Below are 56245 nucleotides of genomic sequence, written 5' to 3'. Positions count from 1 at the left end.
GGCGCGCACGTGCTCCTCAATATTTTCGGCCATACGGTTGACCGCGTCGGCCAGGGGCGCGAACTCGCTGCCCGGTATGCGCCGCAGGCGGCGCTGAAAATTGCCCAGGGAAATGGCCTCCACCACGCCGATCATCTGGCTGAGGGAGCGGCGCAACGCGCCGGACAGCAACACGGCCAGCAGCAGGGAAAGGGCCACGGTAATCAGGCCGATCTGGCTGAACACCGCGAGGCGGCTTTCAATGAGCCGCTTGAGGTTGTCCAGGGGCACGGCCAGACGCAGCAGGCGGCCGTCGTCCAGGCGGGTCACGGCATAGGCCAGGGGCAGCTCCAGCGTGCCGCTGGGGCGGATGGAGAAGCCCGTGCCGCCGTGCATGGCCTCCCGCACTTCCGGCCTGTCCGCGTGATTGTCCAGGCGGCTCACGGGCTGGGCGCCGGCCGCCGTATCGCCCAGCACATTGCCCGCGCTGTCCAGCAGGGAAAGACGGTCGCCCGGCAGGTCCAGGATGCGAGCCAGTTCGGTCAGATGGGCGGGATCGGGACCCAACTTGTCCAGAATCACACCGGCCAGGCGCGTTTCGTGCAGCAGGCGTTCACGGGCCGCCTGCAACTGGCTGTTTTCCAGCCAGCTTTTGCCGTAAAACACGGCAATGCCGATGGAGAGCAGCGCCACCGCCAGCACGCTGCAAAAAATCCGGGTACGAAAGGAAAACATGGACTTACCCCGCCAATGATTCATCTCTTTCAAACTCCTTACGCCAACACGCCAACGGCACGCGGACGGCGCTACTCCCTGATCCGGTAGCCCACGCCGCGCACTGTTTCCAGGGTGGCCGCCGCCTCGCCCAGCTTGGAGCGCAGACGGCGCACGTGAGTGTCCACCGTGCGGGCATAGCCTTCAAAGGAATAGCCCCAGACATTGTTCAGCAACTGTTCACGCGTGCGCACCGTGCCCGCGTGGCGCAGCAGATCCTCCAGCAAACGGAACTCCGTGGCCGTGAGGGTCAGTTCCCGACCTCCGGCGCTGACCGTGTGCGCGTCGGGCCGCAGCCGGATGCCGTGACGCTCCAGCACGGAGTTCTCCGCCGCGCGGCCGCCCCGGCGCAAGATGGCCTTGATGCGCAGCATAAGTTCGCGCACGCTGAAAGGCTTGACCACGTAATCATCCGCCCCCAGACTCAGGCCCACCACGCGGTCCATTTCCTCGCCGCGCGCCGTGAGCATCAGCACAGGGATGCCCGAGGTCTCGGCCTGCCCGCCCAACTGGCGGCAGATTTCAAAACCATCCATGCCGGGCAGCATCACATCCAGGATGATCAGGCACGGCATATGCCGCCGGGCCAGCTCCAGCCCCTTGCGGCCGTCGTCGGCCTCCAGCACGCTGAAACCCTCGCGCTCCAGATTGAAACGCAACAGTTCGCGGATGTCGCCTTCATCTTCCACCACCAGAATGTCTTGTGCGTTCATAGATGATTTCCTCTGTGCTGCGGGCCAGTAAACAACGTCATTGCGCCAAACAGGTGGTGACATTGTTACAATCGCGTGACAAGCGCGGAACGCCGGATTTGCGCGCCATTCAAGGCTTTGGGGGCGCCCGGCGCGGCTTCACGCAGTCTTCGCTTTCCTGACATCATTCTGTAACAGAGCCGGGCCAAAAGGGAAACGCACGGGGAAGAACCCCGCGCGACACACTCGCAACCCAATTTCAAGGAGAGTACGGAATGTCTATCGGCAAAATGCTGGTCACGGCTCTGACGGTTCTGAGCCTCAGCGCCCCGGCCCTGGCGGCCCAGGAAATTGTCATCAACGGTTCCACCACGGTGCTGCCCGTGATGCAGAAGGCCGGCGAGGCCTTCATGGCCTCCCATCCCGGCATGCCGCTGAGCATCTCCGGCGGCGGTTCGGGCAACGGCATCAAGGCGCTCATTGAAAAACAGTGCGCCGTGGCCATGAGCTCGCGTGACATCAAGGACAAGGAAAAGGCCGCCGCCGAAAAGAACGGCGTCACCCCCGTGCGCACGGCCATCGCCGTGGACGCCATCGTGCCCGTGGTCAACACGGCCAACAAGGTCAGCGCCCTGACCACGCAGCAACTCAGAGACATCTATACCGGCAAGATCACCAACTGGAAGGATCTGGGCGGCGTGGACGCCAAGATTGTGGTCATTTCCCGCGACACCTCCTCCGGCACCTTTGAATGCTGGGAAGAACTGGTCATGAACAAGGAACGCGTCTCTCCGGCGGCCCTGATGCAGGCCTCCAACGGCGCGGTGGTGCAGGCCGTGTCCAACAACAAGAACGCCATCGGTTACGTGGGCCTCGGCTATCTGGACAAATCCACCAAGGGTCTGAAGGTCAACGACGTACAGGCCAGCGCCCAGACCGCGCTTTCCAAGCAGTGGCCCATCGCGCGGGAACTGTACATCTTCACTGACGGCCAACCCGCCGGCGTGGTCAAGGAACTGGTGGACTATCTGCTGGATCCGGCCAAGGGCCAGAAAAGTGTGCGGGAAGTTGGGTACGTGCCCCTGGCCCATTAGGGCGTGTTCCTAGCTTGGTTCTTTTGACTTCCGGCTGCGTCAAACTCGTTTTTTGCTCCAGTCGAGTACCATAAGAGTACACTCCTTTCGCAAAAAACTCGTTTTCCTTGCCGGAAAGCCAAAACTCCTCAATTTAGAAACAGCCCTTGGGGACTGTCTCTGAAAAACAGCTTTTGCCCTCAAGACTGCGTCAGAAAAGCGACTGTGATCAGAGGATAAAAGCCCTCCTTTCAGAGACAGTCCCGGCCAGGTTTGCCGGTTGTTCTCCATCCTGAACCCGCGAAAAATTGACCTCCGCAGACGAGAAAAACCATGCGCAGAGCCGATCTCAAGGAAAAAATCGTCCAGTACGGCCTCACCGGCGTGGCCGGAAGCTCCCTGCTGGCGCTGGCGGGCATTGTCTTTTTTCTGTTCATGGAAGGGCTGCCGCTTTTCTCCCATTATTCAGTTTTTGATTTTCTTTTCGGCACGCTCTGGTATCCCACGGAAGAACCGGGCCTGTTCGGCATTTTTCCCCTTCTGGCGGCCTCGCTGGCCGTGACCGCCGTTTCCTCCCTGCTGGCCGTGCCGCTGGGCGTGCTGACCGCCGTGTACCTGACGGAAATCGCCCATCCGGGCGTGCGCCGGATCATCAAGCCCTTTGTGGAACTGCTGGCCGCCCTGCCCTCGGTGGTGCTGGGCTTTCTGGGCATGGTGGTGCTGGCCCCCTTCATCCAGGAGGCCTTCGGCGTGGCCACGGGTCTGAACCTGCTCAACGCCTCCCTGGTGCTGGCGCTGATGAGCGTGCCCACCATCTGCTCCGTGTCTGAGGACGCCCTGTACAGCGTGCCCCGCGATCTGCGCGAGGCCTCCCTGGCTTTGGGGGCCACGCGCTGGCAGACCACCGTGCGGGTGGTCATTCCGGCGGCGCTCTCCGGCATCGGCACGGCCGTGATGCTGGGCATGTCGCGGGCCATCGGCGAAACCATGGTGGTGCTGATGGTGGCCGGCGGTGCGGGCCTGATTCCCACCTCCCTGCTGGATCCGGTGCGGCCCATGCCCGCTTCCATCGCCGCTGAAATGGCCGAAGCCCCCTTCCGCAGCGATCACTATCACGCCCTGTTCGCCATCGGCATCGTACTCTTTTTCCTGACCCTGGCCTTCAATCTGGCGGCCGGGCACATTGCCGAAAAACACCGCCAGGCCGGTTCGTCCAGCCTGTAGCGGCACGGGAGCATTCAACCCATGTCAGCCCGGTCCTCCGCTCTCACCATGTCTTCCAGCCGCGCCCGCGTCCGTTGTCAGATCCTCATGTTCTGCCTGCTGCGCGTCATCGCCGCCGTCAACGTGCTGGCCCTGGTGGGCGTGTGCGTCTTTCTGCTCTGGCACGGCCTGCCTGCCCTGTCCTGGGAATTTCTCACCGAGCCGCCGCGCAAGATGATGACCGAAGGCGGCATCTGGCCCTGCATTCTGGGCACGGCCATCCTGTCCCTGGGCGCTCTTCTGCTGGCTTTTCCCATGGGCGTGGCCTCGGCCGTCTATCTGCACGAATACGCCAGGCGCAACGCTTTCGCCCGCTATGTGCGCCTGGGCGTGAACAATCTGGCCGGAGTGCCCTCGGTGGTCTTCGGCCTGTTCGGTCTGTCCTTTTTCGTGACCTTCTGCGGCTTCGGAGTGAGCATCCTTTCCGGCGTGCTGACCCTGGCCGTACTGACTCTGCCGGTGATTATCGGCACGGCCGAGGAGGCGTTGCGCTCCGTGCCGGACACCTACCGTGAGGCCTCCCTGGCCCTGGGAGCCACCAAATCCCAGACCATCGCCCGCGTGGTGCTGCCCTGCGCCCTGCCAGGCATGCTCACCGGGGCCATTCTGGGCGTGGCCCGCGCGGCGGGCGAAACCGCGGCCATCATGTTCACCGCCGCCGTGTTTTATACGCCCAAGACGCCGGACTCCATTTTCAGCGCGGTCATGGCCCTGCCCTATCACATGTACGTGCTGGCCACGGCGGGTACGGAAATCGAAAAAACCCGTCCCCTGCAATACGGCACGGGCCTGGTGCTGATCCTGCTGGTGCTGGGCATGAACCTGCTGGCCGTCATCCTGCGGGACCGCCTGCAACGGCAGCGCTGAGCGTTTCTCCCTTCCCGCCCCCCCCACTCTCTTCCTTCCGCACAACGTGAAAAGCCCCCGCATCTTCATTCGAGAAGGTGCGGGGGCGTCGCGCCAAACAAGCGCCAGCCGGGCGCAGAGAAGTTATAAGGGTGCGCTTTCGCCATGCTCCTCATAGTCGTCCAGGGCCTTGGACACCAGCTTGGCCAGACCGATGAGGGCCACCAGGTTGGGCAGAACCATCAGGCCGTTGAACATGTCGGCCAGTTCCCAGACCAGATTGACCTGGAGGGAGGAACCCAGCACCAGAAACGCCATGACCAGCACCCGGAAGCAGGGCACGGCCCTGACGCCGAACAGGAACTTGATATTCTGTTCCGCGAAGAAGTACCAGCCGATGATGGTGGAAAAGGCGAAAAAGAACAGGCAGACCGCCACAAAGCCGAAGCCGTACCCCATGGAACCCAGACCGGTTTCAAAGGCCTTCTGGGTCAGGGCGATGCCGGTGGTGCTGCCGTCAATGGCCCCGGTGACGAAAATGACAAAAGCGGTCATGTTCAGGACCACAAAGGTATCCACAAACACGCCCATGATGGCCACAAAGCCCTGCTGAGCCGGATACTTGACCTTGGCCACCGCGTGGGCGTGCGGGGTGGAGCCCATACCGGCCTCATTGGAAAAGAGGCCGCGCGCCACGCCGTAACGCATGGCTTCCTTGACGCCCGCGCCGATCAGACCGCCGGTGGCCGCCGAGGGATCGAACGCGCCCACAAAAATCATCTTGAAAGCCGGAATCAGCATGTCCAGATGAGTCAACAGCACCCAGAGGCCGCCTGCCAGATAAAGCAGAGCCATGAGCGGCACGACTTTTTCCGTGGTGGCCGCGATGCGGCGCATGCCGCCGAAAAAGACGAAACCCGCCAGCAGGGCCAGAATCATGCCAATGATCCAGGTGGGAATACTGAAGGCCGAGTGAAAAGCGTCGGCAATGGAGTTGGCCTGAACCATGTTGCCGATGAAGCCCAGAGCCATGATGATGGCCACGGAAAAGAAGCCAGCCAGCCATTTGCTGCCCAAGCCTTTGGAAATATAGTAGGCCGGACCGCCGGTGACATGGCCTTCGGAATCGCGGCTCTTGTAGAGCTGGGCCAGCACGGCCTCGGCAAAAATGGTGGCCATGCCGAAAAAGGCGGCTATCCACATCCAGAAAATGGCGCCGGGCCCGCCCATGGCGATGGCCGTGGCCGCGCCCGCCAGATTGCCCGTGCCCACCTGGGCGGCAATGGCCGTGGCCAGGGACTGGAAGGAACTCATGCCGTCCTTGCCCGCCTTTTTGCCGAAGATGGTCAGATCGCCGAAGGTATAGCGAAGCACTTTGCCGAACTTGCGCACCTGCACAAACTTGAGCCGGAAGGTGAAATAAATGCCCGTGCCCACCAACAGGGGGATCAGGCAGTACACGCCCCACAGCACGCTGTTGATCTCCTGGACCAGTTTTGTCAGCTCTTCCATACGTCACCTCCTGCGCGGCACTTTTGTGCCGGCATGGCCGCCGCGCCGTTGAACGGCGGGCGTTTTACATACGGGCCGGTGAAGTCCGGCTCGAAACGGATCAGAAGCCAAACGGTCTGTGGGACCGTCCGGAAGCGCGATCCCGGACGGTCCCACAAGCGAATGTCCGCTTTCGCGGCCACCAGGACATTTAACCTGTTACAATATAAGAAATTATAACAAAAGCTATCCGGCAACGCAATGGAAAGGGGAGGCCAAAGCCTCCCCCTCTGAGATCATCACAACGGGACACGTCCCGTACGTGCGCTTAGAAGCTGTACGCGAAGATCAACTGAGCCTTCCACATATCCTGCTTCTGGAAGGAAGAATCGCCAGCTTTCTTCCAGGTGTCGTTGTCCATGAAGTTGGCAACGTAGCTCAGTTCCAGATTCACGTCGAAGTTTTCATACATCTGGTAGGAATTGACCAGGTTGAACTCCAGCAGACCGTCTTCGGTGGTCAGATAGGGGGAGGTGCCATTACCGTAGCCTTCGCTCCAGGCGGAAGCGCTGCCCATGTACTTCACCATGGTGGTAGAGTTGGTGCCGCCCCAGTAAGCCACGCGGAAGGTGTGCTTCAGGTCTTCCACAAAGCTCATGTCGCGGACCTGCAGGCCGATACCCCAAGTGCCGGCGTAATCCAGAGCAAAGTCCTGCCAAGCCCAGCCGTAGTTGCCGTCGCCCAGGAAGGAGGTGAAGTTGCCCATGGGCACGATGGAAGGCATGCGCTCGGAACCGTTCTTGACGTTGCCGTCATCACCGGAACCGTACCAGCCGAAGATGCCGGGAACGCCCCAATCCATCTTGTATTCCACCAGGGCCTTGGCCAGCCAGCCCTCACGCTCGGTGCTGCCGCGTTTGAGCCCACCGCCGTTCTTCATGACGTCATAGCGGCCCATGGCTTCCACATAACCGTAGTTGATGTCCACTTCGATGTTCAGCGGATCCCAGGCAGTGATGGCGAAGGGCAGGCCGGCCCAGAACATGGAGCCGTAAGTTTTGCTGGTGCCGCCGATGCCGCCGTTCAAAGCAGCGGGATAAGGACGCAGGCTGTAATTCAGGTTGCCGTCCTTGGAACCCCAGGCGCGGTCTTCATCCACATGGTTGTAATCGGTCAGGGTGTTCTTGCCCTGCATGCCGTACATGACCCAAGGGGTGATTTCAAAGCCATCCAGCTTCACGGGCACCATCAGGGCGAACAGATCCATGTTGTCCAGATAGTTCGCATGATTGTTGGTATAACGATCATCAAAGCCGGAGAAGTTGTCGTTGGCCGGACGCGCCCACAGAGCGGTGAGGCCCACGTTTTCGTTGAACTGATAGGAAGCGGTGACAGCCGCGGCGTCGGTGTCCATGATGGCGGAGCCGCCGGCCACGCTGGGCAGGGCCACGCCCTGAATGCCCATGCGGAACTTCAGGTCGGTATCCGGCACAGCCCAGTCAATATAGGCACGCTTGACCTTGATGACGTTGGTACCGTCGGCGCCCAGAGCGCCGCCCTGATCGGCCTTGCCCCAGTTCTGGGTGCCGATTTCAAAGAAGACCGTGCCGGACAGGGCTTCGGAAGCCACGGCGTCCAACTGCAGGCACACGCGCTGCATGGCCCCGAATTTGTCTTCGGTGTTCTTCTTGACGGTATTGCCGTCACGAGACTTGTAAATAGGGTTGGTTTCGCCGCCGGCAAAACCCATCAGCCACTGGCCTTTGGCCTTGAAATCAATGGCGCTGGCGCCCGTGGCCGCGCCCAGCAGCATGCCCGCCGCCAACAGAAGCGTACAAATACGTTTCATGTTTTTTCCTTCCTCTCGTTTGAACCCTGCAAAAGGTTAAAAAAGTTGTCCTGTCCCACACAGGTTTTAACGTGTTTATCGGCTTTCGATGCCGAAAGCAAGATTTTTGTCAAAAAATTTTTACCGCCGCAATGTGAAATGAATCCGAATTTACCACAAGGCGTGGATTTTTCGAAACATCCTGACAGATCGGTGTAGTATTTTAACGGCAAACGATTTTCAGCACCGCCCGGCAAAAACCGCAAAGGGGAAGCCGAAGCTCCCCCCTTTGAATGCGCCGCCGTGCGCATGGCAACAGCATTTCCGCCGCATGAATCTTTAAAACGCAGGTTGTTCAAAGATACTCTGCTCCACGGGCGGTCGGCACTATAGGATTTTTGGCCGCCCCCAAGGGAGACAAGCCTGCTTTACGGTCAGCAGGAATCTGACGCGGGACAAAACGCGGCGGCTATAGAAAATCCGGATCAGCCGCCGCCTTGCCCCCGGCCAGCATGATCCGCACATAGTGCAGGCCGTGCTCATCCACCGGAATAATGGGAAAGGAGAAACCGCAACTGTCGCAGGAAACCATCCTGGGCTCCGTGGGGCTGACCAATGGCACATGCCTGCCGCACTGCGGGCATTGATAGAAAAAAAGGATTTCCATGCCGTCCGGCGGCACGGGCGTCAACGGCCGCTTTTTCTTCTCAGCCATGCCGCGCCTCCCCGGCGGCCAGATTCCGGCCGGTCATGGGCGCGGAGGGCTCCAGCCCCCAGAGCCCGAGCAGGGTCGGGGCCACGTCGGCCAGCCGTCCGTCGGACAGGGCCGGGACCGCTCCGCCGGGCTCCAGCAGAATGCAGGGCACGGGATTGGTGGTGTGAGCCGTATGCGGCCTCCCTTCAGGGGTCAGCATGACCTCGCAGTTGCCGTGGTCCGCGATGATCAGCATGCGGCCGTCGCGTTCTTCCACGGCCCGGGCCATGCGGCCCACGCACTCGTCCACCACCGCGCAGGCCTCCACCGCCGCCTCAAGCACGCCGGTGTGGCCCACCATGTCGCCGTTGGCCAGATTGCAAACCACCAGATCGTAGATGCCCTTGTTCCAGGCTTCCACAAACTTGTCCGTGACCTGGCGGGCGCTCATGGCCGGTTTGAGGTCATAGGTGGGCACGTCGCGCGGCGAGGGAACCAGAATACGATCTTCGCCGGGGAAGGGCTCTTCCACCCCGCCGTTGAAAAAGTAGGTCACATGGGCGTATTTTTCCGTTTCCGCCAGGCGGAGCTGGCGCAGACCGGCCCGCGAAACCACTTCGCCCAGGCCCATGCTCACGGCTTCCTTGGGAAAGGCCACAGGAATGCCGAAGCTCGCCTCATAGGAGGTCATGGAGGCGACGCCTGCCAGTTCGGGCAATGCGCCCCGGTCAAAAGCCTTGAAGTCCGGCTCGATAAAGGCCTGGGTCAACTCGCGCATGCGGTCGGCCCGGAAGTTGAAAAGAAAGAGCGCATCGCCGTCGGCCATGCCTGCGGGTTCGTCCTCTTCGGCCGGGCCCCGTCCCTTTTCGCAGAGCACGGGTTTGACGAATTCGTCGGTGATGCCCTCGGCGTAGGAAACTTCCAGGGCCGTCACAGCGTCCGGGGCCACGCGGCCCTCGTCGCTCTGCCCGTGCGCCAGCAGATCCCAGGCGGCTTTGACCCTGTCCCAGCGTTTGTCGCGGTCCATGGCGTAAAAACGACCCACCAGACCGGCGATGCGCGTCCGGGGCTGATCCTTGATGTGCTCTTCCAGCGCGCGCACAAAGCCCACGCCGCTTTTGGGGTCCGTGTCGCGGCCGTCCATGATGCAGTGGATGCGCACGGGCACGTCCGCGCGCGCGGCCATGTCGCAGATAGCTTCCAGATGGCGGATATGGCTGTGCACGCCGCCGTCCGAGAGCAGACCCGCCAGATGCAGCCTGCCGCCGCTCTTTTTGACCGCCGCCAGCAGGTCGCCCAGCACCGGATTGGCGGCAAAGGTGCCGTCCTCCAGGGCCACGTCGATGCGGGTCATGTCCTGATAGACCACGCGCCCGGCCCCGATGTTCAGATGGCCCACCTCGGAATTGCCCATATAGCCCTCGGGCAGGCCCACGGCCCGGCCCGAGGCCGTCAACCGGGCATGCGGGCAGCGGGCGTTGAGGCCGTCCAGATTGGGCGTGGGCGCGAGAGAAGGCGCGTTACCCGGACCGGGAGCCGCCAGGCCCCAGCCGTCGAGAATCAGCAACAAGGTGGGGGTCATACCGGGCTCTCCCCGCCGGAGCCCGTGGCGGGAGCCGCCGGAACCGCTTCCCCGGCGGCGCGGGCCGGAGGCTGGCCCCAGAGGGCCTCCAGCCGAAACAGTTCCCGCACCGGCTCCAGAAAAATATTGATGACAATGTCGTTCAGGTCCACAAGAATCCACTGCCCGGCCTCATAGCCTTCAACACGCAGGTATTCATAGTTGCGCTCGTGGCAGAGGGCGGCCACGCCGTCGGCCAGACTCTGGGCGTGACGCATGGAGCCGGCGGTGAGCACCAGCAGAACGTCGGTAAAGCCGCCCTGCTCCGTAAGATTGAGGCTGACAATGCGCTCCGCCTTGTGTTCCTCAAGCCAGGCGGTGATGACCGCCAGCTTTTCAGCCAGGGGGACGTCCGCATAACGCTTGCGGCCCGGACGCGCGGCCTGGGCCTCGGTAGTTTCGGTAGAAGGAATGTGTTCCATACCGAGCACATATCCCAAAGCCGGGCCGAGGGCAATGGCGAGGCGGGCCGTATTGACCCGGCCCCCACATTGCGGCATACCGGAGGAACGTCGCGCGCCGCGCGCGTTTCCACCCTTTTTCTGTTCCGCCATAAAGTAAGGAGTGGCCCGTGCTCTTCAATATCAAACAGGAAACCCTGCCCCGCGAGGAACTGGAAGCGCTGCAATTGCGCCGCCTGCGCGATCTCTGCAACCGCGTGTACGCCAATGTGCCCTTTTACCGCAAACGCTTCGACGAGATCGGGATCACCCCCGCGGATATCAAAACGCCGGCGGACCTGCGGCTTCTGCCCTTCACCGAAAAACAGGACCTGCGCAACCATTACCCCTACGGCCTCTTTGCCGTGCCCAGGGAGAACATCGTGCGCCTGCACGCCTCCAGCGGCACCACGGGCAAGGCCGTGGTGGTGGGCTACACGGCCCGCGATCTGGAAAACTGGGCCGAACTGACCGCGCGCAGCCTCTCGGCAGCCGGGGTGAACCGCACGGACATTGTGCATGTGGCCTACGGCTACGGCCTGTTCACCGGCGGCCTGGGCGCGCACGGCGGCGCGGAATATCTAGGGGCCACGGTGGTGCCCGCCTCGGGCGGCGCCACGCGGCGGCAGGCGTATCTGCTGCGCGACTTCGCGGCCACGGTGCTCTGCTGCACGCCCTCCTACGCCCTGCACCTCTGGGAAGCCGGGCAGGAGGCGGGCATCGACTTCCGCGATCTGCCGCTGCGCATCGGCGTGTTCGGGGCCGAACCCTGGACCGAGGCCATGCGCCGGGACATGGAGCAGAAAATGGGCATCGACGCCCTGAACATCTACGGCCTTTCCGAAATCATGGGACCGGGCGTGGCCATGGAATGCGTGGAGTCCAAGTGCGGCATGCACCTCTGGGAGGACCACATCCTGCCGGAGATCATCGACCCGGTCAGCGGCGAACAGCTGCCGCCCGGCGAGGTGGGCGAACTGGTGCTGACCACCCTGACCAAGGAAGGCATCCCCCTGCTGCGCTACCGCACCCGCGATCTCACCAGCCTGGACTACACGCCCTGCCGTTGCGGGCGCACGCACGTGCGCATTTCGCGCCTGCGCGGCCGTAGCGACGACATGCTGATCATTCGCGGGGTCAACGTCTTCCCGCAGCAGATCGAAGGCATCCTCATGGAGAGCGAGGGCCTCACGCCCAACTATCAAATCATCGTGGACCGCGCCAACAATCTGGATACCCTGGAAGTGCGCGTGGAAGTGAGCGACTCGCTTTTTGCCGATGAAATCCGCAAACTTCAGATGCTGGAAGGCCGTCTGCAGAAAAATATCAAGGAATTCCTCGGCGTCACGGCCAGAGTGCGCCTGATGGAGCCGCACTCCATCCAGCGTTCCGAAGGCAAGGCCCAGCGCATCGTGGACAACCGCCTCAAGGATTGACGGATTGCGACATGCGGGCAGCCGGGCGTTCTTGCGGAAAGTCGACATGCCGACCGCGCCCGGACGACAGGGGATGATGCGCGAAAAAATTCAATCCGGCGCTTGACAGTCCGGAAAGGAGCGCGTAAAAGATTTTTTCGCTGAGCGGGAGTAACTCAGTGGTAGAGTGCAACCTTGCCAAGGTTGAAGTCGCGGGTTCAAATCCCGTCTCCCGCTCCAATTTTTTTATCGGCGGCATAGCCAAGTGGTAAGGCAGAGGTCTGCAAAACCTCCATCTCCAGTTCAAATCTGGATGCCGCCTCCAGAGTATTTTCACGCCTCGCCGTTTCGTATATGCGGGAGTAACTCAGTGGTAGAGTGCAACCTTGCCAAGGTTGAAGTCGCGGGTTCAAATCCCGTCTCCCGCTCCACCGCCCTTTCTGCGGGAATAACTCAACGGTAGAGTGTCAGCTTCCCAAGCTGAAGGTTGCGGGTTCAAATCCCGTTTCCCGCTCCAGATTTCAATTTAGCCGAGTCCGGTACGGTCTGATAATCCTTCTCTGGCAAGGGAAAAACGGAAACAGATTGTCCGGGCTCGGCTCAAAAAATCCATAGACAGCCCACTTCTTTGGGGGTACTTCTGGGGGGTATGTAACCCCTTGCCAGGAGTCTATACCCCCATGCCCCTCACAGATACCGCAGTACGTGGCGCAAAGCCCACAAGTAAGCCGCAAAAGCCTTTGACGGCAACGGCCTCTTTTTGTATGTCGCGCCAAGCGGCACCAAAAGCTGGCGCTTGAAATACCGATTTCAAGGCCGCGAAAAACTTCTTACCTTCGGCACATACCCCCAACTCTCCCTGAAAGAAGCGCGAGAAGCCTGTGCTGCCGCCAAGAAACAGCTTGGCAGGGGTATCGACCCGTCCGTGCAGAAAAAGGTCATTGCCCGCGCTTGGGAAAACACGTTTGAGGCCATAGCGCGAGAATGGCACGAGAACAAAAAATCTTCCTGGACGGAACGCTACGCGGAGGACGTGCTTGAGCGTATCGCCAGCAACATCTTTCCCTATCTCGGCAACCGCCCCATCAATGAAATCACCCCGCCGGAACTTTTGAGCGTGTTGCGGAAAATTGAGGCGCGCGGAGCCTTTTACCAAGCCAACCGCTTGCGTGAATCCTGCTCTCTGGTCTTTCGCTACGCCATAGCCACAGGCAGAGCCGAGCGCGACACAGCCGCCGATCTGCGCGGAGCGCTGAAAAGCCATGTCACAACCTCACGGGCCGCTATTACCGAACCGGAGGAAGTAGGAGGCCTGTTGCGGGCCATAGACGGCTACACAGGTCACTTCGTCACCAAGTGCGGCTTGCAGCTTTTGGCGCTGACCTTTCTGCGCCCCAGCGAAGTTCGCTTGGGTGAATGGTCGGAAATCGACTTTGATGAAAGGCTCTGGCGCATCCCGGCAAAGCGTATGAAGATGCGCCTTGACCATCTTGTGCCGTTGAGCGCCCAGGCTTGCGCCATTCTGGAAGAGCTACGCGAACTCACCGGATGCGGACGCTTGATGTTTTCGGGTTTCCGAACCAAGGAATAGCCCATCAGTGACGCGACCTTTATCGCCGCCCTGCGGCGCATGGGCTTTGAAAAAGATGAAATGTGCGCCCACGGCTTCCGCTCTATGGCAAGCACCGTCCTCAATGAGCAGGGGTATCCCGCCGATGCCATTGAAAAGCAGCTTGCCCACAATCCCCGTAACAAGATACGGGGTATATACAATCGTGCCGAGTATCTGCCGGAACGCCGGAAGATGATGCAGGATTGGGCCGACTTTTTGAGCGCTCTGCGAGCTAATAAATCTTGACATTGTAACGCACCTGGTTACACTAAGGATAGCCATGATAAAGAGCTTTGACCATAAGGGTCTGGAAGACTTCTTTTATGACGGCACGACAAAAGGCATACAGCCTAAGCACGCGACCAAGCTACGCTTACGATTGGATCGCCTGGAAAACGCCGTCACGGTGCAGGACATGGACGCTCCCGGCTACGATCTACACCCGCTCAAGGGTGACTTAAAAGGGCATTGGGCGGTCAAAGTTTCCGGCAACTGGCGTTTGACTTTCCGTTTTGAGAACGGCAACGCGTGTGTTGTAAACTATCAGGATTACCACTAGGAGGCCGTTATGAGCCGCAAGATGACCCGCAAGCCGACCCACCCCGGCGAAATTATAAAAGAAGAATACATGAAGACGTTACGTCTTACCGTGACATCTTTAGCTGACCGTCTGGGCGTGTCGCGTAAGACGCTCTCCACTATCGTCAACGAACGCGCTGCCGTCACGCCCGATATGGCTTTACGCCTGTCTCGCGCTTTCAGCACCAGCCCTGAGCTTTGGCTGAACATGCAAAAGAGTTACGACCTTTGGACGGCGGAACATGAGGATACAGGATGGACGGATGTTGTGCCGATACAGGTTACGAATGTGTCCGCCGAAGAACACGCGCATAGGTAGACGGTAGTCTTTGGAGTAATCATAAATCTGTCTGGTCTTGGTCTTATACTCTTTCCCGGTCAAGCTGGAAGCTTGCCCACGTTTTACCAAGTAAAGCATAGTGAGCTATGCTTCTGCTTTCCGCAAAGACCAGAGGCAGACCCATGCGCCACACTCCAAGTCTCGCAGGGCGCACCCAGTTTCCATAGGAAACTGGTAAGTGCGCTATACGTTTCTTTTCCGTAAAGATTCCAGAGCGGGCTACCAGCGGTGCAATTGGGTACGCGATATACCCATCCCCACCCACTGGTGACGTATCTGTTGCACGTTTATGCCAATACCGCCCAATCCTGACGCGCCTTTCAAAATAGCAACGCCAATGGGTGGTCAGCGTTATTCGGTTAATAGTTTGCAATGAAGAGAGAGGGCAGGACAGGTGAGGTACCCGCTACCTCCCGTCCTACCCTGCGGGGCTGCTTATTCGCCTTTCGGCTCAACGCTAATTAACAGACTCAACCTTGTTGTAAACATTCTTCATCCGAAGCACCAGGGCGGACACTTGTTCAAGCAAGCATCCGAGGTTGGCAATGACATAGCCTTTCACTCTCACGTCATGGTGCGTGTTTTTCATCACCTTGACCAAGCCGACCAGAAGCATGTGCGTTTCCCTCAGAAGTCCGCGAAAATCTTCTGCACGGTATCGCCTCAATAGTTCGCGCTCATGCTGCACTGTTCCCGGAGAGAGATAGTAGCAACGAGTTTCGCCGTTTTGAGTGGGATGTGGAATATTCTCCCGGCCTTGCTCTGGCGGCTCATACATTGCGAGCAAGTCTTGAGCGGCTTCATGGAACCTTTCGATTCGCTGTGCCAATTCTGGATTTTTAGAAGAATGAAACGGTGAAGATTGGGGCTGCGAAGCAGCGCTCGGGGAACGGTGGGACATAAGGCACCTCGCGGGGTTATAGTTGGCGCTGCCTTACGAAATAGCAAACGCCGGGTGTTCATAACCGCCCGCGAGAGCGGCTTGTGGCTTTTGGCCTTTCGGCTTGGACATAACCACAACACCCGACAATAGAGAGCCAGTTGCGCCGAATAAGGGGCGCAAAAAAGCCATACTGTCGGGATGGTAACCGCTCGCGGAAAGGTGTTTACGAAGCACCTGAATTGACAAAATCATACAAAAAAAGAAGATTCAAGAGACGCTACCGGGATACTCATTGTCATTTCTGTATTGTCGGAGTCAGCATGACTAAAAAATTACCATCAAGTATTCAGGCAGAGGAATCACTGTCTCAGTTGCATGCTATGAAGCAACTCCTGTCTATTTCTGGCAGCAAAAAAGACACAGACGACATGAAGAAACGAATTGAAAACCAAGCAAGGGCAGTATTTGCAACTCCAGATCTATTTTTAGATTTTAATAAATATTTCAATAAATTAGGTTGGCATGGACATGGCTCTTTACCAATCCCCCTGCTTGAACAGGCTAACCAGTTGGCGAAAAGCAATCTATTTGAAGAAGCTGAAGAATTGCTTGTAAATCACTACACGGATAAATTTGACTATCATTTCATTTTACTGAGAGGATTACCCAGATATTTCGAGAGAGAACACATCTTTGAGAAGGCAAAAGAAAGATTTTTTCAAGAAGACTATATATCTTGTGTTCCATTAATACTTATGATGATAGACGGCATAGGATACGATACATTCAATAGTGTCACATTTAAAATTGGTGTTGATTTCAATACATGGGACAGTATATCCGCTATAAATGGAGATATTGATAATTTGATAAAAGAAATAACCAGAGTGAGAAGAATTTTTAATACTGACAAACTGACTATTCCTTATAGAAATGGTATCTTACATGGAATTGACGTTGGATACGACAACAAATTGGTGGCAATCAAAGCATGGGCTCTTTTATTCACTATAAGGGATATATTAGTAGATAAGAGGAACGAAGAATCGAAAAAATCGAAATATAACGAGCAACAAGAAAAAAAACAGGAAGAATTTTTATCCTTTGTGCAAAATCCTATTAAACATATTGGCGAAATTTTTGATTATGCGGATTCTTTTTACAATTGGAAACCAAGCAGAAATCAATCTCAATGGGATATGGTCAAAAAAACTGGTGCGCCAGAAGACTTCCCTAATGACTCCCCAGAGCATAGCATAATGTCTTTTCTCTACGCGTGGAAATCATCGAACTATGGATTAATGGCTGAATTAGTGTTTAAGAAGGACAACATAACAAAAGGCAAGCTCGCCGGTCAATTTAGGCAGGCATTAAATCTGAAAAGCCTTCAAGATTATCGAATTGAATTTATTCAAGAGGAGCGCGGCGGTATCGTTTTTGGTACTGTGCTTACTATTGCTGAGAGATTGGTTGAGTACAAGAAAGATATTTGCCTGATAACTGATTATTATATTGATGGAAAAAAACAGTATGTTTCCAATGGATCTGGTAGATGGCTTATAAATGACGTGATTGTCCCAATGCTGTGCTATTTACCAACTCAGAACGGGGAAACTCTGTAGCTTTTCCATTTCCAACCGGGGAAGTTCTACCACATCCAATTGCGCAAGGGGTATCCAAGGGGGTATTTTGATTTATTTTTTAATTAAAATATAATTATATTATTATGTTATATAGATTGTATTCATCCCGTTGCCCTCGTGATACTGTATCGCGAGGGCTTCTTGTATGAGCCCCACTGTCAAGTAGACAGGGGGCAAAACCACATTCGCAACACCCGTGTGAGCCGTCACGCAAAATGAGAATTGAAGACTTGCCATAGTGACTACAGCCGTTTTTTCAGGCAATCTGGCATTCCGGCTTGTTGCTGAATCTTACTCCCCGGGCTTGCCCGGCATACTCCTGACGGACAGGCTGATACATGCCCTTTCTGACCTTCCCGAAAGCAAATTCCGCCCCATCCCCGGAGTTCAACGGGCTTTGCGCTTTCTGGAAGCGGCTTGCCGTCAGCTCGGAACAAGCTGATCCTTTCTGCTGTTCGCCCTCTTGGCATCTGGCCTATCATCAGGCTTTCAACCCCGCGCGCCGCATTTTTTTCAAGACATCGCCCGGCGCATGTCTCATTTTTGCGGAAGAGCTTTTTTCTCCTGAAAAAATTTTCCTGACGCCCATGGAGGCGAGCTGGTTTTTCGGCTGTCCCCTGTTGGGGGAAGACGCCCCTGATCTGCTCGCTGAAGCGCTGGCCTGCATTGCCCGAGAATACGCCCCGGCCTTTCCGGGCATTGTCCTCAGCGGCATCCGCCCGGAAGGCGGCCTTGCGCCTGAGCTGCTGCGTCGTTTCGGCCGTGACTTTACATTTTACCGTCATTCATACTCGGTCCAGTGCGCGGCCTCTCTCCGGGGAGGCTTGGACGGTTTTCTTTCACGCCGCTCAGCGAATCACCGCGCAAAGCTCAGAAAAGCCGCCCGGCAGGCGAGAGAACGGGATATCAGTTTTGAACGGCGCTCCCCCGCATCGGCCGAGGAGGCCGCACAAATTTACCGGCGTATGCTGCTGGTTGAAAAAACGAGCTGGAAAGGCATCGGGCAGTGCGGCATGGCCGAATCTCCGGCAAAAGAATTTTATGAGGCCCTGATCGGCCATCTCACGGCGACCAGGGAGGCGCGGGTCATTTTTGCCCGGCATGAAGACAGGGATATCGGCTTCATCTTCGGAGGTATGGCCGGAACCATCTATCGCGGCCAACAGTTCAGCTATGACGCGGCGTGGAAAGACCGGTCCATCGGCAATCTTCTGCAACTGGAAAAAGTGACCTGGCTCTGCGAGGAGGCCGCCGAGCGCTATGACATGGGGCCGATAGTGGGGCCGCGCATGTCATACAAACAGCACTGGACGGAAAAAAACATGGAAATCCAGACCTGGCTGCTCCGCCTGAACAGGCGGCCATAATTCCGCCACAGGGTTCCATCACGCACAGCCCGCTTCGATCCTTCCGCCCGCATAATGCGCGGCACGACGCAAACAGACCGACGGCATCGACGTGCCCGCAAGTCCCGTTGTCTGCGGCGTCTTCGTCGTCGCACGGATACGGGAAAGCCCGATTCGCGAAACTGAAACGAAATCCCGGCGAGAGGCAATCAGGGATTAAGGCTGTCCCGCCTTCGCAAGCCAGGTTGCCACCCCTGATTGACCCGGCCGCAAAATACCATTATTCCCCTGAACCGGCCCTGACGCGGCCGCACCGCGCCGGACGCGCGGACGTCATTTACCGATGGGGGGTACCGTATGGCAAAGATCAAAATGGGATTGCCCATGCAGATGGGCATCGGCATGGTTGCGGGCGTGCTTGTGGGCGTCATCGCGCAGGACTGGGCGCTGGGCAGCCAGGTATTCAAATTTCTCGGCGACATTTTCATCCGCCTGATCCGCATGGTGGTCGTGCCGCTGGTCTTCGCCACCCTGGTGGCGGGCGCGGCGGGCATCAGCGACACCACCAAGCTGGGACGCGTGGCCACCAAAACCCTGCTCTACTATCTCATCACCACGGCGATGTCCGTGGCCGTCGGTCTGCTGCTGGCCAACATCGTGCAGCCGGGCGCGGGCGTGAACCTGTCCACCGAGAATCTGCACGTCAAGCCGGTGACGCCGCCGTCCCTCAATGACACGCTGATGAACCTGATCCCCATCAATCCGGTCGAAGCCATGTCCCGGGGCAATATGCTCCAGATCATCATCTTCGCCATTATTTTCGGTTTCGGCATCAGCTCCTTGGGCGAAAGCGGACGGCATCTGCACCGTTTCTTCGACTCCTGCGGCGAGGTCATGATCAAGGTGACGGGCTTTGTGATGTACTACGCGCCCATCGGCGTCTTCGGCCTCATGGCCTTTACCGTGACCAAGCACGGTCTGGCCGTGCTGCTGCCGCTGGGCAAGGTCATCCTGCTGATGTACGCCGGTTGCGCCATCCTGTACTGCTTCATGTTCCTGCCGCTGGTCAAGTTTGTGGTCAGGATTCCGGTGCTGCGCTTCGTCAAGGGCATGCTTGAGCCCTTCATGATCGGCTTCACCACCTGTTCCAGCGCGGCCGCCCTGCCCTCCAACATGCGCTGCACGGAAGCCTTGGGCGCATCCCGCACGGTGGTCAGCTTCGGCATCCCGCTGGGCAATACCATCAACATGAACGGCACCGCTCTCTACATGGGCATCAACACGATCTTCGTGGCGGAATTCTATGGCATCCCCATGCCGGTGGACGCGCAACTGACCGTCATTCTCATGTCCATTCTCGCCGCCGTGGGCACCATGGGCGTTCCCGGCGCGGGCCTGATAATGATGAGCATCGTCTTCGTCCAGATGGGCATGCCCCTGGAGGGCGTGGCCCTGATCGCGGGCATTGACCGCATTCTCGACATGGCCCGCACGCCCATGAACGTGCTGGGCGACAGCCTCGGCGCGCTGGTGGTCTCGCGCCTTGAAGGCGATTTCAATGACGCGCCGCCGGAATCGCGAACGCAGGCGTAACCGCTCCCGACATGCCATATTCAAGCCCCCGCGACGCAACATCGCGGGGGCTTGTCGTCAATACCTCGGCATATATGCGGTATTTTCAGGCGGCGCTGAAGAAAGGTTCAGCGGCAACAGGTCCTACAGGGTAATCAGTTCATACTGATCGTTGCCCATGCCCATTTCCTTCATGTAGGAAAGCTGGCGCAGGCCGCTGCGGCTTTCAATGCGTTCCACCAGATCGCGCCGTTGGTCTTCGGGCAGGGCGTAAACCATGTCCACGGACGCCTTGTCCACGGCCAGAATGTCCGTGGAGGCCAGGATGCCGATGTCCGGCGTCGTGGGCGGGGCGGCGCTGGTTCCGGCGCAGTCGCAGTCCACTGACATATTGCGCAGCACGTTGATATAGGTGATGCGCGGCCCGAAGTGCGTGGTCACGGCCTTGCCGCCTTCCACCATGCGTTCCATAAAATTGGGACCGCCGGACCAGAGCTTGTCGCCTTCACGGTGCAGTTGCGCCTTGCCCACCTTGCCCGAGGCGCAGCCGATGGCGATATTTTTCAGCGAACCGCCGAAACCGCCCATGCTGTGCCCCTTGAAATGGGTAAGCACCAGCATGGAATCATAATTCAGCAGATGCTTGCCCACGGCCACTTCCTTGAACCATTTGCCGCCGGGCACGGGCAGGGCGGCGTCGCCCTCGGCATCCATGATGTCCACGGGGCAGAAGGTCCAGCCGTTTTTTTTCAGGGTTTCCCGGTGTCCGGCCGTGGTCTGGCGCGGGCTGTTGTAAAGCACGTTGCACTCCACAATCGTGCTGCCGGGAATGGCGGCCTGAATCCGCCGCACCCAGGGGCGGGGCAGAATGTTGGGCCCGTCGGGCTCGCCGGTATGCAGTTTGATGGCGACGTTGCCGCTCAACCCGGCGTTGACGTTGGCAAAGGTCTTGAGCAGGCCTTCCGCGCTGAGATCCCTGGTGAAAAAAACCCGCGCCTTTTCCGGGGCAGCGGCCAGAGCCGGACCGCCCTTCAAAAATACGCCCGTTGCCAGGGCTCCGGCGGCCAGAGCGCCGCCTTTTAGAAAGTCGCGTCGAGAATATCCGTTCATGGCGTCCTCCTTGGAGGTCTTTTGCCGTTTGATCGCTGCCGGGACTAGTACCATGTCACACATAAAACTTCGTTTTCTGTGTGAGGATCGCTTCGCCGAAAAACGTGGTTTTCGGCTCGCTCACGCCGCCTTCGGCGGCACGCCGGACTTTCGTCCGGCGGCTAGTATCCCGTAACTTTATGCGTTACAGGATACTAGGCGGAACGCGCGGCCGCCGCCGCATCCGGGACCTTGCCCGCATCTTCAGCTTCTTTCACGCCGGCCTTTTCGTCAAGCACGGCGATAACGCTTGGCTAAACCAGCCTAACTGCGCGTCAGAATAGTATAAAGATACGATTCTCGCGAAAAGCTGCCTGATTCTCTCGTCGGCTTGGAGGGAAAGGAAGGCGTGCGCGAAAAGGAGAGGACGTCCCGGCCGGGGAACGGCCGGGACGCGGAAATGAAAAACGCGGTTCTACGGAGTGTACGCCAAGTCGCTCTAACAGCGGCCGTACGTGTCTTCAAAGCGGACGATGTCGTCCTCGCCCAGATAGGAACCGCTCTGGATTTCGATGATTTCCAGAGGCTGCGGCCCGGCATTGGCCAGACGGTGCCTGACGCCCAGCGGAATATAGGTGGACTGGTCCGCATGCAGTTCCAGCAGATTCTCGCCCACGGTGATCCGGCCCACGCCGCTGACCACCACCCAGTGCTCGGCCCGCTGATGGTGCAGTTGCAGGGACAGGGACGCGCCGCTTTTGACCATGATGCGCTTGACCTGAAAACGCTCGCCCAAGGCCAGGGTTTCATACCAGCCCCAGGGCCGGAACACGCGCAAATGGGTGTCCTTTTCCGGGCGGCCGTGGCGGGTGAGCCGGGCCACAAGGTTCTTGACCTCCTGCGAGCGGTCTTTGCTCGTCACCAGCACAGCGTCGCCGGTTTCCACCACCACCAGATCCCTGACGCCCAGAGCGGCCACCAGACGGCCGCTGGAATGCAGATAACTGCCCGAGACATCTTCGGCCAGAACGTCGCCCACCAGGACGTTAGCGGCGGCATCCTTGGACGCCGCGTCGTACACGGAATTCCAGGAACCGAGGTCGTTCCAGCCCGCGTCCAGCGGCACCACAGCCGCCAGAGGGGTTTTTTCCATGACCGCGTAGTCGATGGAATCCGCCGGGCAGGCGGCGAACGCCTCGCCCAGCCAGGTGAAATCCCGTTCCTCGGCCCGCCCCTCCCACGCGGCGGCAGCGCCGTGGAACATGTCCGACGCATAATGCCGCAATTCGTCCAGAAACAACGACGCCCGGAACAGAAACATGCCGCTGTTCCAGTAATAGCCGCCCTCGGCCAGCATGGCCTCGGCCGCGTCACGACGGGGTTTTTCCACAAATCGCCGGACCGCGAAGCCCGTCGCCAGGGCTTCCCCGCGCTGGATATAGCCGTAGCCGGTTTCCGGCCCGCCGGGTTCAATGCCGAAGGTCACCAGCCGCCCCTGACCGGCGCAGGCGGCGGCCTGGGCCACGGCGCGGGCAAACGCCCCGTCCTCCCGGATCACATGGTCGGAGGGCAGCACCAGCAACAGCACGTCCCCGCCCCGGTTCTGCTCCAGAGCCGCCAGAGCCGCCACAGCGATGGCGGGCGCCGTGTTGCGGCCTTCCGGCTCCAGAATCACGCGGCCCGTGGGGTCCAGTCCCTGTTCCTGCATCTGGGCCGCGGCCAGAAAGCGCTGCTCCTTGTTGCAGATCACCAGGGGCGGCGTCAGGTCCGGCCGGACGCCGATCCGCTTCAGTGTGTCGCCGAACAGCGTATGACCGCCCAGGTCCATGAACTGTTTAGGATACAGACGGCGCGACAGCGGCCAGAGCCGGGTGCCGGTACCGCCGCACAAAATTACGGGACAGAGTTTCATTTAATGCTCTCCCACGGGGCAAAATTCAGGAAACATTCCCGAAGACCAAGGCGTTCAGTATATCCTGATATACCGGCGTCGACAATGCTCCCCGTGGAGAGCAGCCGCGCTTTGCTCCCGGATCAACCCCTTAGCCCCTTGCCCCGCAGACCGTTGCGTCGCAACCAGGCGGTTGTGGTCCCGCGCCTCCTCCCCGCTCTCGCCGTGGACCGCCAGGCCCGGCCGACACTTGAATACCCCCTTCGGGGTTTATCGGGAGATGATCAGACGGCGTTTCGTTGATATGAAGATTACGTGACGGCCCTGTATCCGCGCTGCACCGGATACAGCAAAGCGGAGACAGCCAACGGACTTTATAGCCCCCCGGCCCGCCCGGCGAACACGGGCGTCATGAGATAATCCACAGCGGAGCGGATATCCTCCACCCGTGAGGCCGGATCTTCCAGATAGCGGGGCAAACCTTCGCTTTCGTCCTGATGGGAGGCGTCAAAGGCAAGCGTCACATAACCCGCTTGCGCCAGGCTCCAGGCGTAGGGTGAGGAGCATTGCTCTTTTACCCCTCCACCGGGATGGGTCACCACGACGGAGGGATATTTTTTGTCCGCGTCAAAGCCGTCCGGAAGAAAGAGCAGCCCGGCAATATTCAGGTTGAATTTTTTGAAAGCGACCTTTTTTCCTTCTCTATAACGGGTATCATGCAACATACGCGTTCTTCCCTTGTTTGGCGCCCAGCCTTGCCGGGCTAGCCTGCACGCCTGATAAATCTTGCGGGAACGCCGCCCACAATGCTCCCCGCCTCCACGCTTTTGCTCACGACGGCTCCGGCGGCCACGACAGCTCCGTCGCCGACAGTCACGCCGGGAAGCAGCGTCGCGCCGGAACCGATCCAGACGTTTTCGCCAATAACTATGGGGGCGACATGGTGGATATGCCGTTCATCGGGAGACAAGCCGTGATTGATTGTCGCCAGCGTGACGCGATGCCCGATAAGCGCGCCGTCCCCCACATCAATACCGCCCTGATCCTGAAAACAGCAGCAGGCATTGATAAAGACGTTTTTCCCCAAGCGGATATTTTTGCCGAAGTCAGTATAAAATGGGGGGAACAGTCTGAAGGAAGCGTCTATTTCCCGCCCGGTAATGCGACGCATGAAATCGCGCACTTCATCAGGCGTGTGATATGCGCTGTTCAGCTCCGCAGTCAGCCGCATGGCTTCATACGTGCAATGTTCCATAAGCGCATATGCTTCCGTTCCGCATGTCAGAGGGTTCCCGCTGTTCAGATATTGCAAAAGCTGTTCAAGGTTCATGGAATCACCTTTGTTATGCTATACGAATGCATTCTTAAGGTTTGTTTGAAAGACTCGCCGCAGCTTTACCGGCAGCCTCAGACCCGTTTTCCCAAGTGACAGGCGGCTTCAAGAGCTGAAGCGTCATGCCGGACGCCGCCCGGCCCGGTTGCGCCCACGCCCTTGTCGTGCCGTTGGGGCCGTTCACCGCCCCTTCCACAGTGTTTTTATCATTTCCACGGCCGAGGCCCACAGATAACGAGACGGAAGCAGAAGGTTTGCACGGTCGGCATGATTTCATCCGGCCCCACATTTCATTGCGGACAGGACGCTTCCATATCTGCCGGAAACAATCTGTTGCTCATGTCACTTGAGATTTTGGGCGAAGAAGCCAGCCAGCCTGTCAAAGGGGATAAGGCCCGTGCGGTCATACAAATCCACATGTCCCGCTCCGGGAACAACAAGCAGCTCCTTGGGTTCCGCAGCACGCTTGTAGGCGTCTTCGCTGAATTCTCTGGAGTGGGCGTTTTCACCCGTAACAAACAGCATGGGGCGTGGAGAAATGGTTTCAATATCGTTGAACGGATAGAAATTCATGAACTTCACGTTGCTGCTCAGGGTCGGGTGCGTCGTGGTCAGCGGGGAAGCGCCCCTGGGGGTGAATTCCCCACGAGGAGTGCGGTAAAATTCAAAGAATTCCCGCTCAATGGGCGTGGACTTTTCCGTAAGCTCATGAACGGTGCCGCCGGTGTATCTGGTCGCGCCGCCGCTGAACTCCACGTAGCGCTGGGCCGCCGCCTCTTCGAGAAGCTTCTTTCTTTGCTCCGCACTCTGCCCGTGCCGGAGGCCGGTGCGGCCGGCGGCGCCCATATCGTACATGCTTATCGTGGCAATGGCCTTCAGACGCGGGTCGATCTTGGCGGCGCTGACGGCGAAACCGCCGCTGCCGCAGATGCCGATGACGCCGATCCGCTCACGGTCCACAAAGGGCCGGGTGCCTAGATAGTCCACAGCGGCGCTGAAGGTCTCGGCATAGATGTCCGGCGACACGGCATTGCGCGGTTCCCCGGCGCTGCCGCCCCAGAAAGCCAGGTCCACGGACAGGGCGACAAAACCCTGTTCCGCCATTTTCGTGGCGTAGAGATCCGCGCTCTGCTCCTTCACCGCGCCCATGGGGTGCCCCACGATGATCGCGGCGCGCTTCGCCGTCTGATCCATGCCCGTAGGCAGGAAAAGATTTCCGGCGACAGTCATTTTGTACTGATTTTTGAATATGACCGCCCGTACGATAACGTTTTTGCTTTTGTAGAAATTATCGGCATCGGCCGGCTTTGACTGCGCTGACGCCACGGCGGCCGCAGATATCATTCCGAGAACGGAGGTCATCATGCCAAGCTGTTTTAGTATACGCATGGTAGTATCCTTTTTCCTGATCCGGATCAGAGTAATCCGGGCACGCTGTTACGGCAAACACATGAGCAATCTTTCAACGCTTGTCGACTGCAATATCTTCCTGCTTTCCTGATATAGAGATCAGAGCGGCAAACAGCAAATACTTATATTGAATAGCTTACCATGCTTAACAAGCATAATAAAAGCGGCTATACTGCCTGCATGCCGGTCAGACCGCCGGGCGCGGGCAGCGCCGCCGCAACAAAAGGCAACACAGTTATGGAATTGAGAACGCTACGCTATTTTCTTGCCGTGACACGGGAAGAAACCATCTCCGGAGCGGCCGAGGCGCTGCATGTCACGCAGCCCACGCTCTCCCGGCAGATGATGGAGCTTGAGGGGGAGTTGGGAAAAACGCTGTTTCTACGCGGGAAAAGGAAGATCTCGCTTACTGAGGAAGGCCTGTTCCTGCGCAAGCGCGCGCAGGAAATTCTCGCGCTGGTGGAGAAGACGGAGTCCGAATTCAGCGCGTCAAATACAACCATCAGCGGCGATGTCCATATCGGCTGCGGCGAAACCGACGCCATGCGCCTGATTGCCCGCGCCGCCCGCAAATTGCGCGAAGCGCATCCCCATATCCTCTACCATCTTTTCAGCGGGAATGCGGGGGACGTCAGGGAACGGCTGGACAAAGGCCTGGTGGATTTCGGCATATTCATTGAACCCGTGGACCTGTCGCGATACGATTTCATCAAACTGCCGGTGACGGACATCTGGGGCGTATTGATGCGCAAGGACAGTCCCCTTGCGGCCAATACGACGGTAAAGCCCAAGGATCTGCGCGGGCTGCCGCTCATTTTTTCCAGGCAGTCCATGGTTAAAAACGAGATTTCCGGCTGGATGGGGGATGGATTCAATGAACTGAACATCATTGCCCAGTACAATCTGTTGTACAATGCGGCCCTGATGGTGGAAGAGGGAATGGGTTACGCGCTGTGCCTGGACAGGATCATCAGCACATCCGGGGACAGCCCTCTCTGTTTCAGGCCCCTGGAGCCGCGTCTGGAGGTCGGACTGGATATCGCCTGGAAAAAATACCAGGTGTTTTCAAAGGCCGCTGAAAAATTTCTGGAATACCTTCAGCGGGAAATAGCGGACTCCCAAAAAGGCGGGCGCGGCGCGGAAGAATAAGATCGCGCGCGGTTTCAAGCGGGATGTTCAGGCAAAAGGACCAACCCGTCACAGCCCCCTAATCCAGTTCGCGGCCAACCCACACCGCCCTTCCGATGATCCGCACCAGATCCGCCAGTTGCTCGCCGGTATCCGCCTCAATGGGGGCGTAGTCCGGATTGACGCTGCTCAGAATCAAACGGCCGGGCATGGCGTTGACGATTTTCAGGTAGACCATGTCCTCCACGCCCACCGCATAAATACGTCCCGGCACGGGATCGCTCTGGGACTGGTCGATGAGCACCACGTCGTTGTGCAGAATGCGCGGCTGCATGCTGTCGCCGGACACGCGCAACAGCACCATCTGCGCGGGGTTGCCCTTGCGGTGCAGAAAATCCCAGCGGAAGGCGTAATGGCGCAGGATTTCGCCGCCGGTTTCAAAACTGCCCGTGCCCGCCGAAAGCCGCGCCTCCACCATGGGCACCATGACCAGACGCGCCTCGGACTTGTCCAGAATGCCGCCGTCGGCGTCCCCCTTACCGGCCAGCAGCCAGTCCAGGGAGCAGCGCAACGCCTCGGAAAGACGCACGGCATACTCGCCCTTGGGCATTTGCCCGTTCTCATATTGCTGAATGGTGGTCAGGCTCACGCCCACCTGGGCCGCCAGATCCTGCTTGCGCAGTTCGAGCTGCAGGCGGCGCTGGCGCAGCCGTCCGGAAAAACCGTTGTGCGCACCGATGGAAGAAAGGGATGTCGTGTTCATGGCGCTTCCATTTTTACGTTAATAACGTAAGGAAGTTAGACGGAACATACAGGGAAAATTGCAAATTTTTCTTTTGAAAAAATGGAAAAAGCATGCAGAATAGGCACTGTTCTTGGAACAAATAGATCATTTTCGCGCCTAAGGCAAGATTTTCCTTGAAATAACACCAATTTTCCGCCCTTGAGCGGCGTTGCCGCCGCCCGGAGCCATTCCGTCGTCGGGTATTATCCAGGCTGTCGTGATGGAAGCATTTTAAATCAAATGTTTTCTTTTTATTATATAATTTTTCTTGCAAACAGACATAAAAATAGATAATTCACATGAAAACAGTTTTATGCGATGGAAAACTTTGATACGGGAGCATAGCATGTCCGAACTGCATGATGAAATCCAAAACCTGAGCGCTGTGCTGGAGCTTTTGCAAACCGAAGCACGCGGCGGCCAGCGGCCCGTACTGCGCCTGGCCAGCAGCCACCTCCGCCTGCTGGCCAGAACCCTGGAGCTTTACGGCGAAAACGCGGGGACAGCCGTTCCTCCGGCACACGGCGCCGCGCCCCTTCCCCCCGCCGCAACGGAGGTCTGCCATGTGCGCCAGTAAGGCCGCATCCGCTTCCGGCCGCGCGGGCTGCAAGGGGCGTCCCCCTCTGCCGCGCGGGCGCGACTCCTGGGGGCACGCCCTGCGTCTGGCCCAGGAAGAGCGGGAGTGGGAGGAAATCCTGCGCCATTTGCCGGACAACGTGCGCCAACTCTGGGACGCCCTGCGTGATACGCGCCTGCTCTGGCGCGTGCTGCAGGCATACGGCGGCCGGAATTTGCGCGTGCCCCGGCTGGAACCGGACGCCAACAGCCCCCTGCGCCGCCGTCTGGGCCTGCGTTGCGTGCGCAAGCTCATGGCGGCCTTCGGCGGCACTTTTGTCTATGTGCCGCGCTGTAATGCCCTGCGGGAAAAATTGCGCCAGCGGGAAATCATTGAAGCCTTCGGCAAGCATACAGCCCACGGCCTGAGCAGCACCGCAGCCGTGGCGGCCCTGGCCCTGCGTCACGACATGTCCGACCGGCGCATCTGGCAGATCCTCAAAAAGGAAGCCTCGGCCCCGGTCCAGGCCCGCGTGCTCCGCCGCCTGAGTGATTCCACAGCCCTGAGTGAGGCGAACGCCGGGCTCAAAAATGAGGATAACAGAATGTAATCATTGCCGATCTCAAGAATAAACAACCTTAAAAAAATTTCAACCCCGCGATTTTGCGGGCTTTTTTTTTGATTTTTGAGGAAGTCGCCCCCCCTGAAACGCGCTGACCAGCGCCATTCAAGGCTTTCGCCTTACTGAAACCTTTCAGTCTTACGCGCGCCGGACTTTTTGGCATGTTCTACCCACGCCGCCGTTTTTCGCGGCGGCAATCTCAACCCGCCAAGGAGCGCAGCATGTCCGACGCCTTTCAACTGGCCCATGCCTTCACCGCCCGCTGGGAGGGCGGCCTTTCCGACCACCCGTCCGATCCGGGCGGCCTCACCAACCACGGCGTCTCCCTGCGTTGGGTGCAGGATCTGGCCCGGCAGGCCCGCGAGGAATGCCGCCGCCTGCTCCGCAGCTGCGACGGCTGCGGGGAACGCGCCACGCCCCAGTGCGGCTGGTACAGCCTGGATCTGGACACGGACGGCGACGTGGACGCCGACGACATCCGGGCCTGCACCAAGGCTCAGGCCGCGGCGCTGTTCAAAACCCATTTCTGGGACAAACTGAACTGCAAGGCCCTGTCTCTGCCGCTGGCCGTGACCCTCTACGACGGCGCGGTGAACATGGGTCCGGCGCGCGCCGTGCGCCAGCTTCAGCAGGCCATGAACGTCACGGGCGAGGCCCAGCTCGACCATTACAGCCCCATCGCCGAGGACGGGATCATGGGGCCGCGCACCCTGGAACTGGCCGAAGCCCTGGCCGCCGCCCACCTGGATTTTTACGCAGCCCGGCTGAGCCTGCGCCTGCGCGAAACCTTCTACCGCGACCTGGCTGCCCGACGGCCCTCCATGAAGGTCTTTCTGGCGGGCTGGCGCAACCGCGCGCGCTCCCTGGCGCAATACCTGGCCGAACTGGAACGGGGGGCCGCCTGATGTGGTCCCTGCTGGAAAAACTGCTGGGTGGCGTGGCCGGAGGGCTGGGCAAGATTCTGCCGGACCGCAACCGTCAGAACGAAGCCCAGAGCCGGATCAACGAGGCCGAAGTGGGCGGCGCGCCCGCCAGCCGCCTGCGGCTCTGGCGCTCTTTTCTGGGCTGGATTCTGACCCTGCTCTTCGCCTGGGAAGTGGTGGGCAGGCTGATTGTGATCCCCCTGTTCTTCGCGAACTGGGGACACGGCCTGCCGCCCTCGGCGCTGGATCAGATCATGGCGCTTTTGCTGGGCATGCTCGGCCTGGGATTTTAACGACAGGGAGGTTCCCGTGTTTACCGACATTTTCACCTCTCCGGGCGCGTCGCTGCTGATTCTCGTCATCCAGGGCCTGTTCGCCTGGGCGCTCTGGAGCCTGCGCCGGATCTTCGTGCGCGGCGACGACTATCTGCTGCATCTCCAGCGCGAGGCCCGGCGCGAGTCGGCCACGGCCCGCCGCCTGAGCGCCCTGGAGGAACATCTGCGGCAAATGCCCGCGGGCGACGACATGGCCGGGCTGCACGGCGAACTGGCCGCCCTGCGCGGCGAAATCCAGGCATTGAACGTGCGCATCTCCGGCCTGGACCGCCTGCTGGAACGCCTGGAGCACGGCCTGGACCGCCAGGAAGACCGCCTGCGCCTGCTGCCCGGCCCGCACTGCGCCGCCGGTGCGCCCCTGAACGGGAGTGCGCGCTGATGGCCCGGCCGGACCGTCCGTCCGCCACGTTGCCGGGCAAGCTTCCGGACAGCCTGGAAAAACGCCTTGACCTGCTCAGCCGCACCCTGGATGACGCTGAAATCGCGGACAAGAGTATTGATATCGTGAGGGAAATCAAGGAATTGCACGCAATCCTGCGATCCTTCCGGGAAGCGGCGGCCCCGGCGGAGCCGCCCGCCCGGCGCCTGGTGGTGGTTTGGGGCGGTCCCGCGAGCCGGGGCGCGTCCTCCTCCGGGCCGGGCGTCGCGTCCACGGCCCGCAAACAAAAAAAATCAAGCTCCCCGGACGAGTGAAACCATGCCCTGTGTGATTCCGTATCGCCCGCGCCCGCTGCAGTGGCGCTTTCACCAGGAGCGCACCCGCTTCTGTGTGCTGCTCTGCCACCGCCGCTTCGGCAAAACCGTGGCCGCGGTCAACGACCTGATCCGCGAGGCCCTGCGCCGTGGCGGCGCGGACTGGCGGGCCGCCTACGCCGCACCCTTTCTGGGCCAGGCCAAGGCCGTTGCCTGGGATTACTGCAAGCATTTTGCCGGGGCCGTGCCGGGCACGCGCTTTCTGGAAAGCGAACTGACCTGCATCCTGCCCCACGGCGCGCGCATCCGCCTGCTGGGCACGGACAACGCCGAGGCCTTGCGCGGTCTGTACCTGGACGATCTGGTCCTGGACGAACCGGCGGACATGCCGCGCCGGGTCTGGAGCCAGGTGCTGCGGCCCATGCTGGCCGACCGCCAGGGGCGGGCCCTGTTCTGCGGCACGCCGCACGGCACGGACAATCTGCTCTATGACGTCTGGCAGCAGGCCGGGGCCGACGCAGACGGCTTGTGGTCGCGCTTCTGCTTTCCGGCCTCCCGCACCGGCTACCTGCCGGAGGCGGAACTGGCCGCCGCCCGACGCGGCATGGACGAGGCCGAATACCGGCAGGAATTCGAATGCTCCTTCGCGGCGGCTGTGCGCGGAGCCTATTACGCCTCTCTGCTGGATCAGGCCGAAAACGAGGGCCGCATCGTGAACCTCTCTCCCGCGCCGGACCTGCCGGTGCATACGGCCTGGGATCTGGGCATGGACGACGCCACCGCCATCTGGTTTTTCCAGGTGGAACCTTCGGGCCAGTGGCGCATGCTGGACTATTACGAGGCCAGCGGCGAAGGCCTGCCCCATTATGCCCATGTGCTGCGGCAGAAAGCCCTGCCGCCGGGCCAGGGAGAGGCCGGACCGGACGGAAATGCGCCCGGCCGGGGCTTTTGCTACGGCCGACACCTGGCCCCGCGCGACATCCGCGTGCGCGAGCTGGGCACGGGCCAGAGCCGTCTGGAAAGCGCGGCGCGCCTGGGCATCAACTTCAGCCTGGCCCCGTCCCTGCCCCTGGCCGACGGCATTGACGCCACGCGCCGCCTGCTGCCCCGGCTCTGGTTCGACGCTGCGCACTGCGCCCACGGCATCAAGGCCCTGCGCTCCTACCGGCGGCTCTGGCGGCCCCGGCAGGAAAATCCGGCCTCCGGCCCCCTGCACGACTGGGCCAGCCATGCGGCCGATGCCCTGCGTTACGCGGTCACGGGCTTTCGGGCCGTGCCGGATACGAGCGGAGCAGCGCGTCGAGCGCGTACGGAATACGATTTTTTCGGGGAAACGGCAGGAAAAAGCCGCTGAGGAAGAGGAGCGCTAATGAAACTTCGCTACCGGCAATGCCTGGGTAAACGCGTTCGCGCGGCCCTTTTTCAACAGATGGAAGAGGAAGGCCTGCTGCCCTTCGCCATGAGCGCCTGGGAAAAACCTACGCTCAAGGACTGGCTGGCGCTTACGGCCACCAACAGCGGCGCGGCGGTGCTGTTGCGTTGCGAGGACGAAGCCGGACGGATTCTGGGCTGCGGCCTGTTCACGCGCCGACCCTACCGCGTCTGGCATTTTGATTTCACGGCCTTCCGGGCGGGCTTTTCCGTAGCCGCGCAACAGGCGCGCGGCGGCTTCGCCTGGATGTTCAGGCATCGGGACTGCACGTCCGTCATGGGCGTCTGCCCGGCCCCCAACCGCCACGCCTGGCGGCTGGCCGAGGCATGCGGCTTCCGCATTCTGGCGCGCCTGCCCGAGGCCTGCTTCTACGCCCGCAAGGGCAACTATGTGGACGGCGTGCTGGTGCTCTGCACCAGGGAAGATCTGAACACGGTCATGCAAAGAAAAAAGGAGGTCATCATGGGATTTGGAGGAGGCGGTACGCCCAGCATTCCCGAGCCCACGCCCGTGCCCAAGCAGGAAGTGCAGAAACCCGTTACCGAGGCGGCCACGGCGGCCCGCCAGAATCAGCGGGACAAGGCGGCCAAGGCCGCGGGCATCGGCGGGTCCATCTACACCAGCCCCCTGAACCGCGCGGACGGCAACACGCGCAAAACCCTGCTGGGGCAGTAACCCATGAACGCAACCCTCACCGGGCGCGTCTCCGCTCCCGGCACGGACGGCGAAACCCGCTTCAGGGCGGACGTGCGCGAACTGGCCCGCCGCCACCGCGCGCTGCTGCGTCGCCGCGCGCCCTGGGACGCGGCCTGGCAGAGTCTGGCGGACCACTTTCTACCCACGCGCTGCCGCCTGCGCCCCACGGACAACGACGCCGAGCAGGGTCCCATGCTCAACAGCCGTCTGGTGGACGCCACGGGCATCCTGGCCATGCGGATCCTGGCCGCCGGCTTGCAGGGCGGTCTGACCAGCCCGGCCCGGCCCTGGTTCCGCCTTTCCCTGGACGACGCGGGCCTGGCCAAAAGCCGCGCCGGACAGGTCTGGCTGGACGAGGTGGCCGCGCGCATGCGCGTGGTCTTCCAGCGTTCCAACTTCTACAACGCCATGCACACCCTCTATGCGGAGCTGGGCACTTTCGGCACGGCCTTTGCCTTTGAACTGGCCGACCCGCGCTGGGGCTTCCGTTTTGTGCCGCTCTGCGCCGGGGAATACGCGCTGGACTGCAACGCCCGTCGCCGGGTGGACACGGTTTTCCGCCGCGCGTCCATGAGCCTGCGCCAGATTGCGGAAGCCTTCAGCGCGACCGCCCTGCCCGAATCGCTGCGCGAGGCGCTCCGCCGCAATCCGGAGGAACGGCATACGGTGATCCAGGCGGTCTTTCCCCGCTCCGGCCGCACGCCGGGGCGGCTGGACGCGGCCGGCATGCCGGTGGCGTCGGTGCACTGGCTCGAGGGCCGCGAAGGCGGCGCGCATCCCCTGCGGGAATCGGGCTTTACGGCCTTTCCCGGTTTCGGCCCGCGCTGGGAGGCGGCCGGGAGCGACATCTACGGCCGTTCCCCGGCCATGGACGCCCTGCCCGACTGCCGCATGCTGCAACAGATGGGCATCACCACGCTCAAGGCCATCCACAAGGCCGTGGACCCGCCCATGAGCGTGGCCGCCGGGCTCAAATCCGTGGGCCTGGACCTCACGCCCGGCGGCATCAACTACGTGGACAGCCTGCCCGGCCAGAGCCCGCAGGCGGCCACGCCCCTGCTCCAGGTCCGGCCTGACCTGGCCACGGCCCGCAAGGCCATGGAAGCCGTACAGAACCAGATCCGCGCCGGACTGTACAACGATCTCTTCAAACTGATCCTGGAAGGCCGCGCCCAGGTCACGGCCAGCGAAATCGCGGCCAGGGAGGAGGAAAAGCTGGTGCTCATCGGGCCGGTGCTGGAACGTCTGCACGACGAGCTGTTCATCCCGCTCATCGACCGCACCTTTGAGCTGATGCGCGGCCTGGACATGCTGCCGCCCTGCCCGCCCGAACTGGCGGGCCGCCGCCTCAGGGTGGAATTCGTCTCCCTGCTGGCCCAGGCCCAGAAGCTGGTGGGCGTCAGCGCGGCGGACCAGTACCTGGCCCTGACCCTCAGGGCTTCCACGGCCTGGCCCGAGGCTCTGGACAGCCTCAATGTGGACAATCTGCTGGACAGTTACGCCGAAAGCCTGGGCCTGCCCGTGAGCCTGACCCGCCCGCCCGAGGAGCGCCGCCTGCTCCGCCAGGCCCGCGCCGACGCCGCGCGGAGCGGGGAACTGACCAGACAGCTCGGAGAAGCGGCGGACCTGCTCAAAACCCTGGCCCGGAGCCCTCTGGCCCAGGCCCGCGCCGACGGCGGCGACGGCAGCGTGCTGGACGGTCTGCTCAGCCTGCTGCGCCAAGCCGCGAACGGCGCTGCCCCGGTTTCCGCGTCCGACCATGAGAGGGGCGCGCCGCCTCCGGCACACTCTTCCGGGGGGGCCGCCTGATGGATGTTTTCGCTCCCTACGAACAGGCCCCGCAGCGTGAAGCCCGGGCGCGGCGCGCGGCGGAACAGCAGGAGCAACGGCTGCGCGCCGCCGTGGATGCTCTCATGGACAGCCCGGACGGCCGCTGCCTGCTGCGCTGGCTGATCCAGCTCTGCCAGTGCTTCCAGGCCCTGACGCCGACCGGCGGCGATCTGGAAACGCACCGGCTGATTTTCACCGAAGGCCGCCGCTTTGTGGGCATGCGCCTGCTGCGGCTCCTGCAGGACGCCGATTCCGGCCATCTGCCCCGGCTTTTGCAAACCAAGGAGGACGATCATGGCATCTGAAACGGAGTTTCCCCTGCCCGGATTTATTCCCGGCGACGCCGGTTCCGGGGACGACGGCGCGTCCAGTCCGGCCCCGGCTGCGGCTGCTGGCGGAGAGGCCGCTCCCGCGACCCGGCCCGACGCGCCACCGGCCGACGCCGAGACCACGTTCAGCGAGCGTTTCACGGCCCGGCTGCGCGAGCATGAAAGCGAGCAACGCACGCGCTGGCAGGCGCAGGTGGACCAGTGGCGGCGGGACGTGGCCCGTGATCCCGATCTGGGCGGCGACAATCTGTCCGCCTCCGTGGCCCGCGCCCAACTGGCCCTGGACCGTTTCGACCAGGACAAGAGCATCGGCCGTCTGCTGGAGCAGTCCGGCTACGGCAACCATCCGGCGGTGGTCCGCTTTTTCAACCGCATGGCCGACGCGCTCATGGAGGACAGTCCGGCCCTGGGGCAACCGGGGCATGAGATGCCGCCGCTGGAGGAGCGCATGTACGCGGGCTGGAGTTCCAGAGGCTGACCTTTTTGGCGGCGGCTGCGTTAGCGGTAGCCGTTATGCGGCACAGCCGCATTACGGATAGCGACAGCATCGCTGCGGCGCGGTCCGCTTCGGTCATGTAGACGGCTACACTTCCTTCGGCGGGCCGTTTGCTTACCTTGCCAAGGTGCAAAAATCTCAGCCTCTGGAAAGGCCGTTTAAAAAATCACAGCAACACCAATCACACGAGGATACGTATGTCCAATTCCCTGGGTTTCGTGGTCTCACTGGCTGAAATGGAGCAGTTCTACCGCGGCGGCAAGGCCGGGCAGATCATCGAACTGATGAACAAAACCAACGACATCATGGACGACGTGCTCTGGATGGAGTCCAACCAGTCCGACGGGCATCTGACCCGCATCCGCACGGGCCTGCCCGAGGTTTACTGGCGCAGACTCTATCAGGGCACGCCGCCTTCCAAGTCGCAGTGGAGCCAGGTCAAGGAAGGCTGCGGCATCCTGGAGGCCATCATGGAGCTGGACGTGGAGGAACTGCGCCTCTACGGCAGCCGGGACAAATCCTTCCGCATGAGCGAGGGCGTGGCCTTTGCCGAAGCCATGCGCCAGAAGGTGGCCGCCACCCTCTTTTACGGGGACAGCAATCTGAACCCCGACGAGTTCAACGGTCTGGCCATGCGCTATCCGGCCCGCGACGCCAACAACGTGCTGGACGCGGGCGGCCGCGACGAGGCGGGCTGCACCTCGCTCTGGCTGATCTCCTGGGGCGCGCAGGCCGTGCACGGCATCTACCCCAAGGGCAGCAGCGGCGGCCTTTCCCATGAGGACCTCCAGACCTACATGGCCCAGGACCCGGACGGCCGCAAATACCAGGTGGTGGGCGACAAGTACAACTGGCGCTGCGGCTTGGCCGTGCGCGACTGGCGCGGCGTGGTGCGCGTGGCCAACCTGCCGGTCAAGGATCTGGACAAGCGCAAGGGTCAGAGCGGCTTCATCGACCTGCAGAAGCTGACTATCGAGGCCAAGAACCGCATGCCCCAGCATCTGCGCCAGAAGGCCGTCTGGTACGCCAATGCCGACGTGCTCACGGCCCTGGAGCTCCAGAATTCCGACGCAGGCAACGTGCAGTTGCAGTACGGTGAATTTTTCGACGCCAAGGCCGTGCCTGTGCTGCACGGGCGGCCCGTCCGCCAGTGCGACGCCGTGCTTTCCGGCGAAAGCGCCGTGTAGAGCCTTTGCCGCAAACCCTTCCGCCACACGAACCCAAGGAGCTTTCATGGCCATCATCGACCGCAACGCCGTCTTTTTCGAAGGCCCGCTGACCGCCGACGCCCAAAGCGCGGCGGTGGCCCTTAACGCCCTGAAACTGCCGGGCCGCATGGAGCCCATGCCCATGCGCGTCTCCGTCACCCAGGCATTTGCGCCCGAGGAAGTGCTGAGCCTGTCCTTCACTCTGGAGGAGGCCGACGCGCCGGACGCGGCGGGCGGCTCCTGGTCCGCCGTGCCCGGCGCGGCCTGGAGTTTCACGGGCGCTCAGCTCGGTCTGGGCGCGCGCCTCGGCCCCCGGTTTCTGCCGCAGGGCGTGCGCAAACCCTGGCTGCGTCTCGGTTTCGCGCTCACCCCGCAGAGCGGCGAGAGCGTCAGCTCGGGCAGGCTCTTCGCGGCCCTGCTGCGGGAGGAGGATTTGCCGTATGAGGCGGAGCTTCAGGTCAAGTAGGGAGCAGCGCCCGCTTTTTTGAAACTTGCCGCTCGCATGAGGGATGTTTTGCCCTTCGGGTATGAACTTTTTCGCTCCGATCCAGCTTGGGCCGCCTCCCGGCACGGGGCCGGGGGGCTTACGCAGCCCCCCAGGCCTCTTGCAAGCCCTTCCCCCCGCTTTATACACCGCAACGCATGGGCGCGGCGCAGAGAGGAGCTTGCCCGCGTGCGGGCTGCGCTCCTGATCGCCGCGTTCAATTCCCGACGATTGAATATTGCTTTTATCCAAAACGGTAGGCGGCCAGAACTGGAGCGGAAAGGCAAATCCCGTACCCGAAGGACAAAAAACCTTAATCCGGGCGGCAGGCCCCTCTCCCCCAAACATCCACTTCAAGGACTCGTATGACCATCAGTCAAATCTCCATCTGGAACCGCGCCCTGGGTTTTCTGGGCACGCGCAGCGTGGCCTCGGAGCGGGAAAATACGCCCGAGGCCCTGCAATGCCGCCTGTACTGGGATTCGGCCCGGCGGCAGGTTTTGCGCGACTTTCCCTGGAACTTTGCCCAATGCCGGGCCTGGCTCGCGCGTCTGCCCCTGCCCGAGGGTTTCGAGCGCGAATTCCGCTTTGCCTACGCCCTGCCGGACGACTGCCTCAAGGTTCACGAAGTCCGCCATGAGGGCATTGCCCCCCGGCCCTTCAGCCTGGCCCAAAACACGGCGGACGCGGCCGGATCGGCGTCTTTTCTGGCCACCGACGCGGCCCGCGCCCTGCTGCTCTATACCGGAGACGTGCGGAACAGCCGCCTGTTCGACGATCTTTTCGCCCATATGCTGGCCCGCAAGCTGGCGGCCCTCATCGCCGTGCCCCTGCTCAAGAACAACAGCCAGAAGGTTAGCGAGCTGGAAAAACTCTATGCCGAAAGCCTGCCCCAGGCCCGCCAGGCGACCGCCTCCGAACGGCGCGAATCCGCCCCGGACGACGCATGGCTGACGGCGCGGCGGGAGGCGCTATGACCATGCCGTACAGCGCGAGCCGCGCGCTTTTTGAAGGCAACGGCGCGGCCACGCAATTTCCCTTTTCCTTCCGGGTCTGGGAGGAATCCCAACTGGTGGTCAGCCTGACTTCGCCCCAGGGCGAAACCAGCCGGGCCATGGGCTGGACGGCCACGCTCAGCGACAGCGGCGGCACGATCAGCTATCTGCACAAAGGCGCGCCCCTGCCCGAGGGCTGGAAGCTGGCCATTGTGCGCAACATGCCCTTCAGCCAAGACATTGATCTGGTCAGCGGCGCACGCTTTGACCCGCAGGTCATGGAGGACGGTCTGGATCAGGCCGCCGCCGAACGCCAGCAGTTGCTGGAACAGCTCTCCCGGGCCGTGATTCTGCCGCCCAGCAGCGAACAGAGCCCGCAAGAGGTGGTGGAAGGAATCACAACGGACAGGGAACGGGCCGAGCGGGCCGCCGGCGGCGCGGCGGCCTCGGCTCTGGCCGCGGCCCGGAGTGCGGATGAAGCCGCCGACCATACCGTCACGGCCGCGAGGGAGGCCGACAGGGCCAGGGCCGAAGCCGACAGAGCCACGGAAATCGCCAATGTGGGTCCGGCCACGGCGGACAAAGCGGGTCTGGTCAAGATCGGGGATTACATCAAGGTGGATGCCGAAGGGCGTATTTATCTCGATCCTTGGGCCATTTACCCGCCGCGTTCCCCCATCCCTGTGCAGGGCGTCGCCTTCGGCGGCTCGGACGGACGCCGTGCCATCATGCCCGGAGAAACAACCGCGCGGGAAGATTGGATTCTCTGCGACGGCGGATCTGACGGGAGAGGCGGCACAGTCCCCCAAATAGGCGGACGTGTTGTTTTGGGCGCGGACGAAAGTCATCCGGCTGGTTCCACCGGCGGTTCCGGGACGCATGATCACAGTATTTCCGGCACTGTTGGAGCCACGACGCTGACGGAAAGCCAGTTGGCGAATCACCAGCACCAGTTCAGGACCGGGGGGAATGAACAGTCAAGTGGAGCGGAAGCTACGCAAGGCGACTATGCGTGGTTGGGCTATACATACTCCACAGGCGGCTCCCAGGCTCATGCCCATAGTCTGGCGGCCAGCAGCGGCGCGGCCAGCAGCCTGTCGCCGTACTACGCCCTGGCCTACGTTATACGCATTTCATGATAGCGGCGAAAGCATAAAGACGTTTGAAACGCCGTAATGCGGCTTTAGATGAGGAGATTCATATGCCTAACGTCACTGTTGTCCCTGCAGACCGACTGATTATCGTTGACGGCGAGGCTCTGCGTTTCGACTTCCCGGCCCCGGTCAACCTGCGTGCCCTGCAATGGGATGGCGCGCTCCGGACAGGTCATGTGGAGTTCACCGACGACTATAACCAGTCTCTGGACGCCACCCTCTACGCCGAGGAAGTGGCCCCATTTGCGGCTCTGCACAAAGCCGAAAAAGCCCGCCTCTCCACCGAGGCCGAAACCGCCGAAGCCGCGCGCTTTGCCGAATACAACAGTGAAAACGCACGTTTTATCCGCCTGCGCGCAGCGCGCGACGCCCGCGTGGCCGACACGGACTATCTGGTTATGCCGGACTATCCTCTGGATAACGCGGACATGGTCACGGTCCGCGCGTACCGCCAGGCCCTGCGAGATTTGCCCCAGCAGGACGGCGCCCCCTGGGACGGCGGCGGGGAAGAAACCCCTTGGCCTGTGCTCGCACGTTAGAGCCGCTCAACCGTGAACTGCTCTAACGTGCCGCCTCACGGCGTAAGAAACGCCGCGAAAACCAGGCATCCAGGGGCTTTTCCGTCAAAAGCCAGCAGCAGTAGCCTGTCAGGATGGAAATCAAAGAAATAAGAAACACATACAGATCACCGGACAAAGCGGGCCACATCCCGGAAAGCGTCAATATTTTACCGAGAGCCGACTGCACTATGCCATGTGAAAGATACAGGCTGTATGAACTGTTGCCCACAGCCGACAACCAGCACGGCATGCGCAACGTCCCGGCCCTGTCCAGGAAAACCACGCCAAAGACCAGCAGCGCCGCCGGAATTCCCCAACTATAGCCCCGGTAAAAAGGCAGATATTCGCTGCCCCAGAAAAGCGCGGGGGCCAGCAAAAGCGCCGACAGCGCGCTCCACTTCGGTATCCTGACCGCCCGGCGGAGAGCGTATCCGATTGCCATACCATACAGGAATTCCGCCAGCAGCGAACTGCTGAAAATCGTCAACAGCGGGATGGTTTCTTTCTGAGGGATAAACGTACCGCCCGCGAAACAGACGATAATGATCGGAACAAACCATTTTCTGTCAAAAAAAAGAGCAAGGGTTACCAACAGATAAAAATAAAATTCATAGGTCAGCGCCCATGCGGCGCCCAACAGATAGTACGTATTTAACGGGCCGTTCATACCATTGAAACAGGGAATCAGAAAAAAGGAAAAAATTGTCTGCTCAAGGTTGAATACCGGATGAGAGGCCAGCGCGTGTGAAAAAAATAGAAAAACGATAACCCAGGGCACAAGGTTAAGCCAATAGACAGGAAAAATACGAAAAATACGCTTTTTCAGAAAAAACGCGGCATTGACCGGACAACCGAAACGATCCCAGCAGGTATAGACGATGACCAGACCGCTGATGACAAAAAAGATATCGACGCCGACCTGTCCGCCCTTGGCCAGCAAGGGAATACTGTTGAGCCAAGCCGGCTGCGCTCCCTTGGCGACGAACTTTTCCAGTAAAACCTGAGCGTGGAAAACGACTACCAGGATGGCCGCGATCCCGCGCAAAGCCTGGATGGAGAGAATTTTATCGCCTTGTGCCATACTGTCTCACAATTTTTATCGCGATATAATATATGAATTCATATATAAAAACAAATATCTTTAAGCCTGAAACAAATTCACCGCATCCTTCAGGAGCAAAGCATGCGCATAGCCCTGCAAAACTTCACCGGCGGCGAGGTGGCCCCGACTCTTTCCGCCCGCTATGATCTGGCCCGCTACCGCAATTGCGTGGCCTGCATGGAAAACATGCTGCCCGGCCTGCACGGCGACGTGGCCCGGCGGCCCGGCACCCGCTTTCTGGCTGACCTGGGCGGCGGCGCGGTGCTGATCCCCTTCAGTTTCAGCGCCGAGGCCGGGCAGAATTTCGCCCTGGTTTTCGGCGAAAAAAGCCTGCGTATCGCTGACGCCGACGGACTTGTGGAAAACGTGCCGCCTATCGCCACACCCTATGCGGCGGAAGACCTGCTGGAAATCTCCCACGCCCAGGCCGGCGACGTGGTCTATCTGGCGCATCGCCGCTATCCCCTGCACAAGGTGGTGCGCCGGGACGCCGGAAACGCGTCCGGCGGCTACGCCTGGAGCCTGGAAAAAGTGGTCCTGAACACCTCCCTGCCCGCTCCCGCCGCGCCGTCGATAGCCTTTTCCGGCAGCGGCGATTCCTATACGTTGCGCTACAAGGTGGCCGCCGTGGACGACAAGGGCCGCCAGTCTCTGCCCTCGCCCGCAGGGCAGAGCACGGGCGCGCGCCATCCCTCGGACTGGGTGCAGGGCAACAGCGCCACCATCTCCTGGCAGGCCGTGAACGGGGCGGCGGAATACAACATCTACCGGGAGGAAGCCGGTTATTTCGGTTTTATCGGCATCTCGCGGGACACCACCTTCAGCGACCAGAACTATCAGGCCGACACCGCCGACACCCCGCGCGAGGACTGGAATCCCTTTGCGGACAACAACAATCCCGGCGTAGTGGCCTTCCACCAGCAGCGCATGGTCCTGGCCGCCACGCCCGCCGCGCCCCAGGCCTTTTACATGTCGCGCACCGGCGATTTTGAAAATTTCCGCAAGTCCCGCCCGCTTCAGGACGACGATCCGGTGGAATACCTGATCGCCTCGGGTTCCATCGACGCCATCACCTGGGCCGCCAGTTTCGGCGATCTGCTGCTGGGCACCTCGGGCAGCGAATACAAGGCCGGGGGCGGCGACGGCGCTGCCATCACCCCCAACAGTGTGAGCATCACGGCCCAGTCCTACTGGGGCAGCGCCGGGCTGGCGCCCATCATCATCGGCAATTCCATCCTGCATGTACAGCGCCACGGGGCCCGCGTACGCGACCTCTTCTACTCGCTGGAAAAGGACGGCTACGCGGGCAACGATCTCTCCATTCTGGCCCCGCATCTGTTCGAGGGACACAGCCTGAAGCAGTGGGCCTATCAGCAGACGCCAGGCTCCACCATCTGGATCGCGCGCGACGACGGCCTGCTGCTGGCCTTCACCTATATGAAGGAGCACGACATCTGGGGCTGGTCGCGCCAGATCACGGACGGCCGCGTGCGCTCCGTGGCCGCGCTTTCCGGCCAGGACAGCGACGTGCTGCTTCTGGTGGTGGAGCGGGAGATTCAGGGCGAAACGCGCTTTTTTCTGGAACGCCTGGGGGACCAGTGGCAGGACGCCGCGCCTGTGGCCGAGGCCTTTTTTGTGGACTGCGGCCTGACCTTCCGGCGGGAAACGCCCTCCACGCGGGTCAGCGGCCTGGAGCATCTTGAAGGCCGCGCGCTTTCGGTGCTGGCCGACGGCAGCCCGGTGGAGGGTTGCGTGGTCCGGGACGGCGTCATTGAACTGCCCTATCCGGCGAGCGTGGTTCAGGCCGGGCTGGGCTTTGTCTCGGCCCTCTCGCCCCTGCCGCTGGAAAGCGACACCCAGTCCGGTTCCACCCTGGGGCGCGGGCGCTCCCACGGGCGCTGCACATTGCGCCTGCACCGCAGCGTGGGCGGCAAGTACGGCCCCGGCCGGGACGAACTCTACGACCTGCCCTTTCTGCCCGAGCGCTGGGGCACGGCCGTGGCCCCTTTTTCCGGGGACGTGGACTGCATTCCCGGCGGCGGCCAGAGCAGCGCGGCCACGCTCTGGCTGGTGCAGGACAGACCCTTGCCCTTCCGGCTGGCGGCTCTGGTGCTGGATGTGGACTTCGGCGAACACTAACGGAGGAGCGCCATGCTCAGTTTTCAGGAGGAAAGGTTCAATCAGGTGGGTGACGAGGCTCAGGCCCTGACCCGGGCCCACTGGGATGAGGTGGAAGCCGTCCTGCACGGCGAGCAGGCCTATCAACTGGATGCGGCGCGATACGCCGCGCTGGAAGGGCTGGACATGCTGGCCGTGATCACGGCCAGGCACGGGGACGGACGTCTGGCGGGCTACGCCGCCTTCACGGTGCTGCCCTGCCCACACCGGCCGGGCGTCATCCTGGCGGCCCTGGACGGGCTTTATCTCGCGCCCGAGGCGCGGCGCGGCCTGGCCGCTCTCGGCCTGCTGCGCCGCGCGGAAAGCTGCCTCACCGCGCGCGGCGTGGGACTCATCCAGTACAGTTCACCGGCCTCGCGCCCTTGCGACGCGCTCTACCGCCGTCTGGGCGCACGGCACACGGAAACGGTCTGGCACAAAACCATTACACCAGAGGAGGTGCGGTAAATGGCCATTGCAAGCGGCGCCGCCGCCGTCATCGGCGCGGCCCTGGCCCTGGCGGGCACGGCGGCGGGCGCGGTAAGCGCGGTCCAGCAGGCGCAGAGCCGGAAACAGCAGACCCAATACCAGTCCCAACTGGCGGAACGCAACGCCAGGATCGCGGAGCAGAACGCCCGCCTCGCCGACGACGAGGCCCGCGCGGCCCGCAGGGAAGGAGTCGAGGACGCGGCCCGCAAACGGCAGGAGGCGGCCCGGATCATCGGCGCGCAACGGGCCGAAGCCGGAGCCTCGGGCGCGCAGGCCGACGCGGGCGGCACGCTGGACCGCGTGCTGGACACGGCGGAAAAAGGCGAACTGGACGCCCTCTCCCTGCAACAGCAGGGAGCGGACGCGGCCTACAATCAACAATTGCGGGCCTGGGGCCTGCGTAACCAGGCCCAGAGCGCCGGTCTTGAAGCTCAATACCTGCGTCAGCGGGGCAATACCGACTATCTGGGGCTCACTTCCACCCTGCTCAACGGCGCGAGCCGGGCGGGGCGCAATTTCTTCACCCTGGGCGCGCAGGGTCCGCGCCTGCCGTAGGCCGCTTCCGATCGTCGGAACGCAGCGGACCCCGCGCATGACACAAGGGAATTTACCCCCGTGCCCAGCCCGATTGGAACTCTTTGCCGTTGGAATATTCTATTTCAATGCCCGCGCCGTCCGCTACGCCCGCACCAACGCGCCTTTTCCTCGCGCGTTGGTGCGGGCGTCTGCGGAAACAACCGCCAGAGCGTTGCGCTTTTGAAAAGCGCAACGCTCTGAAACGCCGTCCACAAAAAATGGAATTTTTTCGGACCGTAAGGCGCAGGTTGAATTAGACGAAGCTGTATTGCAATATCGTAAAACAAATTCACCCCTTACAACGCCCCTGTATGGCAAAAGCCGACTTGGCGGCGGACGGTTTGAGCGAATGCGTCTCCGGATATATCAATTTTAAAAATATTTCCAATAGTTACATAAACTCATACGTATAGAGCCCCCGCTATCGTGCGGGGGCTCTATGTCTATACTCCTGTCCCTTCATAACATTTTTACAGGAGAAAAGCGTATGACCAAGCACCGCGCACAGCACTCTTCCGCAGTCCGCCCGTCCGACATTCTGAAGTTCGACGCCTTTGTCGCCGCCGTCTATCTGCCGCACGTCAAACTTCGCAAGCGGAGCTGGCAGGTGGATGAACGCATTGCCCGGCAGCGTCTTTCTCCGGCTTTCGGAGCCCGGCGGCTGGACGGCATCCGGCGCGGCGAGGTGGAAAACTGGTTGCACGATCTGGCGGCCCAGGGTCTGAGTCCGGCCACCTGCAACCGCAATCTGGCCGTCTTTAAAAGCGTCTGCTCCCTGGCCATGCTGCACGGCGTGCTGCCCGCCGGGCAATCGCCCTGCGCGGGCGTGTCCGCCTTTAAAATCCATTTCCAGCGGGAACGCTGCCTCAACCTTGCGGAGGCCCGGCGGCTCATGCGGGCGCTTGAGCGCTCTTCGCGTCCCGAGGCGGCGGCCATCCGGCTGCTTCTGCTCACCGGCGCGCGCAAAAGCGAAATTCTCAAGGCCCGCTGGGAAAATGTACGCCTGGATCAGCGCCTGCTCACCGTGCCGCTGTCCAAATCCGGCAAGCCGCGCCATATCCTGCTGTCCGACGAGGCCGTGGCCGTCATCCGCTCCCTGCCGCGCGCGCCGGGTTGTCCGTGGCTGTTTCCCGGCCATGCGCCGGGCAAGCCGCTCAGCGACATTTTTCTTTTCTGGAGAACGTTGCGGCGCGGGCTGGGTCTGGCCGACATGCGCATCCATGATCTGCGGCACTCTTTCGCCAGCTTTCTGGTCAATGCCGGGCACTCGCTCTATGAGGTGCAAAAACTGCTGGGACACAGCGACCCCAGAACAACCATGCGCTATGCCCATCTGGGGCAGGCCTCCCTGTTGTCGGCGACCCAGAACGTCAGCGATTTTCTGACGCCGGACAGCGGGCGGACCAGTGAAGGGAGGGAGGGACAAAACGGGGAAAGCGGCAGGGAAGAAAACGCCCCCATGCCCTCGCGCGGAACACGCCCCGCCATACGGAGAAGGCATATGCGCGCGCGGCCGCCGTATCGCGCCGTCCGTCGGCACGAGCCGCAAGGAAGGCAGGACAGGGAAAAACAGAAGAAAATGCGCTGACCATTTCTCTGTCCGTCGCTGAACTGACGGAAAAATGGACTCTTATGACCCACATTTCAAGTGTTCGTTGACAGATGCACTGTCAACGAGCACTTGAAATACAATACTTCAAAAATCATAAATTTGCAATATCAACCCTCACAGAAATTTTTTCCAAGTTTTTTGCTTCATAAAAAATACTCATTATTTCATCAAGATATCTCCCTCACGACTCAGCATGCCTCACCAAAGAACCAACAGTGCATCTGCCGGCGATGGCCAGGAGCGTTGGGCTCCATATGAACGTTGGGGAGCGAAAGCTCCAAGGAGGTATGTCATGCTTACAAAAGGCGCTATGGGGAATCTTGTCAACAAATATCGGGCCGTACTCAAAAAATGCGGCCTTCTCAACGTGTTCGGCTCGCTGGCCGTGGCCGGGGCGCTGGTCCTGGGCGGCGCGGGCATGGCCGGAGCGGTGGATATTGGGTGGGGGCAGGATAAAGATGTGGAAATTTCAGGCGCTGCCAATAAAATGGATGCCGGAGCGGCCAAAAGCCTGACCATCTCCGGAACGGATAATGCGTTCAGCTATACCGGCGTTGCTGGCGGCGGCGCTGGTCAGCTCTTTATCGGTGAAAAACTGGTCATTGCCAACGGCGGCAAGCTCACCATCAACGTCTCCAAGCACGCGGGCATTCAGGGCGCGGCCAGCTACGACGCCCTTGTGAATAGCAGCAACAAATATACCGCCGCTCTCGACATGAGCGGCGCGGACTCAAAACTGACAATCAACAGCCAGATGCAGATGAAGGACGTGGCCATAAACGGCGGCACGGTCGAAATCTCCGGAATGGCGGGCGAAGCTTCCAGCGACAAGTGGGCTGACGGAGCCATGCTGGGCGCGGTAGGCGGCACGTTCTCTCTGAACGGCGGCACGGTCACGCTGGGCGATCATGCCCAGCTTTTCGCGCCCACGTTCAATCTGGACGGCGGCGAAATTGACATGGCGGGAAGTGAGGCGGGCAAGGCCGCGCTTGTCCGCGCCTATGGCGATAATGGTTCGCTGAACCTGAACGGCACGACCATCAATGTGACGCAAGACAAGCACGGCGTGTTGAGCGCCGCAGACATGCGGATCACCGGCGGCGAGCTGAATGTGGCCCAAAACGCCAACCTGACTATGGGCATTACCAAGCTTGATACGGATCAAAGCCTGACGGAAGCTTTGAAGACTTCCACCGAGGCCACGGTTACCCAGACCGGCGGCACGGTGAACGTTGCCGGGCGTATGGATCTGGGCGGCGCGCTGAACATTGAAGGCGGCGAGTTTACGGTGGCGCAGAGCGGTCAAGTTGCCATTCTCAACGACAACAGGAATTCCGCCATCAACATGAGGGGCGGTGTTCTGAACGTGTACGGCTATGCCGATGCCGCGCAACTGGCGATTACCGGCGGCACCACCAATATCATCGGCGATCCGTCCAAGACCTGGGATCAGCAGGGCCTGGGCGGCTATAATGAAAGATGGGATCCGGCAGCAAACAGCGATGTCGGCGGCTGGGTGGACGCGGACATGCCCACCACGGTCAGCGGCCCCGACACTGTGGTCAATATTCAAAACGCCAACCTTTTCGGCGGGATGGCCACTACCAACGACACTGGCGGTCTGCGCATCACGGACGGCGCGACCGTCAATCTCTCCGGCACAGGGGATAGCGCGGGCATGCTCTTTGCCTCCGACGGTCAAGCGCTGACCATCACCAAGGGCGCTTCGGTCAATGTTGCCGACGGGCAGGGCGGCGTATTCCAGGCCAAGACGGTCAACATCACCGACGGCGCCACGGTCAGCACCGGCGGCGAACTGCTGATGGTGGGCGGCGGACTGACGAAGGGGCAGACTATTTCAAGCGCCAAAAACAACGCCTCAGCCGCTGAAGCCGTCGTAGGCAACGGCGGCACGTTGGCCGTGACGGGCACGGGCTATGTGGATCTGAACAAGCATACAAATAAAGGACAAGACGTAAGCTCCTCCATCACCTTTATGGAAGGTTCCACCTTCGACGTCAGCGCCGCCTCTGTCAGCAACGGCAATACCGCCATCAGAAACGCCGTCGACAATGCGGTGAAGGTCGCGGACGGCGCGAAACTGCGCATCAGCGGGGCCAAGGCGGGGGAAAGGTACGCCATCGCGGACGCCGCCATCAACCAGACCGGCGAGAATAAGAACGGCTGGCGCGACGCCAATCTGCTCAGCAGCACCTCATTCCTCGGCTTTGACTTCAACCCCGTCACCGGCGAGGTCACGACCAGGGCCAAATCCGCCGCCGAGGCCATGCCCGCGCTGGACAGCGAGCTGGGCAATCTGGCTTCGGGCATGTACGCGGCCGGGCGCAACGACTATTTCGCATCCGAAAAGGGCCGCCGTTTCCTGTCCCGCGCCACGGACGGCAATTATATGGCTGACGCCGGACAGGCTGCCGTGACCATCGAAAGTGCGGCGCGCATGGCCGTCATCGGCGCTGTGCCGCAGATGACCATGGCCGCCGCCAATGCGGCGGGCAATGCCGTGACCCAGCGTACCGGCCTGGCGCAGCCCGGCGGCGACGCCATCCAGAGCATGGCGGCCGATGGCTCTGTACAGACCGGCGCGTCCGCCGGGGACGCTTCCAAAACCGGCTTCGCCATGTGGATCATGCCCCTGTACCAGAGCGCCAACGGCTGGGGCCTGGAAGGCGGCAACTTCAACATGGACTACAGCGGCGGTCTGGGCGGCGTGGCCATCGGCGCGGATTACACCTTTGACAACGCCATCCGCGCGGGCATCACCTTCAACATCGGCGGCGGCTACGCCGAAGGTTCCGGCGACTTCAACAAGACCACCAACGACATGAACTTCTGGGGCATCGGCGCGTATCTGGGCTGGGCGCAAAACAACTTCGGCCTCACCGCCGACGTGAACTACACCTCCACCTACAACAAGCTGGAGCAGGAGTTGCCCTCCGGCATGCAGATGCGCGACCTCAAGAGCGACGTGACGGCCTGGGCCGTCAGCGCGGGCCTGCGCGGCGAGTACAGGTTCGAAACCGGCGTGGTGGACATCATCCCCCATGCGGGCGTGCGCTACATGAGCCTGAACACCGACGAATACGACGTGAAGTCCGAGGGCACGCTGCTCAAGGGCGACGCCATCAACCAGAACATCTGGACCTTCCCGGTGGGCGTGGCCTTCAGCAAGCGTATCGAGACGGGCAACGGCTGGCACGTCAAGCCCAGCCTGGATCTGGCCGTGATTCCCGCCGCCGGGGACATCAAGGCGCGCGGCGACGTGCGCTTCACCGGCGTGAGCGGCACGGCGGAACTGGAAACCCAGACCATGGACTACATTTCCTACATGGGTCAGGCCGGTCTGGAATTCGGCAACGACAGCGTCAGCTTCGGCGTGAACTACAACTTGCAGGCGGGGGCGCACAGCACGGCGCACGGCGTGTTCGGCACTTTCCGTTACGAGTTCTGACACCAGACGTCATCAGCATCAGCGGGGCGGCTCCGATCTCTACGGAGCCGCTCCGGCCGCCCGCCGAAATTCGCTTCCCCGGCGGGCGGTTTTCCCGCCCCGCGTCCTTGTCTCCTTCCTGTGAGGGCGCGGGAAACGGCGCGGCGGCTTATGGTCGCCGCGTCAACAATTTTGGGGTGATGGGGGGAGAGGGGGGGCTTGTCGTCCGGGTGATGTCTTTTTTGCCCGCGGGTGCAGAAATTTTCGCTCCGCTTTGAGCTTGGGCCGCCTCCCGGTGGGGAGCAGGGGCCTGGGGGGGGCTTAAGCCCCCCCCAGGCCCCCTACAACCCCCTGCCCCCCGCTTTTATGGTATAAGCGGCCAGAAGGTTTGTGAAACTCTACCAGTTGGTTTGTGAATTTTTCTGTTCGGAAGAAGGCCACTGTCTTTTCAGGCAGTGGCCTTGCGGATGGTGGGGCCTAGCGTCCGCTTGCGCGGCAACCCCACATGGCGCTCCGGGCATCGCCCGTGCTACGGCTGCTAGACTCATCACCGTGTCGCATCCGCAAATTCATACGCCCTCCGTGTACCCGTTTTCCAAAAAATTTTCCTACCCGCCTTCGGCGGGTACAGTAATTCAGTAACCAGTTGACAGTATTACACCTTTGCGAGGCGGCAACCGATGTAGGTGCCGGCGAGGGCCTGCGTCTCGAGCCAATCCTGGCAGAACAGGCCAGCACCCGACCCATTGCTCCATGCGCCGCCGAGGTATAAAACGTTCCCGGCAGAACCCCATCTGCCCCAAAAACCATCAGGAACAGTTCCTGCTAAGATGTTGGTTGTCGTGGTGGCCGGGAAAAAAATATCATCAAAGTCAAACCCGGCCCCGGCTCCCGTCTTGAACGTCTGCATGTAGGCCACGTTCGTTCCGTCATAGGCGGGGCAGACAAAACCGGTATCCACAAATTCCCGTACCCCGTCATTCTTCCACAGACGAAGCGTGCCCGCCGGGGTTACGTCGATGCCGTCAACCATCTGCCAGACGTTCCCCCACAGGCCCACATGGCCGCGCCAAGAAGCCGTGGCAACGTCCAGGGCGTCCACTGTCGCCGCGCTGGTCGCATCCACCCGCCCGCGCCCGTACACGGCCTGCGTATCGGGCGTGGCGGCCTCTATCAGGGCCAGCAATTGCAGTTCCGACACCTGATAAATATTCCACATTTCAAAGCGGTTTACGCCGCCCACATTCCGATTGTGGCAATAAGACTTCATGGTCGGAAAATCCACGCTCACAAACGGCATTTTGCCCGGTCGGCTTCCCAGCTTTTTGGGCGTGCCTCCTTCATCCGTGGCCGCATACGTGCCGCAGTACCATACATCCGCTTCTTTTCCGTCCCGCATGAAAGACGGGAACGGCTTGAAGCCGTCCTGCTGGCCGGGGCTGATGACGCGGGCCGTCTTGCCTTGGAACGGGCCGGAAGCGATGGTGAACGCCTTGTAGTAAAATTTGTGGTGTTCCTGCATGACCTGACTGTCCACAAGAACACGGCGCAAGGCGTTGTAGGTGGGATGATAATCAAAATAGCGCCGCGTGGGGCTGACGGGCTGTCCTTCGCCGTCGACATTGCACCACAGGCCAGCGCCGCCGCCCGTTTCCACACAGCATATGCCGATGACAGGGGAAAGACTGCCTACCGTGATGCGCTGGACAAGCGCATCATGGGCGTCTTTGTCGGCATCGTGGGCCGCCATTTCCTCCCGCGTCGCCTTGTCCGCTTCAAGGCGTTCCAGTTCGCCCGTGGTTGCGGCGGCATCGGCCTTTTCGGCAACGCCTTTTTCCAGGGCGGACGTCCGGCCTTCACATGCAGCGGCGCGGTTCTCAAGCTCCGTAGCCCGGCCTTCCAGGGAAGAAAGGCTTTTCCCTTGTTCGTCGGTCAGTTTTTCCAGCCCGGAAATTTCGGCTTTCTGGTCCCCGGCGTTAGTGTCCAGAACTTGCAAGGCTTCCCGGATGCGCGGGCAATCTTCCTGCAATTCGTTCTCCAGGGAAGGCAAAGGCAAGTTGAGATGTTGGGTTCTATCGTCTCTCATGGGAAGTTCTCCGTAAAGTTGCGCTGCTATTCGTCAAAATCATTCATCAGCCGTAAAACTTCTTCCGACCGAACGCGGACAGGTTTTCGCTTGGTTGCTACAAGCTCCCCTTTTTCAATCATGTCTCGTACCGTGCGTTCGGCGATATTCAGGCAGTAAGCCGCCTGTTCCACACGCAACAAAGTATGCCTTTTGACCATTTCCAGAGGCGTCAGCGAGTAGTAATAGCCTTTATACAGGGCTTGAAAGCGTTTTGGGGCAGGTTTAAAGCCTTCCGTGCAGTCCACCCGGCATTGACGTTCGCAGCCTACGCACAGGGCTTCCTGCGCTTCCTGCCCCTCATAGAACCACTTGGCGAACAACGGGGCCGGGCATTCAAGCTGTTGATACACGGCAACGTCCACTTGTCCCGTGTAGGGATGCCAGCCGCGTTCCACAAACATCATGATCGCGTCAATTTGATTGCTCATGGCCGTCTCCGTCAGATGATGTACGCCGGATCGAGGGGCTTAAGAAGGGCGTCGATGTCCCCGGCGGTGGGGCTCGTCAGGCGTTCACGCCGACCTATCCGGCTGAACAGTTGGGCAAAGTGAGCCTTGCGCGATCCGCCCGTCAGTTGCGTGTACACGCTCTCATTGCCCATAATCGCCAGTCCCACGCCGGAAGCGTCGTACAGGCTTCGGAGAGCGTCCAAACACGTCACGGGCAAGTGTTGGGCTTCATCCACGACAATCAGCCCGCCAGAGCCGGATACGCGGCTGACAATGGCCTGTTCCGCCTGCGCTCCGCCCGCCGGAACATGGTTCACGCCCACGGCGTAGGCCACGCGCTCAAGACAGGCCGTCACGCTGATGACCGAAGGCGTCATGGTGGCGATCCACACGTTCGGATTGTCTTCCTGATAGCGTTGCGCGGTCAGGGTTTTGCCGAGTCCGGCCCCGCCGTAAATGACGGTGATGTCCGCCAGCTTGTGGGCATACTTGAGCGCCAGAAGTATCTTGTTGGCCGTGAGCGTGGGCATCCAGTCCGGCGCGGCGGGAATGCAGCCGCTTGCCGCCTGTTCCCGGCTTTCCAGGGCGGAACGCAGCCAGCTTTGCAGCGCCTTTTCAATGGCCGCGTTGTCGCCCTTGTACTTCCCGGAAAGCCATTGGTTGATTCGGGGTACGGATATGCCCGATTCCCGCGCAAGCCGGGGCTGGCTCACGCCGCCACGGCGCATTTCCTCGCGTATGGCATCCCGCAACGAATTTTCCCGCATATCCGGCGTTGTTTCCGTGGCATTTTCCCGCATGTTCATATAGACTCCGTGCTGTTCAAGGTTGCGCAAGCATAGCCTCTGTAACAGGGCCGGAGCCTCTTGAAGGCCCGCGCCCGGAAGCCCGGTGTTCCCGCACCGGGCTTTTTCCTATCCCAGCGCCGCTATCCGCCGGTTCATGTTCTCAACGGATTGCGCGTGCGTGTCCGGGGCAGTCCCCCGCATCATCTTGTTGATTTCCGCATTGCCGAAGTGCGTCCGCTTCCGTTCCGCTTGGCGGCCCACATAGTGATCCATCAGCGCGTACAGCCATTCATGGCGCGGCAGTTTGCGCACCCCCGGCTTCTTGTCTGTTCCGTAGTACCAGTTCCGCAGATTCGCGGCCTTCACGCCGTTGTTCTTCGCCACAATGGCGAACGCTTCCAGGACCTTCATGCCGCCGTCGATCAGTTCCATTGCCTCAAGGAGAAGCCGGTAACGTCTTTCCGCCCTGCTTTGCGCCTTGCCGGGCTTGCGGAAAAACTGTTCTTCCATGATTTGCAGGCGGACTTTTTCGCGTTCCAGGTCTTCCGGCTTCATGGCCTGCTGCTGGCGCTTCCATTGCTTGTGCCAGCAATGGGAAACACGATTCCGCGTCTGTTCGTCCAGGTCGGAAAACAGCCAGCACAAGCCCCCGCCTTGCCCCTTGCGGGCTACGGGTTTCCACCTTTTGCCGTCCGCCTTTTGGCGCACGGCCTGACGGGAAATGCCAAGCATCTTGGCAAGTTCCCCCGTGGAAAAGAAGGTGGAAAAGTCCGGCGCGGCCTGCATGAAATTCCCCTATTGCGCGACTGCAACGGCGGGTTTCATGTGACGCAAAGACTTCCCCGATGCGGGTTCCTTCACACGCAGCGCCCCTTGTCCGGCTCCGTTCTGTCCATGCAAACAAAGACGCCGAACCCATTCCGTAAGAATGGGAAGCCAGAAACGGCGTTCAATGCCGAAAATCGGCGTTGCAAGCTCTTTTCCCGTGGCGAAGGCTTCAAGAGTTTCACATGCAATGCCCGTATGGAAATACAACCCGGTACAGGCATAGGGAAGATACAGGCCGGGCATGAACGTCACAGCGTCTTGAATAATCTCAAGTGCCCGGCACAAAAGAACGCCGTCGCCGTAGTATGTCATGTATTCGGCGTTGACTCTGATAGGCGCGAGAATATCGCAGAACAGAAGCGCTTCTTCTTGCGCCGCGTCACGAAGCGGCTTGATAGCCGCATCATGGCGTAAAAAGCCGTCAAACAACCGTTCAGGCATGTCCCACGAAAAAGAACTTACGTCCCAATAGCGCACGCCGTCCCGGCCCATGCCGTAAGACCAGCCCTTCCGCGTACCGTTGTACTTCACGGCGCGTACCGTCATGCCCGCCATTTCGGCTACTTCTTCCGTGGTCAGGAAGCGCGGAACTTCATACAGTTGACGCTCATACATGGCCGATCTCCTCTTCCAGGCGGCGCATGGCGCGACCGGCACGTTTGGCCGAAAGCTTGGCTTGCCCGTATTCCAAAATCTTCGCCTGCTCCGGGCTGATAAGGCGATAGCCGTGCAAAGAAGCCAGCACGTCCAGAGGGGCGCGGCTGTCCACGGCCAGCATGAACACTTCCAGCGCCATCAGCGACGGAACGTGTTCCGTGTCGTTCGGGCAAAGCCACTTTTCCAGCGTCGCCAGCGTCAGCGTCCGGGACTTGTCAGACGTAATTTTTGCCCCGGCCTGCTTGGCTATCGCGTTCATGCGGTCCACAAGCTGTTCGCGGGATAAAGGCGGGGTGACGGCAGCCAGGGCGCGTTGCATGGAGGCTTTGACGGACGGCACCAAACCCGCCACATGGATCGCCCGTGTGGTTTGGCTGTCGTCACCCATCAAGGGAAGCTGGTAAGGGGTAAAACTCATGGCCGTCCGCCCTTCCTTGTCCGAAACGCCGCCTTCCCGGCAGCTTGCGTGTCCGAACAACCTCGTTGACCGGGAACACGCGGGCGGGTAATATTTCCACAACTACTTGGTAATAATACCTTGCAAGGTATTCTTCGTTCATTTTTTGTATTTTGTCAATAAAAAATGAATAAATATACCATACATGGTATTTTCAGCTTTTCTAAGAGGATACCATGAGCAGCATTGCTGAAAGACTAAAAAGTGTCAGAGGAGAAATGTCACGTGAAGAATTTGCCCGTATAATTGGGGTACATGTGAACACAGTAGGACGTTATGAACGGGGAGAAAGCGAACCAGACATCTCTATTACATCAAAAATTTGTCGTGAATTTGATGTAAACCCGCATTGGCTAATTCTTGGAGAAGGTAAATACGGTATAGATTCTGACCATAGCGGTATTCCACATTTTTATGAAACACATGGAAGAGGTTATCGTCAATATACATCTATTGGTGATGATTCCATGTTACTAGAAATAATTGTCGCATATGTATTACAAGAAAATGGACTTGAAATGTCAAAAAAGCAAATTTCAGCCATTGCAAACCTATATTATGAAGAAATGCATAATAGGATTATGGCAATTGCCGTTAAAATAAAAGAACTCGATGCAGATTAGAGCTACGAGAAAACACCTTGTCACTTCTTAGTTGCAGGTTCGGCCTTTGCTAACCTGCAACTGTTTTTCCTGGAAAAATAGCTTTTCCCTCTTCCTGTTGCGCTTTTAGTCAATGTTATGTGCAAGTTAAAACATGTACCGCATTTCCCGCCCCGGCTTGGCAATTTCACAAATCATCTGACGGAATCTGCTAAGGTTTACACTTTTCACAATCCAAAAGGAAAGGCGTCCCGGTGGCGGTTTCTTCCCGCTCCGGTGACGCCTTGCTGTTGATGGTAGCGCATTAGTACGGCATTCGTCCGGTATTCGTCCTATTCGATCTAAGGTTTACGCCTATTCCCAAACCATCTGACCCCCTATATTTATGGCGTCACGCATGAGCGCAGCGGGCGGCGGAGCTTGCCCGCGTGCGAGCTGCGCTCCTTGAGCGCCGCGCGTCAATTTTCGAGAGTAGGCAAAGCCTTGGCTCGAAATCCATCCGCTAATGGCAATTGCGCGACGCGAAGGGAGATCACCTGAGTCTGCGAAAGCAGACAAAGAAAGCTCTCGCAGCAAAAGCCGCGCAGCCCCCGTTGACTGTGAGCATTGGAAAGCCCGACAGGGTCAACGGGGGAATACGCAAAAGAGGCCCCGTGGGGGCGCAGCCACTGGCGGCCCCCTTTGCCCCCCGCCGGGAGGCGGCCCAAATGGGAGCGGAGTAAAAAACGTCGTGCACAGGGCGGGCAAACCCCCGCCCGCGCGCCAGGCTCCCTCTCCCGCAGACACAAAAGAGACCCCCCGGCCTAGCCGGGGGTTCTTCATATGCGCCTGTAAGGCTTTCTTACCAGCCGCGCCCTTCCAGGCGCATGTGCGATCTGACATTCGCATTTCTGCTACTTGCGGCCCGTAAACG

Annotated in this window: 54 protein-coding genes, 4 tRNA genes and 1 pseudogene (1 of these 59 cut by a window edge); 37 read left to right on the top strand and 22 right to left on the bottom strand. The window is 60.6% G+C overall.

Annotated features, from left to right (window positions below; genetic code table 11):
* Both FYJ44_RS08850 and FYJ44_RS08845 read right to left on the bottom strand, forming a co-directional pair.
* Positions 1-714 carry the beginning of a sensor histidine kinase gene (locus FYJ44_RS08850; protein WP_154511272.1) on the bottom strand. Its footprint begins 1116 nt before the window's first position, so the window shows 714 of its 1830 coding nt (coding positions 1-714); the start codon lies at positions 712-714; its stop codon lies beyond the left edge, outside the window.
* Between the two features lie 71 nt (positions 715-785).
* Positions 786-1466 (bottom strand): response regulator, encoded by a 681-nt coding sequence (locus FYJ44_RS08845; protein WP_154511270.1) that lies wholly within the window; start codon positions 1464-1466, stop codon positions 786-788.
* A gap of 254 nt (positions 1467-1720) precedes the next feature.
* Here FYJ44_RS08845 and FYJ44_RS08840 point away from each other — a divergent pair, with 254 nt between their 5' ends.
* From FYJ44_RS08840 to pstA, 3 genes are all read left to right on the top strand, one after another.
* The gene (locus FYJ44_RS08840; protein ID WP_154511268.1) at positions 1721-2539 is read left to right on the top strand and encodes a PstS family phosphate ABC transporter substrate-binding protein; all 819 of its coding nucleotides are present in this window, start codon (positions 1721-1723) and stop codon (positions 2537-2539) included.
* 312 nt (positions 2540-2851) lie between these two features.
* Positions 2852-3742, top strand: a complete 891-nt coding sequence (pstC, locus tag FYJ44_RS08835; RefSeq protein WP_154511266.1) for a phosphate ABC transporter permease subunit PstC — start codon at positions 2852-2854, stop codon at positions 3740-3742.
* Between the two features lie 87 nt (positions 3743-3829).
* A complete protein-coding gene (pstA, locus tag FYJ44_RS08830; RefSeq protein WP_229772634.1) occupies positions 3830-4648 on the top strand; it encodes a phosphate ABC transporter permease PstA in 819 nt (272 codons plus the stop codon).
* A gap of 123 nt (positions 4649-4771) precedes the next feature.
* Here the strand turns inward: pstA and FYJ44_RS08825 are convergent, their stop codons facing one another.
* The 6 genes from FYJ44_RS08825 to rsfS all read right to left on the bottom strand — a co-directional run bounded on the left by FYJ44_RS08825 (position 4772) and on the right by rsfS (position 10815).
* Positions 4772-6139 (bottom strand): alanine/glycine:cation symporter family protein, encoded by a 1368-nt coding sequence (locus tag FYJ44_RS08825; RefSeq protein ID WP_154511262.1) that lies wholly within the window; start codon positions 6137-6139, stop codon positions 4772-4774.
* Between the two features lie 307 nt (positions 6140-6446).
* Positions 6447-7967, bottom strand: a complete 1521-nt coding sequence (locus FYJ44_RS08820) for an outer membrane homotrimeric porin (protein ID WP_154511260.1) — start codon at positions 7965-7967, stop codon at positions 6447-6449.
* Positions 7964-8305, bottom strand: coding sequence for a hypothetical protein (locus tag FYJ44_RS08815; protein WP_154511258.1), 342 nt, complete (start codon positions 8303-8305; stop codon positions 7964-7966). The genes FYJ44_RS08820 and FYJ44_RS08815 overlap by 4 nt, the downstream gene beginning before the upstream one ends.
* Positions 8306-8415: 110 nt before the next feature.
* The gene (locus tag FYJ44_RS08810) at positions 8416-8661 is read right to left on the bottom strand and encodes a hypothetical protein (protein ID WP_154511256.1); all 246 of its coding nucleotides are present in this window, start codon (positions 8659-8661) and stop codon (positions 8416-8418) included.
* On the bottom strand, positions 8654-10222 hold the full coding sequence (gpmI, locus tag FYJ44_RS08805) for a 2,3-bisphosphoglycerate-independent phosphoglycerate mutase (RefSeq protein ID WP_154511254.1): 1569 nt from the start codon (positions 10220-10222) through the stop codon (positions 8654-8656). Before gpmI ends, FYJ44_RS08810 begins: the two co-directional genes overlap by 8 nt.
* A complete protein-coding gene (gene rsfS, locus FYJ44_RS08800; RefSeq protein WP_229772626.1) occupies positions 10219-10815 on the bottom strand; it encodes a ribosome silencing factor in 597 nt (198 codons plus the stop codon). Before rsfS ends, gpmI begins: the two co-directional genes overlap by 4 nt.
* Before the next feature lie 17 nt (positions 10816-10832).
* On the opposite strand from rsfS, the gene FYJ44_RS08795 reads away from it, so the two are divergent.
* The 8 genes and pseudogenes from FYJ44_RS08795 (at position 10833) to FYJ44_RS08760 (ending at position 14626) form a co-directional block, all read left to right on the top strand.
* Positions 10833-12137, top strand: a complete 1305-nt coding sequence (locus tag FYJ44_RS08795) for a phenylacetate--CoA ligase family protein (RefSeq protein ID WP_288230314.1) — start codon at positions 10833-10835, stop codon at positions 12135-12137.
* Between the two features lie 144 nt (positions 12138-12281).
* Positions 12282-12356: transfer RNA gene (locus FYJ44_RS08790), tRNA-Gly, on the top strand.
* Between the two features lie 11 nt (positions 12357-12367).
* A tRNA-Cys gene (locus tag FYJ44_RS08785) sits at positions 12368-12441 on the top strand.
* Between the two features lie 31 nt (positions 12442-12472).
* Positions 12473-12547, top strand: a tRNA-Gly gene (locus FYJ44_RS08780).
* Between the two features lie 11 nt (positions 12548-12558).
* Positions 12559-12633 (top strand) — tRNA-Gly (locus FYJ44_RS08775).
* A gap of 243 nt (positions 12634-12876) precedes the next feature.
* Positions 12877-13974 (top strand): annotated as a pseudogene (locus FYJ44_RS08770) (tyrosine-type recombinase/integrase).
* Positions 13975-14008: 34 nt separating this feature from the next.
* Positions 14009-14287: a type II toxin-antitoxin system RelE/ParE family toxin gene (locus FYJ44_RS08765; RefSeq protein ID WP_154511252.1), complete on the top strand. Its 279-nt coding sequence runs from the start codon at positions 14009-14011 to the stop codon at positions 14285-14287.
* 9 nt (positions 14288-14296) lie between these two features.
* Complete coding sequence (locus tag FYJ44_RS08760) at positions 14297-14626, top strand: HigA family addiction module antitoxin (RefSeq protein WP_195840988.1); 330 nt, start codon at positions 14297-14299, stop codon at positions 14624-14626.
* Between the two features lie 478 nt (positions 14627-15104).
* On the opposite strand, the gene FYJ44_RS14475 is transcribed toward FYJ44_RS08760, so the two are convergent.
* Positions 15105-15548 carry an ATPase gene (locus FYJ44_RS14475; protein WP_195840987.1) on the bottom strand — a complete coding sequence of 148 codons (444 nt, stop codon included), beginning with the start codon at positions 15546-15548 and terminating at the stop codon, positions 15105-15107.
* Between the two features lie 302 nt (positions 15549-15850).
* Between FYJ44_RS14475 and FYJ44_RS08750 the strand changes: the two genes are divergently transcribed.
* The 3 genes from FYJ44_RS08750 (at position 15851) to FYJ44_RS08740 (ending at position 20112) form a co-directional block, all read left to right on the top strand.
* Positions 15851-17152, top strand: a complete 1302-nt coding sequence (locus FYJ44_RS08750; protein WP_154511250.1) for a hypothetical protein — start codon at positions 15851-15853, stop codon at positions 17150-17152.
* Between the two features lie 359 nt (positions 17153-17511).
* Positions 17512-18540 (top strand): GNAT family N-acetyltransferase, encoded by a 1029-nt coding sequence (locus FYJ44_RS08745; protein ID WP_154511248.1) that lies wholly within the window; start codon positions 17512-17514, stop codon positions 18538-18540.
* A 336-nt stretch (positions 18541-18876) separates the two neighbouring features.
* Positions 18877-20112, top strand: a complete 1236-nt coding sequence (locus FYJ44_RS08740; RefSeq protein WP_154511246.1) for a dicarboxylate/amino acid:cation symporter — start codon at positions 18877-18879, stop codon at positions 20110-20112.
* A 123-nt stretch (positions 20113-20235) separates the two neighbouring features.
* Here the strand turns inward: FYJ44_RS08740 and FYJ44_RS08735 are convergent, their stop codons facing one another.
* From FYJ44_RS08735 to FYJ44_RS08715, 5 genes are all read right to left on the bottom strand, one after another.
* Positions 20236-21201, bottom strand: coding sequence for a DUF362 domain-containing protein (locus tag FYJ44_RS08735; RefSeq protein ID WP_154511244.1), 966 nt, complete (start codon positions 21199-21201; stop codon positions 20236-20238).
* A 478-nt stretch (positions 21202-21679) separates the two neighbouring features.
* Positions 21680-23092, bottom strand: a complete 1413-nt coding sequence (locus FYJ44_RS08730) for a mannose-1-phosphate guanylyltransferase/mannose-6-phosphate isomerase (RefSeq protein ID WP_154511242.1) — start codon at positions 23090-23092, stop codon at positions 21680-21682.
* 353 nt (positions 23093-23445) lie between these two features.
* Positions 23446-23796, bottom strand: a complete 351-nt coding sequence (locus FYJ44_RS08725; protein ID WP_195840986.1) for an alpha/beta hydrolase — start codon at positions 23794-23796, stop codon at positions 23446-23448.
* 38 nt (positions 23797-23834) lie between these two features.
* On the bottom strand, positions 23835-24326 hold the full coding sequence (locus FYJ44_RS08720; protein ID WP_229772625.1) for a DapH/DapD/GlmU-related protein: 492 nt from the start codon (positions 24324-24326) through the stop codon (positions 23835-23837).
* A 420-nt stretch (positions 24327-24746) separates the two neighbouring features.
* Positions 24747-25634 (bottom strand): alpha/beta hydrolase, encoded by an 888-nt coding sequence (locus tag FYJ44_RS08715; protein WP_229772624.1) that lies wholly within the window; start codon positions 25632-25634, stop codon positions 24747-24749.
* Between the two features lie 417 nt (positions 25635-26051).
* On the opposite strand from FYJ44_RS08715, the gene FYJ44_RS08710 reads away from it, so the two are divergent.
* Complete coding sequence (locus tag FYJ44_RS08710) at positions 26052-26963, top strand: LysR family transcriptional regulator (RefSeq protein ID WP_154511236.1); 912 nt, start codon at positions 26052-26054, stop codon at positions 26961-26963.
* 58 nt (positions 26964-27021) lie between these two features.
* On the opposite strand, the gene FYJ44_RS08705 is transcribed toward FYJ44_RS08710, so the two are convergent.
* A complete protein-coding gene (locus FYJ44_RS08705) occupies positions 27022-27705 on the bottom strand; it encodes an XRE family transcriptional regulator (RefSeq protein ID WP_154511234.1) in 684 nt (227 codons plus the stop codon).
* Between the two features lie 367 nt (positions 27706-28072).
* Here FYJ44_RS08705 and FYJ44_RS08700 point away from each other — a divergent pair, with 367 nt between their 5' ends.
* From FYJ44_RS08700 to FYJ44_RS08620, 16 genes are all read left to right on the top strand, one after another.
* Complete coding sequence (locus FYJ44_RS08700) at positions 28073-28303, top strand: hypothetical protein (RefSeq protein WP_154511232.1); 231 nt, start codon at positions 28073-28075, stop codon at positions 28301-28303.
* Positions 28290-28892 carry a Mor transcription activator family protein gene (locus FYJ44_RS08695; protein WP_154511230.1) on the top strand — a complete coding sequence of 201 codons (603 nt, stop codon included), beginning with the start codon at positions 28290-28292 and terminating at the stop codon, positions 28890-28892. Before FYJ44_RS08700 ends, FYJ44_RS08695 begins: the two co-directional genes overlap by 14 nt.
* A gap of 233 nt (positions 28893-29125) precedes the next feature.
* Positions 29126-29809, top strand: coding sequence for a glycoside hydrolase family 108 protein (locus FYJ44_RS08685; RefSeq protein WP_154511226.1), 684 nt, complete (start codon positions 29126-29128; stop codon positions 29807-29809).
* Complete coding sequence (locus FYJ44_RS08680; protein ID WP_154511224.1) at positions 29809-30120, top strand: hypothetical protein; 312 nt, start codon at positions 29809-29811, stop codon at positions 30118-30120. Before FYJ44_RS08685 ends, FYJ44_RS08680 begins: the two co-directional genes overlap by 1 nt.
* A gap of 16 nt (positions 30121-30136) precedes the next feature.
* The gene (locus FYJ44_RS14700; RefSeq protein WP_154511222.1) at positions 30137-30541 is read left to right on the top strand and encodes a DUF2730 family protein; all 405 of its coding nucleotides are present in this window, start codon (positions 30137-30139) and stop codon (positions 30539-30541) included.
* Complete coding sequence (locus tag FYJ44_RS08670) at positions 30541-30855, top strand: hypothetical protein (protein WP_154511220.1); 315 nt, start codon at positions 30541-30543, stop codon at positions 30853-30855. Before FYJ44_RS14700 ends, FYJ44_RS08670 begins: the two co-directional genes overlap by 1 nt.
* Before the next feature lie 4 nt (positions 30856-30859).
* Positions 30860-32209: a terminase large subunit domain-containing protein gene (locus tag FYJ44_RS08665; RefSeq protein WP_154511218.1), complete on the top strand. Its 1350-nt coding sequence runs from the start codon at positions 30860-30862 to the stop codon at positions 32207-32209.
* Between the two features lie 15 nt (positions 32210-32224).
* The gene (locus FYJ44_RS08660) at positions 32225-32962 is read left to right on the top strand and encodes a GNAT family N-acetyltransferase (protein ID WP_154511216.1); all 738 of its coding nucleotides are present in this window, start codon (positions 32225-32227) and stop codon (positions 32960-32962) included.
* Positions 32963-32965: 3 nt separating this feature from the next.
* Positions 32966-34792, top strand: a complete 1827-nt coding sequence (locus tag FYJ44_RS08655; protein ID WP_154511214.1) for a portal protein — start codon at positions 32966-32968, stop codon at positions 34790-34792.
* Positions 34792-35118 carry a Bbp19 family protein gene (locus FYJ44_RS08650; protein WP_154511212.1) on the top strand — a complete coding sequence of 109 codons (327 nt, stop codon included), beginning with the start codon at positions 34792-34794 and terminating at the stop codon, positions 35116-35118. The genes FYJ44_RS08655 and FYJ44_RS08650 overlap by 1 nt, the downstream gene beginning before the upstream one ends.
* Positions 35108-35620, top strand: coding sequence for a hypothetical protein (locus tag FYJ44_RS14470; RefSeq protein ID WP_195840985.1), 513 nt, complete (start codon positions 35108-35110; stop codon positions 35618-35620). Before FYJ44_RS08650 ends, FYJ44_RS14470 begins: the two co-directional genes overlap by 11 nt.
* Before the next feature lie 215 nt (positions 35621-35835).
* The gene (locus tag FYJ44_RS08640) at positions 35836-36825 is read left to right on the top strand and encodes a major capsid protein (protein WP_154511210.1); all 990 of its coding nucleotides are present in this window, start codon (positions 35836-35838) and stop codon (positions 36823-36825) included.
* Positions 36826-36871: 46 nt separating this feature from the next.
* Positions 36872-37312: a hypothetical protein gene (locus FYJ44_RS08635; RefSeq protein ID WP_154511208.1), complete on the top strand. Its 441-nt coding sequence runs from the start codon at positions 36872-36874 to the stop codon at positions 37310-37312.
* Positions 37313-37695: 383 nt separating this feature from the next.
* Positions 37696-38307, top strand: a complete 612-nt coding sequence (locus tag FYJ44_RS08630) for a phage connector family protein (protein WP_154511206.1) — start codon at positions 37696-37698, stop codon at positions 38305-38307.
* The gene (locus FYJ44_RS08625) at positions 38304-39464 is read left to right on the top strand and encodes a hypothetical protein (RefSeq protein ID WP_154511204.1); all 1161 of its coding nucleotides are present in this window, start codon (positions 38304-38306) and stop codon (positions 39462-39464) included. The genes FYJ44_RS08630 and FYJ44_RS08625 overlap by 4 nt, the downstream gene beginning before the upstream one ends.
* Positions 39465-39526: 62 nt before the next feature.
* Entirely contained in the window at positions 39527-40018 is a 492-nt protein-coding gene (locus tag FYJ44_RS08620; RefSeq protein WP_154511202.1) for a tail fiber assembly protein, read from the top strand.
* A 22-nt stretch (positions 40019-40040) separates the two neighbouring features.
* On the opposite strand, the gene FYJ44_RS08615 is transcribed toward FYJ44_RS08620, so the two are convergent.
* Positions 40041-41120, bottom strand: a complete 1080-nt coding sequence (locus FYJ44_RS08615; RefSeq protein ID WP_154511200.1) for an acyltransferase family protein — start codon at positions 41118-41120, stop codon at positions 40041-40043.
* Positions 41121-41222: 102 nt separating this feature from the next.
* Here FYJ44_RS08615 and FYJ44_RS08610 point away from each other — a divergent pair, with 102 nt between their 5' ends.
* The 5 genes from FYJ44_RS08610 to FYJ44_RS08590 all read left to right on the top strand — a co-directional run bounded on the left by FYJ44_RS08610 (position 41223) and on the right by FYJ44_RS08590 (position 49444).
* A complete protein-coding gene (locus FYJ44_RS08610) occupies positions 41223-43280 on the top strand; it encodes a phage tail protein (RefSeq protein WP_154511198.1) in 2058 nt (685 codons plus the stop codon).
* Positions 43281-43292: 12 nt separating this feature from the next.
* Complete coding sequence (locus FYJ44_RS08605) at positions 43293-43766, top strand: GNAT family N-acetyltransferase (RefSeq protein WP_154511196.1); 474 nt, start codon at positions 43293-43295, stop codon at positions 43764-43766.
* Positions 43767-44342, top strand: coding sequence for a hypothetical protein (locus FYJ44_RS08600; RefSeq protein WP_154511194.1), 576 nt, complete (start codon positions 43767-43769; stop codon positions 44340-44342).
* A gap of 508 nt (positions 44343-44850) precedes the next feature.
* Positions 44851-45951 (top strand): tyrosine-type recombinase/integrase, encoded by a 1101-nt coding sequence (locus FYJ44_RS08595; protein WP_229772623.1) that lies wholly within the window; start codon positions 44851-44853, stop codon positions 45949-45951.
* A gap of 316 nt (positions 45952-46267) precedes the next feature.
* Positions 46268-49444: an autotransporter family protein gene (locus FYJ44_RS08590; protein ID WP_195840984.1), complete on the top strand. Its 3177-nt coding sequence runs from the start codon at positions 46268-46270 to the stop codon at positions 49442-49444.
* A gap of 634 nt (positions 49445-50078) precedes the next feature.
* Here FYJ44_RS08590 and FYJ44_RS08585 read toward each other — a convergent pair.
* From FYJ44_RS08585 to FYJ44_RS08560, 6 genes are all read right to left on the bottom strand, one after another.
* Positions 50079-51509 (bottom strand): hypothetical protein, encoded by a 1431-nt coding sequence (locus FYJ44_RS08585; protein ID WP_154511190.1) that lies wholly within the window; start codon positions 51507-51509, stop codon positions 50079-50081.
* Positions 51510-51535: 26 nt separating this feature from the next.
* Complete coding sequence (locus FYJ44_RS08580) at positions 51536-51979, bottom strand: helix-turn-helix domain-containing protein (protein WP_154511188.1); 444 nt, start codon at positions 51977-51979, stop codon at positions 51536-51538.
* 11 nt (positions 51980-51990) lie between these two features.
* The gene (locus tag FYJ44_RS08575) at positions 51991-52806 is read right to left on the bottom strand and encodes an AAA family ATPase (protein WP_154511186.1); all 816 of its coding nucleotides are present in this window, start codon (positions 52804-52806) and stop codon (positions 51991-51993) included.
* A 108-nt stretch (positions 52807-52914) separates the two neighbouring features.
* Positions 52915-53574, bottom strand: coding sequence for a hypothetical protein (locus tag FYJ44_RS08570; protein ID WP_154511184.1), 660 nt, complete (start codon positions 53572-53574; stop codon positions 52915-52917).
* Positions 53575-53583: 9 nt separating this feature from the next.
* The gene (locus tag FYJ44_RS08565) at positions 53584-54231 is read right to left on the bottom strand and encodes a hypothetical protein (RefSeq protein WP_154511182.1); all 648 of its coding nucleotides are present in this window, start codon (positions 54229-54231) and stop codon (positions 53584-53586) included.
* On the bottom strand, positions 54224-54691 hold the full coding sequence (locus FYJ44_RS08560; RefSeq protein WP_154511180.1) for a hypothetical protein: 468 nt from the start codon (positions 54689-54691) through the stop codon (positions 54224-54226). Before FYJ44_RS08560 ends, FYJ44_RS08565 begins: the two co-directional genes overlap by 8 nt.
* Before the next feature lie 215 nt (positions 54692-54906).
* Here FYJ44_RS08560 and FYJ44_RS08555 point away from each other — a divergent pair, with 215 nt between their 5' ends.
* On the top strand, positions 54907-55353 hold the full coding sequence (locus tag FYJ44_RS08555) for a helix-turn-helix domain-containing protein (RefSeq protein ID WP_154511178.1): 447 nt from the start codon (positions 54907-54909) through the stop codon (positions 55351-55353).
* Positions 55354-56245 lie beyond the last annotated feature (892 nt).

This window comes from Desulfovibrio porci, assembly GCF_009696265.1.
In the GTDB taxonomy this organism is placed as follows: domain Bacteria; phylum Desulfobacterota; class Desulfovibrionia; order Desulfovibrionales; family Desulfovibrionaceae; genus Desulfovibrio; species Desulfovibrio porci.
This window is presented reverse-complemented; position numbering and strand designations above follow the sequence as displayed.

Excerpts from the sequence above, each read along its gene's own strand:
- FYJ44_RS08845 (WP_154511270.1), bottom strand. The coding sequence starts at position 1,466 with ATGAACGCACAAGACATTCTGGTGGTGGAAGATGAAGGCGACATCCGC.
- FYJ44_RS08840 (WP_154511268.1), top strand. The coding sequence starts at position 1,721 with ATGTCTATCGGCAAAATGCTGGTCACGGCTCTGACGGTTCTGAGCCTC.
- pstC (WP_154511266.1), top strand. The coding sequence starts at position 2,852 with ATGCGCAGAGCCGATCTCAAGGAAAAAATCGTCCAGTACGGCCTCACC.
- pstA (WP_229772634.1), top strand. The coding sequence starts at position 3,830 with ATGTTCTGCCTGCTGCGCGTCATCGCCGCCGTCAACGTGCTGGCCCTG.
- FYJ44_RS08825 (WP_154511262.1), bottom strand. The coding sequence starts at position 6,139 with ATGGAAGAGCTGACAAAACTGGTCCAGGAGATCAACAGCGTGCTGTGG.
- FYJ44_RS08820 (WP_154511260.1), bottom strand. The coding sequence starts at position 7,967 with ATGAAACGTATTTGTACGCTTCTGTTGGCGGCGGGCATGCTGCTGGGC.
- FYJ44_RS08810 (WP_154511256.1), bottom strand. The coding sequence starts at position 8,661 with ATGGCTGAGAAGAAAAAGCGGCCGTTGACGCCCGTGCCGCCGGACGGC.
- gpmI (WP_154511254.1), bottom strand. The coding sequence starts at position 10,222 with ATGACCCCCACCTTGTTGCTGATTCTCGACGGCTGGGGCCTGGCGGCT.
- rsfS (WP_229772626.1), bottom strand. The coding sequence starts at position 10,815 with ATGGCGGAACAGAAAAAGGGTGGAAACGCGCGCGGCGCGCGACGTTCC.
- FYJ44_RS08765 (WP_154511252.1), top strand. The coding sequence starts at position 14,009 with ATGATAAAGAGCTTTGACCATAAGGGTCTGGAAGACTTCTTTTATGAC.
- FYJ44_RS08760 (WP_195840988.1), top strand. The coding sequence starts at position 14,297 with ATGAGCCGCAAGATGACCCGCAAGCCGACCCACCCCGGCGAAATTATA.
- FYJ44_RS14475 (WP_195840987.1), bottom strand. The coding sequence starts at position 15,548 with ATGTCCCACCGTTCCCCGAGCGCTGCTTCGCAGCCCCAATCTTCACCG.
- FYJ44_RS08750 (WP_154511250.1), top strand. The coding sequence starts at position 15,851 with ATGACTAAAAAATTACCATCAAGTATTCAGGCAGAGGAATCACTGTCT.
- FYJ44_RS08745 (WP_154511248.1), top strand. The coding sequence starts at position 17,512 with ATGCCCTTTCTGACCTTCCCGAAAGCAAATTCCGCCCCATCCCCGGAG.
- FYJ44_RS08740 (WP_154511246.1), top strand. The coding sequence starts at position 18,877 with ATGGCAAAGATCAAAATGGGATTGCCCATGCAGATGGGCATCGGCATG.
- FYJ44_RS08735 (WP_154511244.1), bottom strand. The coding sequence starts at position 21,201 with ATGAACGGATATTCTCGACGCGACTTTCTAAAAGGCGGCGCTCTGGCC.
- FYJ44_RS08730 (WP_154511242.1), bottom strand. The coding sequence starts at position 23,092 with ATGAAACTCTGTCCCGTAATTTTGTGCGGCGGTACCGGCACCCGGCTC.
- FYJ44_RS08725 (WP_195840986.1), bottom strand. The coding sequence starts at position 23,796 with ATGTTGCATGATACCCGTTATAGAGAAGGAAAAAAGGTCGCTTTCAAA.
- FYJ44_RS08720 (WP_229772625.1), bottom strand. The coding sequence starts at position 24,326 with ATGGAACATTGCACGTATGAAGCCATGCGGCTGACTGCGGAGCTGAAC.
- FYJ44_RS08715 (WP_229772624.1), bottom strand. The coding sequence starts at position 25,634 with ATGACTGTCGCCGGAAATCTTTTCCTGCCTACGGGCATGGATCAGACG.
- FYJ44_RS08710 (WP_154511236.1), top strand. The coding sequence starts at position 26,052 with ATGGAATTGAGAACGCTACGCTATTTTCTTGCCGTGACACGGGAAGAA.
- FYJ44_RS08705 (WP_154511234.1), bottom strand. The coding sequence starts at position 27,705 with ATGAACACGACATCCCTTTCTTCCATCGGTGCGCACAACGGTTTTTCC.
- FYJ44_RS08700 (WP_154511232.1), top strand. The coding sequence starts at position 28,073 with ATGTCCGAACTGCATGATGAAATCCAAAACCTGAGCGCTGTGCTGGAG.
- FYJ44_RS08695 (WP_154511230.1), top strand. The coding sequence starts at position 28,290 with ATGTGCGCCAGTAAGGCCGCATCCGCTTCCGGCCGCGCGGGCTGCAAG.
- FYJ44_RS08685 (WP_154511226.1), top strand. The coding sequence starts at position 29,126 with ATGTCCGACGCCTTTCAACTGGCCCATGCCTTCACCGCCCGCTGGGAG.
- FYJ44_RS08680 (WP_154511224.1), top strand. The coding sequence starts at position 29,809 with ATGTGGTCCCTGCTGGAAAAACTGCTGGGTGGCGTGGCCGGAGGGCTG.
- FYJ44_RS08670 (WP_154511220.1), top strand. The coding sequence starts at position 30,541 with ATGGCCCGGCCGGACCGTCCGTCCGCCACGTTGCCGGGCAAGCTTCCG.
- FYJ44_RS08665 (WP_154511218.1), top strand. The coding sequence starts at position 30,860 with ATGCCCTGTGTGATTCCGTATCGCCCGCGCCCGCTGCAGTGGCGCTTT.
- FYJ44_RS08660 (WP_154511216.1), top strand. The coding sequence starts at position 32,225 with ATGAAACTTCGCTACCGGCAATGCCTGGGTAAACGCGTTCGCGCGGCC.
- FYJ44_RS08655 (WP_154511214.1), top strand. The coding sequence starts at position 32,966 with ATGAACGCAACCCTCACCGGGCGCGTCTCCGCTCCCGGCACGGACGGC.
- FYJ44_RS08650 (WP_154511212.1), top strand. The coding sequence starts at position 34,792 with ATGGATGTTTTCGCTCCCTACGAACAGGCCCCGCAGCGTGAAGCCCGG.
- FYJ44_RS14470 (WP_195840985.1), top strand. The coding sequence starts at position 35,108 with ATGGCATCTGAAACGGAGTTTCCCCTGCCCGGATTTATTCCCGGCGAC.
- FYJ44_RS08640 (WP_154511210.1), top strand. The coding sequence starts at position 35,836 with ATGTCCAATTCCCTGGGTTTCGTGGTCTCACTGGCTGAAATGGAGCAG.
- FYJ44_RS08635 (WP_154511208.1), top strand. The coding sequence starts at position 36,872 with ATGGCCATCATCGACCGCAACGCCGTCTTTTTCGAAGGCCCGCTGACC.
- FYJ44_RS08630 (WP_154511206.1), top strand. The coding sequence starts at position 37,696 with ATGACCATCAGTCAAATCTCCATCTGGAACCGCGCCCTGGGTTTTCTG.
- FYJ44_RS08625 (WP_154511204.1), top strand. The coding sequence starts at position 38,304 with ATGACCATGCCGTACAGCGCGAGCCGCGCGCTTTTTGAAGGCAACGGC.
- FYJ44_RS08620 (WP_154511202.1), top strand. The coding sequence starts at position 39,527 with ATGCCTAACGTCACTGTTGTCCCTGCAGACCGACTGATTATCGTTGAC.
- FYJ44_RS08615 (WP_154511200.1), bottom strand. The coding sequence starts at position 41,120 with ATGGCACAAGGCGATAAAATTCTCTCCATCCAGGCTTTGCGCGGGATC.
- FYJ44_RS08610 (WP_154511198.1), top strand. The coding sequence starts at position 41,223 with ATGCGCATAGCCCTGCAAAACTTCACCGGCGGCGAGGTGGCCCCGACT.
- FYJ44_RS08605 (WP_154511196.1), top strand. The coding sequence starts at position 43,293 with ATGCTCAGTTTTCAGGAGGAAAGGTTCAATCAGGTGGGTGACGAGGCT.
- FYJ44_RS08600 (WP_154511194.1), top strand. The coding sequence starts at position 43,767 with ATGGCCATTGCAAGCGGCGCCGCCGCCGTCATCGGCGCGGCCCTGGCC.
- FYJ44_RS08595 (WP_229772623.1), top strand. The coding sequence starts at position 44,851 with ATGACCAAGCACCGCGCACAGCACTCTTCCGCAGTCCGCCCGTCCGAC.
- FYJ44_RS08590 (WP_195840984.1), top strand. The coding sequence starts at position 46,268 with ATGCTTACAAAAGGCGCTATGGGGAATCTTGTCAACAAATATCGGGCC.
- FYJ44_RS08585 (WP_154511190.1), bottom strand. The coding sequence starts at position 51,509 with ATGAGAGACGATAGAACCCAACATCTCAACTTGCCTTTGCCTTCCCTG.
- FYJ44_RS08580 (WP_154511188.1), bottom strand. The coding sequence starts at position 51,979 with ATGAGCAATCAAATTGACGCGATCATGATGTTTGTGGAACGCGGCTGG.
- FYJ44_RS08575 (WP_154511186.1), bottom strand. The coding sequence starts at position 52,806 with ATGAACATGCGGGAAAATGCCACGGAAACAACGCCGGATATGCGGGAA.
- FYJ44_RS08570 (WP_154511184.1), bottom strand. The coding sequence starts at position 53,574 with ATGCAGGCCGCGCCGGACTTTTCCACCTTCTTTTCCACGGGGGAACTT.
- FYJ44_RS08565 (WP_154511182.1), bottom strand. The coding sequence starts at position 54,231 with ATGTATGAGCGTCAACTGTATGAAGTTCCGCGCTTCCTGACCACGGAA.
- FYJ44_RS08560 (WP_154511180.1), bottom strand. The coding sequence starts at position 54,691 with ATGAGTTTTACCCCTTACCAGCTTCCCTTGATGGGTGACGACAGCCAA.
- FYJ44_RS08555 (WP_154511178.1), top strand. The coding sequence starts at position 54,907 with ATGAGCAGCATTGCTGAAAGACTAAAAAGTGTCAGAGGAGAAATGTCA.